We start from the raw sequence: 42640 nt of genomic DNA on the forward strand, positions 1-42640 counted from the left end.
TTCGTGTTGAGTTCTTCGGGGATGAGATTGACCGCATTCGTGAGGTTGAAGCTCTAACTGGTCAAGTTCTGGGCGAAGTGGATCATTTGGCGATTTTCCCAGCCACTCACTTCGTGACCAATGATGACCATATGGAAGTAGCTATTGCTAAGATTGAGGCTGAATTGGAGGAGCAGTTAGCACTCTTTGAGAAGGAAGGTAAGCTCCTCGAAGCGCAACGCTTGAAACAGCGAACAGAATACGATCTCGAGATGCTTCGTGAGATGGGCTATACAAACGGCGTTGAAAACTACTCCCGTCACATGGATGGACGGAGCGAAGGAGAGCCACCGTACACCCTTCTTGATTTCTTCCCTGATGATTTTTTGATTATGATTGATGAGAGCCACATGACCATGGGGCAAATCAAGGGCATGTATAATGGAGACCGTTCTCGTAAGGAGATGTTGGTTAATTATGGTTTCCGTTTGCCATCTGCCTTGGATAATCGTCCCCTTCGTCGTGAAGAGTTTGAAAGTCATGTTCACCAGATCGTTTATGTTTCAGCGACACCTGGTGATTATGAACACGAGCAGACTGATACCGTTATTGAACAAATCATTCGTCCGACTGGTCTTTTGGATCCAGAAGTGGAAGTGCGCCCAACTATGGGACAGATTGATGACCTCTTAGGTGAAATCAATGCCCGTGTTGAAAAGAACGAACGGACCTTTATTACAACCTTGACCAAGAAAATGGCTGAAGACTTGACTGACTACTTCAAAGAAATGGGGATTAAGGTCAAATACATGCACTCAGATATCAAGACTTTGGAGCGGACAGAGATTATCCGTGACCTGCGTTTAGGAGTCTTTGATGTCTTGGTCGGAATTAACCTCCTTCGTGAAGGGATTGATGTTCCAGAAGTTAGTCTAGTTGCTATTCTTGATGCGGATAAGGAAGGTTTCCTTCGTAATGAGCGTGGACTCATTCAGACCATCGGTCGTGCTGCCCGTAATAGCGAGGGGCATGTCATCATGTATGCAGACACGATGACTCAATCTATGCAAAAAGCCATCGATGAAACAGCTCGTCGTCGGAAAATCCAGATGGCCTATAATGAAGAACACGGTATCGTGCCACAAACGATTAAGAAAGAAATCCGAGACTTAATCTCTGTAACCAAGGCAGTTGCCAAGGAAGAAGACAAGGAAGTCGATATCAATAGCCTCAATAAACAAGAACGTAAAGAACTGGTAAAGAAACTGGAAAAACAAATGCAAGAAGCTGTCGAAGTGCTTGACTTTGAACTAGCAGCTCAGATTCGTGATATGATGCTGGAAGTCAAGGCGTTGGATTAGATAGGAAAGAAGAATGAAGATTATCATTAAAACAATGGAAACTCCTGAAGAGATAGAAGGAAAATCTCTCGTTCATTGGCAAACGTGGAGAGAGGCTTATGACGATCTTTTACCCGCGGATTTTCAGGAGACGATGACTTTAGAAAAATGTCGATTCTTTAGTCAAAAATATCCAGAAAATACCTTGATTGCGATGGATGGAAAGAAGGTCGTTGGATTTATCAGCTATGGAAATAACCGTGATGAGACCATTCAAGCTGGTGAAATCATTGCCTTATATGTTTTAAAAGATTACTATGGAAAAGGTGTGAGTAAACAGTTAATGCATGCCGCATTTGTTGCTCTTGATCAATTCTCTGAAATTTATTTATGGGTATTGAAAGATAATAAGCGAGCCATTGCTTTCTATCAAAAAATGGGTTTTACTTTTGATGGCCAAGAAAAAATACTTGAACTTGGAAAACCTGTTAAGGAATTGCGGATGATGTGTTCTTCAAATAAAAATTCCTAAAGGATGTATCTATCAATCTTTGAACCATTATCAATTAATCTAGTAAAAAATAAAAGAGATAGAATGAACCAAAGAAATGAAGGAGAAGACGAATGAAGATTTTAGTCATAAATGGACACCCTGATAAGGAAAGTTACTGTCAGGCTATTTTTCAAACCATTGTAGGAAATCTTGACTCAGGGCGCCATGAACTTGAAGTCATCAACCTTAATGAAGAGGACTTTGATCCTGTTTTACGTTATGGCTATCGAAAACGTATGGAAGAAGATTCTTTTATCCTTCGTTCCCAAGAATTAATCCAGTGGGCGGATCACCTGATCTTTGTTTATCCCATCTGGTGGAGTAGTATGCCGAGCCTTATGAAGGGCTGGATTGATCGGGTATTTACACCGGGGATTGCATACTCAGCCAATGACCAAGGAAGTTTTATTTGGAATTACCTTAGAGGTAAGCAGTTTAAAAAGTTATTAAAAGGGAAAACAGCCAGTATTTACGCAACCTCCATGGCGCCTACTTGGTGGTACAAAATCTTTTCGGGTCCTATCAACATTCCAGATAGCTATGGCATCTCTGTTTTGAAAAATGCCGTCTTGAACCACTGTGGGATTAAAACCAAGCGCGTGTGCGTACTAGGTGAAGTTGGACGGGATGTGAATACAGCAAGTATGCGTGAAGAGCATCTCCGAAAAGTAGCAGAAGAAGTTAAAAAATTATCATGAAACAAGATAATAAGAGACAAAAAGCATTAAAAAAACATCATAAAACTAAGCAAAAGGCTGACCTACTAGATTGAGTGAATTTGTGGTTTGTTGAACATTCAACAATTGCCTATATTCTTGATACAAGCGTTTTGTTATTTTCTGCATTTTGCAAAAATGTTTTTGTATCTTAACGGTATTGCTTTTGTACTTCAGTTAACGATTGGGATTACATCTAAGAGAGGATTGTTCGTTCTTCCAATTTGGAATATAAATGATCGCTACATTTGGTTTCCTATTCTTACTTATGTAATCTTCTTTCTAGTGTCCGTTCTAATTCTTGATAATAAAAAGAGAGAAGAAAATGGGGAAAATTCACTCAAATGAAAAATCATAAAAGAAAATTAAAAAGGAAAAAGAAATTATCCAGGGTAGAGAAGTTCAATCTGTGGTTAGAGTCTCACAAGCTATTGGCCTTTTTTGTGGATTTTACGGTTTACCTAGTATTAGTAGGAATAGTATGTATTGTTTTTAGTCAAGTTATCCTTCTTCCGAATCCTTATAATCAAATTAATTATATGTCTCCGCTCTACTGTAATATCATTTTGATATTTGCTAGGTTCTATGCTTATTATCTGCGAGAGGTTTGTTCAACTAAGAAAAATTTTAAAGATTACCTGGAACCCTTTCTATATATCAACAGTTTTGTTTTTATAACACATTTGATTTTTGGATTCCATACCCCACGACTACGAATTCCATCTCTCTTATCCCTAGATCACCGCTATATTTGGTTTCCAATAACAACCTATCTGGTCTTTTTTACCATACCTGCTTTAACGATATTGTTTATGAAATATATTGAAAAGAAAAGGAGTCAATCATGATGAAACATTTAACTGTATTTAGAATTATTTACCTTTTGTTCCTGCTATTTGCCCTAATTCATTTTGTCCTAGGTTTATTTGGTTTAGCTTTTACCCCAGTTTTGTGGAATATCTGGTTCTTTGGTCTCTGCTTAACCCTATTTATCCATCCATGGACTATCTTCTATAAATCTAGAATCTTTCAATGGCATCATTTGATTTTTCAAGCTCTCAGTGGTTTTTTTGCACTTTTAATCTGGTTGATGATATTCTTTTTCCTATCTTTCATTCCAGACTCATCGATTCCTGTCAGTATAGACTATCAAGTTAATACTAAAGACAAGGAGATAAGGATTAATAGAGGATCTTTTCTGGATGATATTCGAGAATATCACGACTGGATTAATCCCTTGATTATGAAGTCTAAAATTAAATATATGATAGAGAATTAAAGATTAGAAAGTGAGTCCTATGTCCCGAGCACAATTAACCATTCTTACCAATATTTGTATGATTGAAGATCTAGAAAAGCAGCGCGTGGTTATGCAGTATCGTTCACCCGAAAGCAACCATTGGTCTGGCTATGCCTTTCCAGGAGGCCATGTTGAAAATGGAGAGGCTTTTGCTGAATCTGTTATTCGTGAAATATACGAGGAAACAGGTCTGACAATCCAAAATCCTCAACTGGTCGGCATTAAAAATTGGCCACTAGATACAGGTGAGCGCTACATTGTCTTTTGTTACAAGGCGACTGAATTTACGGGTACTCTCCAGTCCTCTGAAGAAGGAGAAGTGTCCTGGGTACAAAAAGACCAGATTCCAAATTTGGAACTGGCCTATGATATGTTACCTTTGATGGAGATGATGGAATCTCCAGACAAGTCTGAATTTTTTTATCGTCACCGTACAGAAGACGGATGGGAAAAGGAAATATTCTAATCTTTGACTAAATAACCTAGCTGATCCAAGGCCTTCTCGATATAGAGGAGGTCTTGTTTGCTTTCAGCCTCAACCAAATGGTAGTGTATTCCATCTGTTAATTCTGATAGGGGGCGAAAATCTGAAGAATTTGCTTGGTTTAAAAAGTGTTCTACATCTCGTCTACAACTCAACTTAAGAAGGGTTTCGATTTCTCCGTATACTGGATGGTCGATAAGAATATTCTGCACTCGTCCGCCGTTATCAACGATAGCAAGAAGTTCTTGTTCCATATCCTCCTCTTTATGTTTGACTTTAAAGAGTTTGTGAACAAAAGGATTGGTTTTATTTTCTTTATAAATATAGCCACGATTGGTTGATAGGATAGGAGCTCCATTGGCACGAAGAAGAGCAATATCTTGTACGATAATTTGCCGAGTCACATGAAAATGTTCTGCTAAACTCTGACCATTTAGTGGCTTTTGAGCTTCTTTTAAGAGTTGAATAAGCGATTCTTTGCGGTCTTTAGTCATGATTTACTTTCTTAATGGCGTTTTTTTAAAGCTTTATAAACAGCTAATGCCAAGTAATAGTCTATCATACTATGAACAATAGTTCCAAACCCAACTAATACAAACAAGACATAGAACATATTTTTTAGGTCTGTTCCTGTAGTAGCATAAAAGATGATACAAGCCAATACTTCAGCAATAGCGTGAATCAAACCAAGCACAAAGTTAAAAATCAAGGAAGATTTTGCGTTATCTAAGGTTTGCGGAAATTTTTGAAGATAGAAAGCACCTAGCGTCCCAAAGAAAATGTGAGAGAAAGCCCGAAGTACGATGACAATCGGATAACCAGCTAGGAGGAAACCAATACTAGAGGCGACGATGACAAATATAGCCATCCATGGAGAGAGAAACATAGCAATAAAAATAGCTACATGACTTCCTAAAGTGTAAGAAGCAGGGGGGATAATAAGTTTAAAAGGCATTACCATGGGAATCAAAATAGCGATAGCTGTCAATAATGCGGTTACAGTCATGAACTGGGTTTTCTTTTGTGTATTCATAATAACTCCTTTTTATCTGTATATACAGTTGTATAGTACACTAAAATTTTAAACTAGTCAAGGAGCAAATTGCATTTCTGGAGAAAAATCGTTAAAATATAGTAAATAAACTTATAAAAGTGGAGAGTTGAGATGGTAGATATTCTTTACCCGATTTTTGTCATTTATTATACATCAAAGCTGAAGAAAACAGGATTACGAGTATCAAAATTTACTACATTTACTGCCTATAGTTTCTTGATGATTTCTTTAGTTCGAATTGCTTTTGGCTCACTAGCACTAATTGTTTTTAGTATACCCATTTTCGGTTTTCTATATTTTAGAGCGATAGGAGTGATTCTCTTTCACATTAGTATTATTTATGGAATGATCTTGCTTTTCTTGTCATTAACACTATTCTTAGACAGTCAAAAATCTAATCAAGATTTTCAAATCATACAAAAGACTCCATTTTTATCTCATGTACTCATGTTAGCCTTTCATGCGCTCTTAATCTACACAGACTTAGTTCCAATTCTTTCCATTCAATGATAAAATCCAAAGATGTTCTTCAAAATAGCAAAGAATAGGTGAAAATTGAGAGTGTAAAAAGAACTGAATTGTTTATTTCTTTTAAAAAAAAATTTTTTCAAAAAATACTTGTTTTGAAATGATAGATGTGGTATACTTATAAATGGTTTGAAAAAACTGCCTAAGACAGTAGGGGAGCTCGACTCATAAGAATCCTACCGAGGACAAAACGTATCCATTATATGAAGCGTATTGTACTTTCGTGTCTAGGTTTGGGCGCGTTTTTCTTTTGGAAAAATTCCCCAAGCAAAATAATTACGGAGGTGAACACACTAATGAGTAGTGAAGCAATTATTGCTAAGAAAGCGGAATTAGTAGACGTAGTAGCTGAAAAAATGAAAGCTGCTGCATCAATCGTCGTTGTAGACTCTCGTGGTTTGACAGTTGAACAAGATACAGTTCTTCGTCGCGAGCTTCGTGGAAGCGAAGTTGAGTTTAAAGTGATTAAAAACTCAATCTTACGTCGTGCAGCTGAAAAGGCTGGTCTTGAAGATCTTGCATCTGTTTTTGTTGGACCATCTGCAGTAGCATTTTCTAACGAAGATGTTATCGCACCAGCGAAAATCTTAAACGACTTTGCTAAAGACGCTGACGCACTTGAAATCAAAGGTGGTGCAATCGAAGGCGCTGTCGCATCAAAAGAAGAAATTGTTGCTCTTGCAAGTCTTCCAAGTCGCGAAGGACTTCTTTCTATGCTCCTTTCTGTACTTCAAGCGCCAGTGCGCAACGTTGCTCTTGCAGTCAAAGCGGTTGCAGACAACAAAGAAGACGCAGCTTAATCTTAAGCTACGCAACGTAGCCTAGCTACAAAAAATATAAAAATTAAAATTTAAACTTATTTGGAGGAAATAACAATGGCATTGAACATTGAAAACATTATTGCTGAAATTAAAGAAGCTTCAATCCTTGAATTGAACGACCTTGTAAAAGCTATCGAAGAAGAATTTGGTGTAACTGCAGCTGCTCCTGTAGCTGTTGCTGCAGCTGGTGCTGCTGACGCTGGTGCTGCTAAAGACTCATTCGACATCGAATTGACAGCTGCTGGTGACAAAAAAGTTGGCGTTATCAAAGTTGTACGTGAAATCACAGGTCTTGGACTTAAAGAAGCTAAAGAACTTGTTGATGGTGCACCAGGTGTCATCAAAGAAGGTGTTCCAGCTGCTGAAGCTGAAGAACTTAAAGCTAAATTGGAAGAAGCTGGAGCTTCAGTTACTCTTAAATAAGAGGCATATACCAATTAGAATTCGGAATACTATAGTATCAGCCTTTTAGAATCGTGAACACATTTTAGAAACTGATAAATTAATTTAGTTTCCTGCCAAAAACCCTACCAAAAATTAATTTGGCAGGGTTTTTCTTTTTAATAAAATTATTTTGGAGAACAGTTGAATATTGTTCTCCTTTTTTTATTTTCTGGAGGGAAAATGACAAAAGAATTACAATCATCACGCTATATTGTCATTTCATTTTTAGTACGTGAAATGGGAATTGACATTGTTGAAGCAATATCTCTTATGTCTGAATTAGAAAAAAGTGGCTTGGTTCGATTGGAATCAAATGGAGATTTAATACTCAAAGAACTTGGAGGAGCGCTATGAAACGAATTACCGCAAATCAATACCAAACTTCAGAACGGTATTATAAATTACCTAAAATTCTTTTTGAAGATGAGAAATATATGGATATGAAACTAGAAGTAAAGGTGGCTTATTCTATTTTAAAAGATCGTTTAGAATTATCTCTCAATCGTGGTTGGATAGATGAAGAAGGCGCGGTTTATTTAGTATTTTCTAATTCTAAACTGATGAGGCTGTTAGGTTGTTCGAAGTCAAAATTACTGTCCATCAAAAAAACTCTTAAAGAATATGACTTAATTGATGAAGTTCAACAGTCTTCAAGTGAGAAAGGAAGACTAGCTAATAAGATTTATTTAGGAGAATTATCTTCTACCCCAGTAGGTAATTCAAACAGGCCTAGTGTTAATAAAAGACTAGGGCAGGTTGAAAATGAAACGGCCCCCGTCTCATATTCAGCCCCTAGTGAGACTGAAGTTAGTGAGACTAAATATAGTGAGACTGATTCTTTATTTACTGAGGATGAGGAGGATAGGAATACTCATCCTATCTTGAAAAGAAAAGTAGAAAAGGTCACAAAATATGATCGAGATTATATTTGGGGATTGGTAAAAAATCAATTTAGACGAGAAGGTTTTTCTGAAACAGCCAGTGAAATTGCTATGAGTGATTTTGAGAGAATCTATCAGTATGCTCTTGACAATGTTCGCTTTGTTAGACGAGCGGAAGCACTTGCTGAATTTGTGTTTAACGGCTTGTATTCTGTTTGGAATAACCGTGTTAGAAAAGGAGGTGGTTAAATGTCGCCAATCGAGTGGATATTAGTTATGCTCATTTTCATTTCAAGTGGTATAACTCTTTGGACATTGATTGTCGATCAGAAAGGGGTGATCCAGAAATGAGATTTATTGATTTATTTTCAGGTATAGGTGGATTTCGGCTTGGAATGGAAAGTGTTGGACACGAGTGTATTGGATTTTGTGAGATTGATAAATTTGCTAGAGAATCTTATAAGTCCATTTTTCAAACGGAAGGAGAAATTGAATTTCATGACATACGAGATGTTTCAGATGACGAATTTAAAAAACTTAGAGGGAAAGTCGATATCATCTGTGGGGGATTCCCTTGTCAAGCATTTTCAATCGCAGGAAGACGATTGGGATTTGAAGATACTAGAGGAACTTTGTTCTTTGAAATTGCTCGGGCGGCCAAACAAATCCAACCACGTTTTCTTTTTCTTGAAAATGTTAAAGGCCTACTCAATCACGATAAGGGACGGACGTTCACCACAATCCTTACCACACTTGATGAGTTGGGGTTTGATGTTGAGTGGCAGGTGCTTAACAGTAAGGATTTCGGCGTTCCCCAAAACAGAGAGAGGGTGTTTATTATCGGACATTCTAGAAAGAAAAGTACCAGACTCTTATTTCCTTTCAGACGAGAAGGTCAAGCAACTAACTCTGAGATTTTAAAAACATTAGGGAATTTGAATCCATCAAAAAGTGGAATGAGCGGTAAAGTCTATTATTCAGAAGGTCTTGCGCCAACCTTAGTTCGTGGAAAAGGAGAAGGATTTAAGATTGCGATTCCTTGCATTACACCAGATAGATTAGACAAGAGACAAAATGGTAGACGCTTTAAGGAAAATCAAGAGGCGATGTTTACTTTAAATACTCAGGATCGTCATGGTATTGTCGTTGTTGGAGATTTACCAACTAGCTTTAAGGAAACTGGTCGAGTTTATGGAAGTGAGGGGTTATCTCCAACACTGACTACAATGCAAGGTGGAGATAAAATTCCCAAAGTACTAATTCCAGAACCAATCAAATTTCTAAAAGTACGGGAAGCAACGAAAAAAGGATACGCTCAAGCAGAAATAGGAGATTCAATTAATTTGGAAAGACCAAGTTCTCAGTATCGTCGTGGTAGAGTTGGAAAAGGTATAGCTAATACGTTAACAACTAGTGGACAAATGGGAGTAGTAGTTGCTAGTTATGAAGGAGAAGATAAACAAGTTTATCATGTAGCCGGTGTATTAATAGATGGACAGTTTTACCGTCTGAGGATACGACGAATCACTCCTAAAGAGTGTTTTCGCTTGCAGGGCTTTCCTGATTGGGCTTTTGAAGCTGCTAGAAAAGTCTCTAGTAATAGTCAGCTCTATAAACAAGCTGGTAATAGTGTAACCGTTCCTGTGATTGCCGCAATCGCAAAGAAATTAAAAGAAATAGAGGAAAAAGATGAAAGCATTAAATAAAGAATCAATACTAGATTGTGATGAATTAGAAACAGAATTACATGATGCAGAAATCAAACAGCTGGATGAACAATTATTTTTGATACCCAATTATCCATGTGAGTTTGAAGTAACATTTTTAGATGATTACCATAAAAAACACAACTACCCACTATTTTATGAGTCCTATCTTCAAAACGTTATGGAATTCCTTGAAAGTCAAGACATAAAGAATGGGGTTGATGCCTTTGTAGATGATCATCAAAATCTCGTTTTTATTTTATATGGACAAGGCTATCGAGCCGAGGGAAAAGAGGGAATACTTACAACCCAAGTAACTGTAAAAGCTTCTGATGAAGATAAGAATCCGATTAACTTCTCAAATTTGTTAGATTCCTTAATTGTCTCAGAATATCAAATGGAACCGAATCTTTTGGAGGTCTCCCATGATTGATCTCTATCTAAGTAAAAATTGTCATAGAAATCAACTTCTTTTGGATTTCTTTCAAAAGTATGGCATAGAGGTATCTTGTCATTCAGTTTCTGAAATGACAAAGGACAAATTAATTGAGATGATGAGCTATTCTTCAGATTGTTTTGAGTTTTTATCTCCCAATTTATTAAGATTTAAGAATCGAGATAACCTCAGATTAACAGATTTCATCGAAATGATATTAAAAAATCCTGAACTAACCATCAGACTTCCTCTTGCGGTTTCAAATAAGCGAGTTTATCCAAATCTGAATCTGGAAGAGGCTAGAGCTTTATTGCCAAGAGATACGAAACAATTGATTTACATGGCACGAACACATTATTTATCTAACTAAAGGAGAAACAATATGGCTGAACGATTTTGGGAGAACTTGTCCATTATTTTGGCTGAAAGAAATATCAGCTGGATTGAGTTAACCAGAAAAATGTTTGCGGGAGAGTTTCACTATCCAAGTGAATTGAATCGTCTGTATCAAAAGATTCGCCACTATAAGATGGAACAACGAATGCCTCAAAGTCCATGGGTAGAAAGGATTGTGCAGGTATTAGATTTAGATTATGAAGATTTATTTCGGAGGTAACTATGAAAAGAATAATTCCAGTTTATATATTCCAACAAGTAAATGTCCTATTGGTATCCCTATACTTACTGAAATTTCTTTGTATCGGTGAGTTAACTATACTACAGATTCTCTATGGAGCGTCGCTCATTTCTTTTTTATGGATGTATGATCAACGAAAACAAGTGGTCAAGGTCAATATGAAAACTAGGATGAAATGGCTTGGTATTGGATTCGTTAGCCTACTGATTATAAGTCTATGTTTTAGTCTGATTCATGCTCAAGGAAGCACGAATCAAGCAAACTTAATTGGGCTTCAACATCAAGTTCCTTGGTTTTCATTTTTATTGTTCTTAATCAATGCGAGTATGGTTGAAGAATTTTTGTATCGAGAAATTTTATGGAACTTGGTTAGAAAATTAGATATTCGAGTTGCTTTGACAAGTGTTTTATTTGCCTTAGTACATCATCCAGGAACCATTCTAGCTTGGTGTTTATATGTTTCACTTGGGATGTTTTTAGGGATGGTGCGCTATAATTCGGACTTATGGGGCAGTATGGGGCTACATTTGGTGTGGAACCTATCAGTCTATGTCTTATTTTTGCTTTAATAATAGCTGTTCTATCTTACGTATGGATTAATTTTGAAATAAAAAAACTAAAAGAATTGATTTTAAAGAAATAAAATGCTAACATATATAGTAGATGTTAGTATTTTATTTCTAAGAAAGGAGAATGATATGGTTGATAAAAGAGAGAAACTGATGAACTCTTTCAATCAGTATGGTTTTTTAACTTTTAAACAAGTAATAGATGAAAATTTACACTACAAAACCTTATTAAAAATGGTTGCAGAAGGAAAAATCGATGCTGAAGAAAAAGGGTTATATCGCTTACCTGATATTTATTTAGATGAGTGGTTTGTCCTTCAGTATCGATTTCCAAAGGGAATCTTTTCTTTGGAGACAGCACTTTGGTTACATGGTTTATCTTTGACTATCCCTTTTAACATGACGATGAGTTTTCCTTATGGTACGAATACCAAAAACATTAAGGAAGCAGATATACGTCCTATTATTTTACGCTCTCACTATAGTGAAGGAATTATTGAAATAGAGCGCCTTCCTGGTCAATTTATTAAAGTTTATGAAGTTGAACGAGTTTTGGTTGAATGTCTAAGACCAGTTCATCAGGTGGATCTTCAAATTATTGCACCAGCGTTTAAAAAATATTTTCAACAAAATAAAATTCATTTACACAAATTATTTTATTATGCCCAGCTATTTAAAGTAACTGATAAGTTACAATCTTATACGGAGGTACTATCTTAATGTTTTCAAATGCGAATAGCTTTAAAGCAAAAATCAAAAACATTTCAAAAGATAAGGGAATTCCAGCTCAACAAGTACAACAACATTATTTAATTGAGCAAGTGTTAAAGCTGATTTCTACTAGTTCTTATAGAGATTCCTTCATTGTAAAAGGAGGGTATCTAATAGGTCAAATGATTGGACTAGATAAGCGAACCACAATGGATTTAGATGTCACTCTGAAGGGAACCGAAATGAGCAGAGAAAATTTGATTCATATCTTTGAAGAGATTCTTTGTTCTAAAACTGATGGATTTTCATTTTCAGTAGATAAGCTAGAACCTATTCGCCAAGATGATGAATATGGAGGATTTTCATTAAAATTAAATGCAACTTTTGATACATTAAAGGAGGTTGTTTTTATTGATATTACTACTGGTGATAAGATCACACCAAGAGAAATTACTTATTCAATGACTTCTATCTTTACTAATGAAAGCATCAAGATATGGACATATAATCTAGAGACTGTACTTGCTGAAAAGTTAGAAACGATCATTAGTAGGGGATTAGCTTCGACACGCCCACGTGATCGATATGATCTTTTCACTTTGTATAAACTTAGAAAAGAAGAGATTAATCTTGAAGTATTAAAAAATGCACTTGAGAATACGGCAGAAAAACGTAAAAGTAAAGATACTATTTATAATTGGGAAGAACAAGTGAGAGGAATTGAAATTTCTGATTATCAGAAAGAGCTATGGATTCGTTATCAACGCCAATTTAAGTATGCTAAAGATATCTCATTTGATAACTCTGTTCAGGTTATTAGGGAAATTATGCAACAAATATTTTAGTACAAAGTAACTCATTCGTAAAGCAGTGAGTTGCTTTTTTTTATTCCAACAACCTCAAAAATGTGATAAAAATTTCAACTACTCTTATCTATAATAAAGCTACCTGTTCTTTGAAAATTGAATCCACTCCGTCTTGATTAGCGTGCCTGTGTAAGTAGGGACTGAGAGTATTTCCCTGTGAAGGGCAACTGGCACAAGACGTGTGTGAGAATTTTCTAACAGACACGGAGTTTATCGTTACCAGACTTAAACGATGCGACAAACTAGATAAAGGAGTTAATCATGAAGGTAGTAAACTTGTATGATTTGAAACAAATGGGAAATAAAGGTGGTTGTACCATCCAATTGATTCATCACTTTCCTTTTGGTATGGGCTTAGGACATCTCAAAAAAGACTACATTGAATTTAAACGTGTTGGTATCGTTGATGGGAAAGCAGTAGAAGTTACTCTTCGAGAACCTTATTCGAGAGATCTACTGCAGGTTGTCAAGTCGATTAAGCAACGTCAGAAATTGATAGCTTATCGTTATAAAGAAGGAAAGCTGCTATTTGTGAAGAAGGAGGCATCAGATGTCCTCTGAACAACAGGAACGAATGGCAGTTCAATATGCTGAGCGTAGTATTTTATTTACTGTCAAAAGTCTTTTAAAGATTCTAGAATGGTCTAGACGTCAGGCTTTAGCACAGGATTCCGCCTATAAGATAGGGGTACAGAAATTAGAAGAATTGCTACAATCTCCCTATGCGATTGATACGATTAATCTGAAAAAAGATTTTTTAGACAAACCAATTGATATAGAGAAATTTAAAGCTTTTTTAGAAAAAGAAGAGATTCCTTTAGCCATCGCTTGGCAAGGGGATTCTCTGCATTTCTACACGAAAGACCGTTCGATTCTAGACAATCATTTAGACCATCTGCTAGAAAAAATGGTTAATGATCCGGAGAAATTAGCTGATTTTACCATGGATAAGTCATTAGACGATGCAATTGATGAGGCTAAATCCCAAATTACCTTTAGACAAGAAGGAGCCGTCAAACAGAAAGAGATGGTGAGATGATGTACAGTAGAAAGAAATTCCTACTATTCTCACTGTTAGGCATCTTACTAGGCTATCTTTTTCATCGTTTGACGCTTTTGTATGATTCCTATACTGGAAATAGCTTAGATAAATGGAGTCGTCTTCTAATGGAAGGTCAAGATGAAGTTCTTCAGTCGCCATGGAATGTTTACTTTACTGGAAAATCAAGTGCCTTTTTTCTACTAGGCTTTGTGATGATGTTGCTGGTTTATCTCTATCTACAGACTGGTAAAAAACAATACCGAGAAGGGGTAGAATACGGGAGCGCCCGTTTTGGAACTCTAAAAGAAAAGAAGCTCTTTTACGGTAAGGAATTTTCTCATGATACGATCTTAGCACAAAATGTTCGTTTGACATTGTTAGATAAAAAACCACCCCAATATGATAGAAATAAGAATATTGCGGTGATCGGAGGTTCAGGAAGTGGGAAAACATTTCGCTTTGTGAAACCCAATCTGATTCAGATGAATAGTTCTAATATTGTAGTGGATCCTAAAGATCATTTGGCCGAGAAAACAGGTAAACTCTTTTTAGAAAATGGTTACCAAGTAAAGGTGTTAGATTTAGTCAATATGAATAACTCAGATGGCTTCAATCCTTTTCGCTATATAGAGACAGAAAATGATTTGAATCGCATGCTGACGGTTTATTTCAATAACACCAAAGGCTCTGGCTCCCGTAGTGATCCATTTTGGGATGAAGCTTCTATGACTTTGGTACGAGCTTTAGCCTCTTACTTGGTCGATTTCTATAACCCACCTAAAACAAGAGAACAGCTCATAGAAGAAAGTCGTTTAAGTCAAAAGGAATACCAAAACTTGTTGAAACGTCAAAAAAAAGAAGTGGAAGAGCGAAAAAAACGAGGGCGTTATCCAAGTTTTGCTGAAATCTCAAAACTCATTAAACACTTATCCAAGGGTGAAAATCAAGAAAAAAGTGTCTTAGAAATTCTATTTGAAAATTATGCTAAAAAGTATGGGACTGAAAATTTTACCATGCGAAATTGGGCAGATTTTCAAAATTATAAGGATAAGACTCTGGATTCTGTTATAGCTGTAACCACTGCTAAATTTGCCCTTTTCAATATTCAAAGTGTCATGGATTTGACCAAAAGAGATACCCTTGATATGAAGACATGGGGCAAGGAAAAATCAATGGTTTACTTAGTTATCCCAGATAACGATAGTACCTTTCGCTTTCTTTCAGCCCTCTTTTTTTCAACCGTATTTCAAACCTTAACAAGACAAGCAGATATTGATTTTAAGGGTCAATTGCCTCTTCATGTGAGAGTCTACTTAGATGAATTCGCAAATATCGGAGAAATCCCAGATTTTGCTGAACAAACCTCAACAGTCCGTTCTCGGAATATGAGTCTCGTTCCTATTCTACAAAATATTGCTCAACTTCAAGGACTCTATAAAGAAAAAGAAGCTTGGAAAACTATTCTTGGGAACTGTGATAGCTTAGTCTACTTAGGTGGTAATGATGAAGATACCTTTAAATTTATGAGTGGGTTACTCGGTAAACAAACCATTGATGTTCGAAATACTAGTCGTTCCTTTGGCCAAACAGGTTCAGGATCCCTTTCTCATCAAAAGATTGCTCGTGATTTAATGACACCTGATGAAGTCGGAAATATGAAACGGCATGAATGCTTGGTCCGAATTGCCAATATGCCTGTCTTTAAAAGCAAAAAGTACAATTCCATTAAGCATCCAAACTGGAAGTACCTAGCCAATCAAGAAACCGATGAACGGTGGTGGAACTATCAAATCAATCCTTTGAATCAAAGACAAGAAAATCATCTTGAAGGCCTTAGAATTCGTGATTTAACTTTTGAATCTAGTTTAAAATAAAAATAGAAAAGAGGAAATAGATGATTACGCATTTTAAAGGTTTTGTTTATGGAGTAGACGCAAGTGCTATGTTTGCACAAGCTATGTCTTTGTTACAGAAAGGATTGATTGCGGTTGGTGCCTTTCTCGTTGTTGTGGGGATTGTCAACCTTGCAACCAACATTAAAGATGGTGGACCAGGTGTTCGAAATGCCATTCTTGAAATTGTCGGTGGAGTTATGGTAGGGGCTGCTGGAGCCTTTGTAACCCAGATTTCAATTTAGGAGGATAAACAATGACATGAATCTAAGTTTAGTCTCACCCTTTGTTTACCTTGCATCTGAAAAAATATCAGCTGAAAATTTATTTGAAGGATTTAATGTAGATTTACAATCTACGGTAGATCTGATTAAATCCCTATCTAGCTACAATCCAACAGTTTGGACTTACATGTCTAGTATTACTAAAAGTGTCATGCAGCCTCTTGGAGTTGCGATTTTATCAGTTGTTCTCATCTTAGAATTTTCGAAGATGGCAAAGAAAATTGCTAACTCAGGTGGAGCGATGACCTTTGAAGCATTAGCGCCGATGTTGATTAGTTATATTATGGTCGCAGTGGTAATTACCAATACTACCGTTATTGTAGAAGCTATCATCGGGATTGCGAGTCACGCCATTGAACAAGTAGCCTCGATTGTGGCTCACGGTGGGGCGAAGTATGATACCATCTCTGGATTAAAAGGATCAGGATTTATTGGCCGTATGATTGTGGGCTTTTTCGCCCTCCTCATTTGGCTTGTTCGGATAGTAAGTGCAGCCATGGTCAATCTTTTGGTATCTATTCGATTTATTCAACTCTACCTTATGATTCCATTTGCCCCTCTTACGATTCCAACATTTTTAAGTGATGAGTGGAAGTCTATTGGTATTGGCTATTTAAAAAATATTATGGTCTATGCGGTACAAGGGGTTCTCATTTTTCTGATTGTTTCTCTTGTTCCTTTGTTTGAATCTGCTGGGAAAATAGCTGTTTCAAATGGTGCAGGAGTCCTGCAATCACTTGCGATTATGTTTGGTAGTTTGGTACAAGCTATCTTACTGATTATTGCCCTCGTTGGTTCTCAACGTACGGCTCGTTCAATCTTAGGTATGTAATTAGATAAAGGCTAGGAAGTAATTGCTTCTTAGCCTTTTTAGAAAGGAAAGTCATGAATACACGTGTCTTTAAAGACATCTCAAAATACCAACACAGGGCTTGGTTAGGCTTCACTACAAGGCAAATCATCTTTGTTTTACCAGCCTTTATTGTCACAATTATTGTTTTGGGCTTGAATCTCTTTTTCTGGCAATTTGGAGATTGGTTTGTTTACGGTTTTGTGTTTGCTTTTACCATCCCCCTAATGCTTTTTGGAGTCTATAAACCCAATGATTTATATTTTGAACATTATTTGAAATACCGTCTTCATTTTGAATTAACGGTTCCCCTACGCACAATTACAGGAAAGAAAGGACCTGAACATGAAAAGAAAATCAAATACATTAAAGAAACAAAAAACTTCAATGACTAATAAAAAGGAAGAAGTTAAAGGGAAAAAAGAGGAAGTGTTACCTTCTACGGCTAATACTCTTTCCTATCAAGCCCTGTATCAAAATGGTCTGATGCAGGTAAAAGAAGATTATTTCTCACAAAGCTACTTACTTGGTGATGTCAATTATCAAACTGTTGGTTTAGAAGATAAGGGCGCAATCATTGAGAAGTATTCTGATTTGATTAACTCTTTAGACGATCAAACCAACTTCCAATTGACCATCTTTAATAAAAGATTGAATTTAGAAAAGTTTAGACAGAGTGTTCTGTATGAGGAAAAAGAAGATGGGTATGATAGCTATCGTAAAGAATTGAATCGGATGATGAATCAGAATTTAGACAGTGGTGAAAATAATTTTTCAGCTGTGAAACTGATTAGCTTTGGTAGAAAGGATTCTAATCCCAAACAAGCCTATCGTTCCTTGTCCCAAATTGGAGAATATTTCAAGAGTGGTTTCTCAGAAATTGATGCTCGATTTGAATCCTTGGCTGGTGAAGAACGTGTCAACTTGTTGGCGGATATGCTTAGAGGAGAACACCATCTTCCTTTTTCTTACCGTGATTTAACGAGATCGGGTCAGACAACTCGTCACTTCATAGCACCTAATCTCTTGGATTTTAAAAACAAGAATTACCTACAAATCAATGACCGCTTATTGCAGATTGTCTATGTGAGAGACTACGGCATGGAATTAGGGGATCAGTTTATTCGAGATCTCATGCAAGGAGATTTGGAATTGATTGTAAGCCTTCATGCTCAAAGTTCGACTAAGGCAGATGCTATGAAGAAACTACGAACAAAGAAGACCTTGATGGAATCCCAAAAGATTGGGGAACAACAAAAACTAGCTCGTACAGGTATCTATTTGGAAAAAGTAGGTCATGTATTAGAAAGCAATATCGATGAAGCTGAGGAACTCTTAAAAACCATGACAGAGACAGGAGATAAACTATTTCAAACAGTCTTCTTGATTGGTGTTTTTGGTCAGGATGAAGAAGAACTCAAACAAGCCCTAGACACGATTCAACAAGTGGCCGGCTCAAATGACCTAATGATTGATAAACTTCCATATATGCAAGAAGCAGCCTTTAATAGTTTGCTGCCATTTGGTTGTGATTTTTTAGAGGGGGTATCACGGAGTTTATTAACGTCCAATGTAGCAGTGAACTCACCTTGGACTTCAGTAGACTTACAAGACCGTAGTGGGAAATATTATGGTATCAATCAAATCTCAAGCAATATTATTACCATTGATCGCAGCCTATTAAATACACCGTCTGGTCTGATTTTAGGAACATCTGGAGCTGGGAAAGGGATGGCAACCAAGCATGAAATTATCACGACCAAAATCAAGGAATCTGGTGAAAATACTGAAATTATCATTGTGGATCCAGAAGCAGAGTACAGTGTTATTGGACGGGCTTTTGGTGGAGAAATGATTGATATTGCGCCAGATTCCAAAACCTATCTCAATGTCCTTGACTTGTCTGAAGAAAATATGGATGAAGATCCTGTAAAGGTAAAATCAGAATTTCTTTTATCCTTTATCGGCAAGTTATTGGATAGGAAAATGGATGGGAGAGAAAAATCGATTATCGACCGAGTCACCAGACTCACCTATCAGTCATTTAAAGAGCCTTCTTTGGAAGAATGGGTTTTTGTCTTGAGTCAACAGCCAGAAGAAGAAGCGCAGAATTTGGCACTTGATATGGAACTGTATGTCGAAGGTTCTCTTGATATTTTTTCTCATAAGACCAATATTCAGACAGGTTCTAATTTCTTAATCTATAATGTTAAAAAGTTAGGAGATGAGCTGAAACAAATCGCTCTCATGGTAGTGTTTGATCAGATATGGAATCGTGTTGTTCGGAACCAAAAATTAGGGAAGAAGACCTGGATTTATTTTGATGAAATGCAGCTTCTCTTACTAGATAAATATGCCAGTGATTTCTTCTTTAAATTGTGGAGTCGTGTCAGAAAATATGGAGCTAGTCCGACTGGGATAACCCAAAATGTCGAAACCTTATTGTTAGATCCAAATGGTAGACGGATTATTGCAAATAGTGAATTTATGATTCTCCTCAAGCAAGCAAAAAATGATAGAGAAGAACTGGTTCAACTCTTAGGCTTGTCAAAAGAACTCGAAAAATACCTTGTCAATCCAGAAAAAGGGGCAGGACTGATAAAAGCTGGTTCCGTTGTCGTTCCCTTTAAAAATAAGATTCCTCAAGGTACTCAATTGTTTGATATCATGAGTACGGATCCTGATAAAATGGCTTCTAATTAAGGGGAAGGTAAATGAAGGATAAAAGAGAAATCATACGTGCCCGAAAGGCATTTAGAAGAAGCCTAAAAGATGAGAAAAAATTCTTGAAAAAAGGAAAGAAGGAGGTGAGGAAACAGAAAAAAGATTCCGCTGTATTGGATGAAAAAGCATGGAAAAAAGAGATAAAAGAAAAGCTAGAGGAGATGAGAGAAGTTTCAAAGGAGAGAGTAAGACAAGCAAATGAAGATTACAATCATATTCTTCAAAATAGTCCTCCATCTCTTTTGAATCGGAAAGAATTAAGAGACAGACGATTGCCTCATGCTAGGAAACGATTGAAAATAGCCAAGAAGCAATTTAGAGAAGCCAAGGTAGAAGCAAAAGAAGAAAGAAAAGAGAGTCGTAAAGAAAGAAAAACCAATCAAAAATTTCTCTACGGTCAGGAATCGAAACAAAAATCTAATTTTTTCTTTCAAGGGAAGAGTTTAGAAGAATTAAAAGCTAAGAAAGAAGTCAAGGCTGCTAAAGAAAATTTAAAATCTACTAAACAAGCCTATAAGTCCAAAAAAGTCAGTAGGAAAGCCAAAACTTTTCTTTATGTCCTTGGACGTGAAGGTGGAGAGTTAGCTTCAGAAAATGAAGATTTAGAAGGCTATCGCACACTTCAAGAGACCATTAGAAAAGGGAAACGCTACAGTCGGCTTTCTTATAATCTTGGAAAAGCTAGTGTCAAAACAGGACAAGCAACAGGTCGTTTTACCAAGAAAAGACTGACCAACACAAAAGAGCGATACCATCATTTTAAGGATGGAAAAGGATGGAAACTAGCGAAAGATAATCCTAGTTCCTTTAAAAATCGGTTTCGAAAATTAAAGAAACAAGGTCTTACAAGTGTCCGAAATATCTATCAAAAACTAAAAGCAGCCTTTTCCTTCTTTACATTTGCGGCTGGAAATCCTGTAACTTGGATAGTTGGAGGATTAGTCTTTCTTCTCTTATTTATGATGAGCTTCTTTTTAGGATTTTCATCTGCTGGTTTGATTCAACAAGATGAATTTGAATTAACAAATGCTTATACCCACCTAACTTGGGAAGACGCAGAACATACTCGAACAAATGACAAAGGAATTACTTATTACACAAAAGTTGATGATGTGATGGGGTATATGAACTTTAAATTCCATGACTATGAGTTACACAAACCAGTTCACTTATTTAGTTCAGAAACTTACAAGGATTATCTATCTACTTTGTGGCATGATTTAAACGATGGGGAAGATTTGAAATCCATGCAAGACCTTTATGAAACTCCTAAGTATAAACTATCGAAAGACGATCAAGAGGAAATGAAGGAACTAAAAGAAGAAGGTGTGTATGCTTCCATGCAGGAATTGGACAATCCATTTGAGGGGAAAAGAAACGAAGATAGTCTAACCATGACTTATCGTTACGGATACTATGATTTAGACGGAAAACCTACTCTTCAGGAGTACATTCTACTAGAAGCAAAGGCTCACCAAACGATTGTTGCACCAATGGATGGAGTTGTATCTCTAGATGGTGATAATGTTATTCTTACTAACGGAAAAGGAGAGAATGAGAGTCGATTGACCTTGTATTCTATTCATAATGGCCGTGCGATTGAGGGGACAAGAGTCCTAACGGGTGATATTATTGGTGAAACACCAGACGATACAGGTTTGAAAGTTTCCTATCAAAAGTATAAGAACAAGAAAGAAAAATTGGTGTATGTCAATCCGCAATTTTATTTTCCAAAAGTCATTCAACTTCAGACAACTATCTTACCCGCCATTGGTCAGTTTGGTGGGGATGAGTTTGAACGAGCAAAACATATTTATGAGTTTTTGAAATCTCAAGGGGCAAGTCCCCAAGCCATTGCGGCTATTTTAGGAAATTGGTCGGTAGAGTCTTCTATCAATCCTAAACGAGCTGAGGGAGATTATTTATCTCCTCCTGTTGGTGCTACCGATTCCTCATGGGATGATGAAAGCTGGTTAGCGATAGGAGGGCCAGCCATTTATAGTGGTGCTTATCCTAATATCCTTCATAGAGGTTTGGGGTTAGGTCAATGGACGGATACAGCAGATGGTTCAACACGTCATACAGCCTTGTTGAATTATGCACATGCCAAAAATAAGAAATGGTATGATTTAGACCTCCAACTTGATTTTATGCTTCATGGGGATAGTCCTTACTATCAAAGTTGGTTAAAGGATTTCTTTGGAAATACGGGCAGTGCAGCCAATCTCGCCCAACTCTTCCTTACCTATTGGGAGGGAAATTCTGGTGACAAACTACTGGAAAGACAAACAAGGGCAACGGAATGGTATTACCAAATTGAAAAAGGTTTTAGCCAAACAAATGGAGGACAGGCAAAAAGTGACCCGCAATCCCTTGAAGGGGTTCGTGGGGACTTGTATAATCATTCTGTTCCTGGTGGTGGAGATGGTATGGCCTATGCCTATGGACAATGTACATGGGGTGTTGCGGCTCGTATGAATCAATTAGGATTAAAGCTAAAAGGTAGAAATGGAGAAAAGATTTCAATCATTAATACCATGGGAAATGGTCAGGACTGGGTTGCGACAGCTTCAAGTCTTGGTGGAGAAACGGGTTCCACACCAAGAGCAGGTGCTATTGTTTCTTTTGTAGGAGGTACACATGGGACACCAGCAGACTATGGTCATGTGGCTTTTGTCGAGAAGGTCTATGATGATGGTTCTTTTCTAGTTTCTGAAACCAACTATGGTGGCAACCCTAACTATACCTTTAGGAAAATCTCTCAAGCAGATAGTGCCATCAGTTTTGCTTATACGACGAAATAAAAAAATCATGTCATCAGTTTAGGTGACATGATTCTTATTTTTTATAGAGTGACATATTTAATGCCATAGGCTGATAAGTTACTTGATGATCGTCTTTAATCAATTGACTGTATGCAACAAATCCGAACTGTTCATAAAATTGAATGACTTTAGGATGATTGATACTATCTAAAAATACCATCTGAGTTCCTACAATTGCTCGAAATTCTTCAATTTTTTGAATTACAATTTCAAATAACTCTTGTCCTGATAGTTTATTTAGCTTTGTGTTTTTGCCGAATTGACCGATAAGTAACACAGGGAGATAATCAATATTTTTGGGACTTTTCCCTTTTAGGACGAGTTTCTTTTTTAAGGATTCCTCTAAATCAGAAATATCAACAACTTTGAGAGATAAACTAAAGAATCCTATGATGTTATTTGTTTCAGTTTCTTCAACGATAAAATTACGAGAACGATGTTGTTTTTCAAAATTGGGAGCTTTATCAGATAGATAAGTCAACATCTCTTCATTATCTTTGAAATTAACATTTTCTAAAATGATAGTTTTAAATAGCTCCTGAACTTGTTTCTCAGTTTTATCAGGAGCCAGCACTTGAATATTTTCAAGATATTGCTTAAGTGGTGTTACTTGAATTGTCATCTTACAGATACTTTAAAATGAGTTTATTTTTCGTTGGAGCGGTAGCGTCTTGTGATTCAATAGATTTCAAGACTGCTTGTAGCTTTTTAGATGGTTCATGATTAAGAATTTTTAGAGCATCTTCGTTTGTTAGTTTTATATCACGTGTTAAACTGATTGTAGCCATTTGTTCTACCTCCTGTTTCTACTTAAATTCATTATAGCTTATTTTGAACAAAAGTTCAATCTGAAGATAGTGTATGTTTTCTATAGTGTATAAATCCAAAATAAGTTTTTCTCTTGCATTTGTAGCTCATATTCGTTAGAATAATGGTGTAGATGAGTGGTTGGCTCATGGTCAATCTGATAGTAATCTTGGACATAAGGGCCAAGCGGTGGCGGACACCAGAATGAAATCCGATAGCAATCTTGGACGTAAGGGCCAAGCGGTGGCAGACACCAGAATAAATCGACTCACTAGGTGGCTTACAGGTTCAGTAAGTCATCTTTTTTATTTGAAAAAACAGTAAAAAAGCGCAAAAAATCACTTCCTGTGCTATAGTGTAATTGAAATTTTTTTGTTTTTTACGTTAGAACTGTTTCCTCAGTCCTAGCGCCTTTTCTTTTTGATAAGTATGCTTGGTGGAGAGTAGTTTTACATATGCTACTATCTTCGTTATAGCTAACTTAAATTCTCATTTATTAAGTATACCTAAGTTTTATGTTTAAATTTTGTATAGAATAGTTGTATCACTTATCAAAGCTATGTTTACGCTTTCAATCAAGCCTCATTTATGATACTATTATGGTAATAGAAAAAAATTCTTAGTTCGCTGAAGACCTTTATTCGAGATTCAGAGGAAATAGAAATTTTATCCATTAAAAATACGTTTCATAAGTTACTTACTTGATATTAATAGAATTCCAATTTTGCATAACTAAATCAAAGATGATACTGGAATCAGGAGGATTTATTATGGTTAATAATGTAGCTGTTAAAGTCTCAAACCTTTCAAAAGAATTTTTGTTAGGGCAAGACAAAACTATCTCTATTTTGAAAGATGTTTCTTTATCTATCAATTATGGGGAATTTGTATCAATACTTGGTATCAGTGGTTCTGGAAAGTCTACTTTGCTAAGTTGCTTATCAAGTTTATCTGAACCAACAAGTGGCGAAGTTGTTATCAATGGTATAAATCCATATACCTTAAAAGAAGGGAAGCTTGCTAAATTTAGAAGGCAAGATATTGCAATTATTTTTCAAAACTATAATCTGGTACCCGCTCTACCTGTACTAGAAAATGTTACACTTCCTCTGAGACTCTCTGGAAAGAGTGTTGATAGAAATAAAGTAAAAAAAATGTTGGATAGTTTGAATTTTAAAGCAGAACTATCATCATTAGTTGCTACCTTATCAGGTGGAGAACAGCAAAAAGTGGCTATTACTCGTGCAATAATAGCTGATAGTAAAATTATTTTTGCTGATGAGCCAACAGGAGCTCTGGACAGCGTCTCAAGAAAACTTATTTTTGAAACACTTCGTAATTTAGCGAGTCAAGGAAAATGTGTGTTTATGGTCACTCATGATATTGAGTTGGCTTCAAAAACTGACAGAGCACTCATTTTAAAAGACGGAAAAATATCTCAACAAATTATTAAACCTTCAGCTGATGAGCTCTACCAAGCACTTGAAAGTAGTAAAGATTAATTTGAGGAGGTTTTATTATGCTAAAATTAATCATTTACCAATTTCAGTACTCAAAAAGACAATGGTTAGGAACAATACCATTACTATTTGTATCTAGCCTGATTGTTGGAACATCTTTATTTGGTATTGCTAGTTCAATAAATACTGCTAATATTAACGCTTCACAACTTTTTCAAATGCTAATAATTTTTGGAGGGACTACTTTATTTTTCCTTATTTCAAATAATATAAGGCTGCTAATAGATATCTTTAAAAAGGATTACCAATTATGGGCTACCCTAGGCGCAAGCAGAACTCAACTATCTTTACTAGTATCTGGACAGTTTTATTTAATGGCAGTGATTGTTAGTAGTATTGGTACAATACTTTCATTTTTTGTGACAGATAGTTACTACAAATTTTTACAAAATTTATTAGGAAGAGATGAGTTACCTGATTTAGTTATTACAGCCAACATTCAATCAATTTTATTGAGTGTTTTCATAGTCCCAACAATTGTCGGGATAGGGGCTTACTTTTATTCAAGTCGTATACTTAAAATATCATCAATATTAAAACCAAAAAAGAAAAAAAGAAAAGTTACAGTAACTGGTTTTATTAACATCTCTGTTCGTTTAATTCTATGGTTACTATGTATAGGTTTGATTGTTTCAGCAAGTTTTAGTAGAAATAAAGAAATAATTTCAACACAGTCAAGCATAATATTATTTTTATTAATTATTCACATCCTTATTATTCAATCACTATCTCCATCAATTCAAGTGTTTCTAATAAAACTTTTAATGAGGATATTTCCAACTGAAAATTATGTAATCAATACAGGCTTTTGGAATCTACTATCCAATCCTAGTTATTTGAAAAGTATACAAACTTCAATGAGCATGGGAGTAACTCTCATTTCTGGGTTTATTCTTTACACCCAAAATATGTATTCATTCATGAATAAAGCAAACGGTGTACTCGAAGCAAGAGCTTCCTTTATTGCTTATCTGTCTGCTCCAATTATTCTGATTATTACTAGTTCTATTTCTCTTACAATTTTATCTTCTAATAAAGATATTGAAGACATTAAACAGTTAAAGACACTGGGAGTGTCAAGATCACAACTTTTTAAAATACGTATAGGCGAGGCAATAATACATTCGGTGTTAATTTTATTAGTATCAGTAATTTTCAATTTAATTATTTTAATTTTAGTTAGCTTTATTGGCCAACTTTTAGGCCAAAGTGTAGTAGATATATCGGGTTTTTGGCAACCGAGTCTTATAGTTATTTCTTTGTTAGTTATTTTTTATAGTATTACAAAGGGATTCTATATATTTCGAGATAGATAAATTGGAATAGTTACTGATTCAAAAGAATACAGACACGTTTCAATCATGACTTCCATTATAAAAACCTCCTGTTAACTATTTGAACAATAGAACAAGAGGCTACTAGTAAGATATTTTCATGCTCAAGGCATATTCGAGTTATCTCATGACTCTTGTTCATGCAGTTTTACATACAGGCTAGGAAAAGCCTTATTAAAGATAACGGATTGGTATTGTTCACCTTCATTATAGGCTAAACATCTTTTTCTGTGGTGAAACTGTTTCTACACCAAGAGCAGGTGCCATTGTTTCTTTTGTAGGAGGTACACATGGCACACCAGCAGACTATTGTCATGTGGCTTTTGGAGAGAAAGTCTATGATGATGGTTCTTTCCTTGTGTCTTAAACCAACTATGGCGGAAACCCTAACTATACCTTTAGAAAAATCTCTCAAGCCGATAGCGTGATAAGTTTTGCCTATACGACAAGATAGAAGAGTTTACACTTGAAATTGTAGCTATTTAAAGATACAATATGCCTATAAATGAGTGGTCGGCTCATGGTCATTTCGATAGCAATCTTGGACGTAAGGGCCAAGCGGTGGCAGACACCAGAATAAACCGACTGACTAGGTGGCTTACAGGTTCTGTAAGTCATCTTTTTTTCTTGGATAATATGAATGGGAAAAACTTGAATAAAATTCGTTAATGACATCTATTTTTAAAGAAAATGTAAAATTCTATTACTAATAATATTTTAGTAAAATATGTTGATAGATTACATAGAAAGTGATATACTTAAGTTATAAGAAACCGTTTTCAAAATGAGGAAGGATTAAATTTGTTATCTTGGTGTTCAGGGTGTAATGGATTAAACTAGGAAAATAATTCTAAGAATTTATAAAACATAAAATCTTTGTTCTATAGGGTTATTCTCTTATACAAGGAGTCTACAATGAAGAAACTATTCATATTACTATCAACTTTTTTTCTCAGCTTTTTCTTTGTTTGGATTATTGTCTTACGTGCGCCACAATATTTATATGCAAGCTATGATTCCGTCTCCTTACTTCGTGTCAAAAAGGATACTCAGGAACCAACGCGTGAGGTATTTGAACAGGAATTAGAGAATTTTGCAAACTCAGAACAGAGTTTGATTGCAAGACGGATAGTAGAGCCGAGTAAGGATGGAAGCACCAACTTCACCTATGCGACCTATGGTCAGGGAGGCTTGCCAAAAGAGTTTCAAGCGGCTAGCCAAGAAAGCCGAGAACGGAGCGATCCTCTCAATAGTTACCTTCTCTTGTCTGGTTCATTGACCAAGGAAAAATTAGCTGCAAAATTAGATGATTTAGGTTATAAAGCGATTGCAGACCGCAAAACTCCTCCGTATCTTTTAGCTTTTTGGATTGCTTTAAATCCTTTGTTATTGATTAGTTTAGCTATATTTGGATTAGCTTTCTTTGCTATGGTGATTATCACCCGAATTAAGGAAATGCGGGCTGCAGGGATTCAGCTCTTTTCAGGACAGACTCTCTTGTCCATCATAGGAAGCGCCTTATACGATGATGTCAAGTGGCTTTGCTTAGCTGGGGGGGGATCCCTTATAGTGGGAGGTGCTGTCCTCCTTAGCCAAGGGCTCTTTTATCCCGTTCTTTTAGCAGCCTTTAGTATCGGAGTGGGGGTTTATCTTCTCTTTTTATTGGGAATTTCGCTAGTACTGAGCCTGCTCTACTTGATGAGCTTGAGCTACAAGGCTTTGGTTCCTGTGTTAAAAGGACGTTTGCCCCTCAAACGCTTGATGACCTTGACCTTGTTATGTCAGTTGGTTGCTGTCTTTACAGTAGGTTATGCAGTCAAGACTGGCTTGACTTCTTACCAGCGTTTACAGGAACTCCAGCTATCCAAGCAAGCTTGGGAAGATCGAGCAGATTATTACCAAATTTCCTTTGGGATCGGTGATAGAGGAAAAAATGCGGAAAATCAGAGCAAGTGGTATGCCTTTGCCAAGGAAGCAATCGAAGAAGAACAAGCCCTTTATGTAAAGGATAATCTGTTCCATTTTGCCAATCCACAAGGAAAAAATGAACAGGGAGAGACATTGGATACCTATAGTCCGGATGCTAATACGCTCTATGTTAGTCCCAGTTATTTGGAGAAGGAAAAGGTCGTGGTAGATGCTGAGACCAAACAGAAGTTAGCCCATCTCCAAAAAGGTGAGTTTGTCCTCTTGCTCCCAGAACATTTGCGCTCTCGAGAAGCAGAACTAAAAAAAATCTTTGAAGAAAGATTGAGTTATTATGGAAAATCTGGTGAGGAGGCAAGTGCTCCTTTGGATTATGAGATGAAAGCGCACGTTAGTTATCTTTCAATGGGAGAAAAGCGGTTTGTTTATAATAACGGTGAGAATCCCGTATCCACTCAGTATTTGACTGATCCGATTTTAGTGGTATTCACGCCGACTTCTACAGGTGATAGTTTTACATCCTTATCTAGTTGGTCAATCAATGCTGGTAAGAATATTTTTGTCAAAGGATATGAAGATGGGATTAAACTCTTGAAAAATGCAGAAATTTATGATCAAGTCTCCTATCTCAAGGAGGGACGAAGTGTTTACCTCGCACGTTACTATGAGGTTCAAACAGAAACTCTAACCCTTATTTTAGGAGCTATTATTGGAATCGCGAGTTCTTTGCTTCTCTTTTATTCTGTGAATCTTCTTTATTTTGAACAATTCCGTCGTGAGATTTTGATTAAACGAATTTCTGGTTTGCGATTTTTTGAAACACACGCTCAGTATATGATTAGTCAATTTGCTAGTTTTGTATTCGGTGCGAGTTTCTTTATTTGGCGTAGTCGGGATTTGATGATTGGATTGGTAACTTTATCAATCTTCCTCGTTATTGCTATACTGACTCTCTACCGTCAAGCACAGAAAGAATCTCGTGTTTCTATGACCATTATGAAAGGAAAATAGGATGATTGAACTAAAGAATATATCTAAAAAATTTGGAAGCCGTCAGCTATTTTCAGATATTAATCTTCATTTTGAAGGTGGGAAAATTTATGCCTTAATCGGTACAAGTGGCTGTGGTAAGACAACACTCTTGAATATGATTGGACGATTAGAGCCATATGACAAAGGGCAAATCATCTATGATGGCACCTCTCTTAAAGACATTAAGCCCTCTGTTTTCTTTAGAGATTACTTGGGATATTTATTTCAAGATTTTGGCTTAATTGAAAGCCAAACCGTCAAAGAGAATCTCAATCTGGGTTTAGTTGGTAAAAAGTTGAAAGAAAAAGAGAAACTCTCTTTGATGAAACAAGCTCTAAACCGTGTAAACCTCTCTTATTTGGATTTAAAGCAACCTATATTTGAGTTATCAGGAGGAGAAGCACAACGTGTTGCACTAGCGAAGATAATTTTAAAGGATCCGCCTTTGATTCTTGCAGATGAACCAACCGCTTCGCTAGACCCCAAAAACTCTGAGGAATTACTCTCTATCCTAGAATCTTTAAAAAATCCGAATCGAACCATTATTATTGCGACCCACAATCCTCTTATTTGGGAGCAAGTGGACCAAGTCATTCGAGTTACCGATTTATCACATAGATGATATGGCAAGATTCAGCAATAAGAAAGTTTTTGATTATATACAGCATAAATTTCGAAAATCTGGAGTACTTGTTTATAATCACAATATTATTTGAGAACGCAGTTTTGGCTCGTTCTCTTTTTTTTGTTGTGATACTTCTTTCAAGGAATATTTGGTAGGATTGGAGTGAAAAAAGATTAACTAGGAAAGAAGGAAGTATATGGAAGCCATTTATCAACGTGATTCGGATCAAGATGGATTAACTGATGCTCAAGAATTGGCGCTAGGAACCAATCCTCTTAGCGCAGATTCTGATGGTGATGGACGTTCAGATTTAGTAGAAATAGAAGAAGGAACTAATCCCTTAGAAAAGGATTTACAAGACATAGATCAAACAAGTATAACTGAACCGTCCTCAGTATTTATGGAAATGAAACAAAAGATTTCAGATATGATGGAGAGTCACTACAAGGAATTTATACAGGCTCTGATTAGTATTGAAACAGGGATTGAAAACCAACAAGACCTTGAAGACTTATATACTTACTACATGAGAACAGATGCTGTTTCTCTTTTGTCTAGTGATTTAGAAACCAGTCCTCAAGAGGTTGAAATGGAGATAGAGTTGTAGGGGAATCATGTGATTCTCCTATTTTCGTATAGATGAAAGGAGCGAGTATGGAAGTAATGCAATTATTGGCTATGTTTCGTGGAACAATTCCAAAAGATAGAGAGAAAATGGACCTATTTCTTCGTTATCAAGCGCAACATTTTGATGAGAAATGGCAGGACTTGGTAGAGAGTTTTTTGGTTGAAGAGGGCAAGATAGAAGAGATACCTCATGTCTATTCGTTTCATCAAGATATTGTTTCTTTCCTAGAGGCTAGTTCTGAAAATAATGACCAAGATTTAGAAAGTTACACAAGAAATTTTGGACAAGCAGGTCTAAGTAAATTATCTCAATTAAGTAATTTTGAGAAAAACTTGGTGCTAGAAGTTGCAACCTATAACCTTTCCACTCGATTTTACATCCAATCTGAAAAAGAAAAGCTAGAAGAACTAAGTGAGCTTATCTTTCATCAGAATCAGGATGTCAATTTGGTCAATGTCTATCGGGTTGCGAATAATCTATCTGACCGCATTAGTAGAGATATAGAGGAGTTTCTTCTAATGGTTGATTCCAAAGAACTAAAAAAAGAGGTTCTTGAGATTCATTTTGAAGAAAAAGAGGGAGATGTTCTAGCCTATTTGGGTTCAGAATTGATGGCTACTTTAGATACCGTTACGGCTCTTGTCTATCATGAAGAAAACTACCAACATCTTCCACTGACACAAAAGCTAAAGATTATTACTCATTTTGATGAAGTAAAGGCTAAAAGCGAAAAGTCTAAGCAAGTAGAGGAATCCTTATCTCCTTCAAGTGATATTGAACAGGAAACAGAAGAAACTAACTCCTTTTCTAATGTCAATAGAATTGTAGAAGAAGCATTGAGGGAATATCCAATCGGTTCACAAGTAAGTTATAAAGGACAAGTATTTCTGTTGGTTTCGATTGAAAATGCCCAGTTAAATGACTTAGTTCGCCTAGAGCTATTCAATGATTCCAACCAGTTATTTGAAGAGAATCCTATCTTATACTTGAACAGTTTAGAAGAGATTGAACAAGTATTGTCTCTTGAAGAACTTGAAAAAGAAGATTCAGAGATTGAGATTGATTTATCAAGTGAAAGTCAGGAAATAGATTTGTTTTCCGATCTGGAAGAAGATAATGAAAAGGATAAGGAAACAGAAACGCTTATTGAAGGCATAGAAGAGACAGATGTCCATGTTCTAGATTTTGTTTTTCCAGATGATTTAGAGGACTTTTATCCTAAGACAAATCGAGAAAAGATTGAAACGAATATCGCCGTAATTGAACTTGTTAAAAGATTAGAAAAAGAGGGACGACAAGCGAATCCAGAAGAACAAGAGCTACTAGCCAAGTATGTCGGCTGGGGTGGTCTTGCCAATGAATTTTTCGATGAACTCAATCCAAAGTATGAAACAGAACGTTTAACTCTTAAGAGTTTAGTAAGTAAATCAGAATACTCCACTATGAAACAAAGTTCTCTCACAGCCTATTATACAGACCCAATGATTATTCGCCAGATTTGGCAAAAGTTACTGGATGATGGTTTTGAGGGAGGAAGGATATTAGATCCTTCTATGGGGACTGGGAACTTCTTTGCGGCGATGCCTAGAAGTATACGAGAGAGATCAGAACTCTATGGAGTTGAATTAGACAGTGTGACAGGCGCAATCGCAAAACAACTACACCCCAATACCCATATTGAAGTGCGAGGATTTGAAGAAGTTCCCTATCAAAATAATAGTTTTGATTTAGTCTTAACGAATGTTCCGTTTGGAAATTTTCGCATTGCCGATAAAAACTATGATAAACCTTATATGATTCATGATTACTTTGTCAAACACTCACTTGATTTAGTAAGAGACGGAGGACAAGTGTCGATTATCTCATCTATTGGGACAATGGATAAACGGACAGATAATGTCTTACAAGAGATTAAATCCAACACTCATTTTTTAGGGGGAGTTCGTTTGCCGGATACGGCTTTTAAAAAGATTGCAGGTACCCGAGTGACTACAGATTTCCTCTTCTTTCAAAAGGATCAAGCAAAGAATCTTAATGAGGAAGAACTTGTTTTTAGTGGCTCTATTCCCTTTGAGGAGGATAAGCGTGTCTGGATCAATCCTTATTTTGATGGGAAATACAATACACAAGTTTTGGGTGAATATGAGGTACGTAATTTTAATGGAGGAACCCTCAATGTTAAGGGGGTATCAGAAACATTATCTACTGACATAATGAAAGCATTAGAGAATGTGGAAGCACCTAAACAAATTGACAATTCTTTGAAAGCACCTGTTTTTATCCAAGAAGAAGTGGATAATTCTATCCCAAGTCGTATACGTGAGAACTTAGCGCTCTATTCTTTTGGATATGAGGGAAATCAAATTTATTACCGAGATACGCATGGCATTCGGAAAAGTTCAAAAGTAGACGAAATTAGTTATTATGTAGACGAGAAAGGAGATTTTAAATCCTGGGACAGTTCTTTGTCTGAACATAAAATAGATCGATTCGTGCAACTTCATTTGACAGATGAGGAAGCACTAGATGTTTACAAGTCAGAAGAAGCGAGTAAAAGAGGGAAATATAAGGGACTGTTCAAAAAAACTGTCTTTTATGAAAGTCCCTTATCGGATAAGGACATTAGTCGTATTAAGGGCATGGTTGATTTGAGAGAGACCTATCAATCCCTAATTGAAATTCAACGTCATCAAGATTATAGTCGGGCTGATTTTCAGGAATTGCTTAGTAAACTCAATCGTGAATATGACCGTTTTGTAAGTCAATTTGGATACTTGAATGCTTCCGTTAATAGGAACTTATTTGATAGTGACGATAAGTATTCTTTACTAGCAAGTTTAGAAGATGAATACATCGATTCTAAAGATCAGAAAGTAAAATATAAAAAATCTTTAGCCTTTGAGAAAGCATTGGTTAGGCCAGAGAGAGTGATTACAAGAGTATCAACGGTTTTAGATGCCTTAAACTCCAGTTTATCGGATGGTAGAGGGGTTGATTTAGACTATATGGTATCAATTTATCCTGAACATAGCCAAGCTGCTATTTTAGATGAGTTAGGAGACCAGATTTTAATGGATCCAGAAAGCTATTTAAGAGGAGAAAGAAAATATCTTTCTAAGAACCAGTTTTTATCAGGAGATATTCTCAACAAGATAGAAGTAGTTCAACTATTAGTGGAGGAAAACAATCAAGAATATGATTGGAACCATGCTTTAGATTTGTTAGAATCTGTTCGCCCTCCACGGATTCATCTGGCAGATATTGAGTTTAAAATAGGATCACGTTGGATTCCTCAATCCGTTTATGGTAAATTTGCCTTTGAATGTTTTACCAATCGTGAATTTGAATTGTCTTCGCCAGATGTTGAACAAGTCATTGAAGTGAATCCTGTCGATGGACAGATTCATTTAAGGACATCATTTGCTTATCGCTATCCAAGTGCCAAAGATAGTAGTCTTGGAGTCAGTGGGTCACGTTATGATACAGGAAGAAAGATTTTTGAGAATTTACTAAATTCAAACCAACCGACGATTACCATGACTGTTACGGAAGGAGAAAAGAAAAAGACCATCACAGATTTGGAAAAAACCTCTGTTCTAAGAGCAAAAGAGCAGCATTTACAAGAGCTCTTTCAAGAATTTGTCTCACGGTATCCAGAAGTCCAACAAGTCATTGAGGAAAGCTATAATCGTCTTTATAATCGAACAGTTAGTCGAGAGTATGACGGTAGCCATTTAGTTATTGATGGCTTGGCTCAAAACATTAGTCTTCGTCCTCACCAAGAGAATGCCATTCAAAGAATCGTAGAAGAAAAAAGAGCCTTATTAGCTCATGAGGTAGGTTCAGGAAAGACCTTGACCATGCTTGGTGCTGGGTTTAAATTAAAGGAGTTAGGGATGGTTCATAAGCCCTTGTATGTAGTACCCTCTAGTTTGTCTGCTCAATTTGGTCAAGAAATCATGAAATTTTTTCCTACTAAAAAAGTCTTTGTGACCACTAAGAAAGATTTTGTGAAGGCGAGAAGAAAACAATTTGTGTCACGTATTATTACAGGAGATTACGATGCCATTGTCATTGGGGATTCTCAATTTGAAAAAATCCCTGTCAGTAAGGAAAGACAGATGAACTATATTGAGGATAAACTCAATGAACTACGAGAGATTAAAACACATTCGGAAAATAAGTATACCGTTAAAGAAGCAGAACAATCAATAAGTGGTCTAGAGAAACAATTGGAAGAACTCCAACGCTTCAATCGTGATAGCTTTATTGATTTTGAAAATCTAGGAATTGATTTTCTCTTTGTGGATGAAGCACATCACTTTAAAAATATTCGTCCGATTACTGGACTTGGAAATGTAGCAGGGATTACCAATACAACGTCTAAGAAGAATGTGGATATGGAAATGAAGGTTCGACAGATTCAGGAAGAGCATGATTTTAAAAACATTGTCTTTGCGACAGGAACACCAGTTTCCAATTCTATTAGTGAGTTGTACACTATGATGAACTATATTCAACCAGATATCTTAAAACGCTATCAAGTTGATTATTTTGACTCTTGGGTAGGTGCTTTTGGAGAAATTCAAAACTCTATGGAATTAGCTCCTACAGGGGATAAGTACCAACCTAAGAAACGATTTAAAAAGTTTGTCAATCTACCTGAGTTGATGAAAATCTATAAAGAAACAGCCGACATTCAAACACAAGATATGTTGGACTTACCTGTTCCAGAAGCTCATATTATCCCTATTGAGAGTGAGTTAACCGAAAACCAGAAACTCTATCTAGAAGAATTGGTTATGCGTTCAGATGCAGTCAAATGTGGAACAGTTGATCCTAGCCAGGATAACATGTTAAAGATAACGGGTGAGGCACGGAAACTAGCTATTGATATGCGTTTGTTGGACTCTAGCTATAGTCTAGCAGACAATCATAAACTGCTTCAGGTAGTGGATAATGTTGAGAGAATTTACCGTGAAGGAATGGGAAATAAGGCTACTCAGATGATTTTTTCAGATATTGGCACACCTAAGAAAAAGGATAATGGCTTTGATGTCTATTCTGAAATAAAGGCTTTATTAGTTGATAGAGGAATCCCTAGTAAGGAAATTGCCTTTGTACATGATGCCAATAGTGATGAAAAGAAGAATAGTTTATCTCGAAAGGTTAATGCAGGAGAAGTGCGGATTCTCCTTGCCTCAACTGAAAAAGGAGGAACAGGTTTAAATGTTCAGAGTAAGATGAAAGCAGTTCATCACCTGGATGTACCGTGGAGACCAAGTGACATTCAGCAACGCAATGGACGGATTATCCGACAGGGAAATGAAAACAAGGAAGTGGATATTTACCACTATATTACCAAAGGTTCGTTTGATAATTATCTTTGGGCAACTCAGGAGAACAAACTTCGTTATATTAAGCAGATTATGACTTCTAAGGAGCCGATTCGTGCTGCAGAAGATATCGATGAGCAGACTATGACGGCTTCTGATTTTAAGGCGCTAGCAACAGGTAATCCTTATCTAAAATATAAGATGGAACTAGAGAATGATCTAACTCTATTAGAAAATCAAAGACGCGCCTTTCAACGCAGCAAGGATCACTATCGTCATACAATCTCTTACTGTGAAGAAAATATGCCCATTCTTGAGAAACGATTAAGCAAGTATGAAGGCGACATTCAACAGTCTGAAATGTCTAAAGACCAGACATTTTCTATGACGGTAGGTAAGCAAGCTTTTGATCAACGATCTGAAGCAGGTGAATCCTTACACCGTCTTATCCGTCATAATCAAGCTGACAGTAAAGAGTTTCGTACCCTAGCAAGCTATCGAGGATTTGACATTAAAATGCTTAGTCTTCCAACAAATCAACCTCTTCCTGAAACCTTCTCCGTTAAGCTTGTAGGAGAAAATCAGTATTCTGTCAGTTTAGATTTGTATTCTCCTTTGGGAACGATTCAAAGGCTTCAGCATACGATTGATCACATTAAAGATGACCAAGTGAAAACTCAGAACTTATTGGATGAATTAAAGGATAAATGGACTAATGCTAGAGTAGAAATTGAGAAAAATTTTCCAAAGGAAGAGGATTATCAAACTAAAAAGGCCGAATACGATGTACTCGCGCCATTGATTGAAACAGAAACGGATTTAGATATTATTGATCAGGCATTAAGACAATTCCATGAAAATGGAAAAGAAAAGCAAGAACAACTTTCTTTTGAATTGGATTAAAAAATAGATATAAATAGCGGACAAGAAAAGAAAAGCGCGGTAGAATAAAGATAGAAAGAAACGAGGTAACGATTATGATGGAAGATACCTATTATCAATTAGAAGAGGCCTTGGTACAGGGATTTCAAACACCTGAAGAATACCAAGCCTACAAGGAGTTAAAGGAACATTATGAGGAAGTGACAGGGGATTACAGTTTTTCTAAACGAGAACTCACTAGTCAATTAGAAATCTCTCTTCAGAATCATCGAGGTGTGGACTTTGAAGAACATGAAAAAGAGGATTATTTGGACTTAGTTCAAAAATTAGAAGAGTTTGATTATTCTCTTGCCACTCATTACCGTCAGTTGATTGACTAGAAAGGAGAAAGTCATGAATGATTTACTCCTTATCCCAGTAATTTTTTTAGCAGTAGGAGGAATTCTCATTCTTTTATGGAGACTCTTCCTGATTGCCAGTGGACTTTTCCTGATTGGTTTTGTCAGTTTTCTTATTTTCGTGGAGGGCTATGGAATTTATTTGTTCTTTACTGAACCTAGTTTATATTTTGATGATATCAGACAACATGGTTTAACTAGTTTTACGGCTGTGTACCTTTTCATCAATCTGATGTTGGTTCTAGGATTCAGTTGGCGCTTCATAAACTCCAAAACTAAGGAAAGTATGTAAACTTTTTAGATGTTTAAAAAACTTTATCTGAATCTAAATTCGGATAAGGTTTTTTATTAGTCTTGATTCTTTCATACACTTCATAGCTAAATTGGAGCAATAATTTATGATAATTTTTATCCTTACTATTATTACTTGTATTTATGGCTTGTTTATGTCGTTCAATATGAGAAAGAGCTCTTCTCAAATTTTCTTCTTTTAAATTTTTCATAGTTACATTATAAGATGAAGACATCTAGTTTTGATTTTTTTCTCTGAACTGTACGATTTTGCGCCTGAAATGTAGGAATCACCTTTCGTTGTGATGTGATAAAACTTACAAGTTCTTTTTGTTATTCTTGACCTAGTTTTTATAGAAAGAAGGTCTAAGATGTTAAATAAAGTCAAAACTAAAGCCTTAATTAGTGTTGGAGCAGTAGCCGCAACTAGCTTTATTCTCATGATGGGATATACTGCTGGTCAACATTCTACTGCTAAACAAAGTCGCAAAGAAATCGAATTGGCTGCAGCTAAACTTGTAGAGGACAAACAAGCAGAAGATAAAGCCAGCATTTTGTCATCGGATACTGTAAAAGAATTTTTGACTCAGTACTATACGAAAGAAAAGCTCGGAGAAAATAATACACGTATTCAACCTTATATGACTGAATCGGCTTATTCTCAAGAATTGTCAAGTCAAAATGATGCCATGAACCAAGTGTATAAGGATTATATTTTGGATTATCATTTTGAAAAAGCTGATATATTTGTCAATCAGACTACGAATCAAGCTATTGCCATGGTCTCTTATAATGTAACCTATGTATCCGATTTAAAAGATGCCAACCAATCAAAGACCAATCAGACAGAAACCAGAACTGTTAAATTGTCTTATTCTAAACTGCCGGGTAAGTTATTGGTCAATCAAGTGCAGGTTTGGAAATCTGGGTTGGATGATTTAGATAAGGCAACTCCTAAAACTTTAGAAGAATCATCATCAATACCATCACTGCCAAATACTACAACAAAATGATGATATTGCATGGAAATAGAAGAATGTAAGCAAATTTCAATTCTTGATGTAGCCAATCGTTTAGGTATCTCCTTTAAACAAGTTTCGAGCAGTGTCTATGAACATCCTGAACACGATTCATTTCGGGTTTTTTCAACTACCAATACTTTTAAATGGTTTTCAAGAGATATTCAAGGTGATGTCATTGATTTTGTTCGACTTGTTAAGGGAATTTCCTTTAAAGAAGCTCTAGCCTTTCTTTCTGAAGAACCTTTTCAAAAAGAAGCTGTTCAAGAAAAAAGAGAGAGACCATTTTATTATCCTTTAAAGAGAATAGAAGATTCTAACTGTAGTCTGGCCAGATATTACTTAACAGAATGTAGAGGAATTTCAGAAGAAATCGTACAAAAGATGATTCAACAAGGTTTAATAGCACAAGCCAGCTGGAAAACAAATGAAACAGTTGAACCTGTTATCGTTTTTAAAAGCTTTAATCATCGTCACAAGCTGCAGGCAGCAAGCTTACAAGGGATTTATAAGAATCCCGCTCTTTCTAGAGAGAGGTTAAAAACGATTCTAAAAGGAAGCCATGGACATGTTGGAATATCCTTTGATATTGGTCACCCCAATAGACTAGTCTTTTGTGAATCGTTCATCGACTTAATGAGCTATTACGAACTTCATCAAAAAAGTCTATCAGATGTTCGTTTGGTATCTATGGAGGGATTAAAAAGGTCTGTTGTCGCTTATCAAACTTTACGACTGATAGCTGAAGAAAATCAGAAATTGGAATTTTTAGATACAGTAATACCTTCAAAATTATTGCCTCTAATCAATACAATTCGTGATACCACCAGCTATTTTGATAATCATCCTGATTTATTAACACTTGCGGTAGATTGTGATGATGCTGGAAAAGATTTTTCTGATAAATTATCTCAATCAGGATTTCCTGTTTTAATGGATCTACCTAATAATGAATCTGGGAAAGTAAAGATAGACTGGAATGATGTTCTTAGAGAAAAGAAATCAGATTTACAATGTATGCTTGAAACTGTAAAAGAGACATTAGGGCACCAACCAGTAAGACAATCCTCTCAATGTTTAGAATTGTGATAACAAAATCAAGCTGATCTAGTTAATATTAGAATGAAGGAGGTTCGTATATGACCATTATTGAACGCTTAGAAGAAAAGGTCACTAGGCAAGAAAGCAAGGTAGCAAGAGAGACAGAAAAACTAGCTGCTTACAAAGAGCAACTGGAAACAGCGATGTTTGCGACGTTCAAAAGGCGTCAAAGCATCAGTCACATGAGTTTTGAAGAAGCTCTTGACCATGCCTTTGGCAGAGAAAGACAATTCGAAGATTCTGAATTTAGAAAGGATGAAATGAGTGAATGACAAAAGATTGGAATTTTAATCAACCATTAGAAAGTAAATCAGAAAATCAAGAAGATCCAGATAAAATTGCGGCCTTATTTAGAAATCATCAAGGAGGTAATGATGTAAATTATGAAGCAGCTTTTCAAAAGCGAAAACAAGCACCTGTGACGGAATCAAATTCTAGTTCTAAACCCAAAGTTGCAGAGGTTAGAACAGGAAAAGAGACAGATATCACTACAAGTTATCAGCAACATCTTAAAAGACTGATTGCGGATAACAATACCGATATTGAAAGTAGTCAAAAGAAAATTGAAGAGCTATATACTTTGATTGACACAAAGAATAAAGACAATAAGAAATTGCAGTCAATTTATGATGCGATTTCCGAATTGTACTAAGCAGTCCTGATAGGCTGCTTTTTTTGAGAGGTTATAGATGTTTACAACATTTTTTAAGAAAAATCAAGACAATAGTGATATATTTAAGAAGTTGATTCATAGATTATCTGGTATGCCCGTCCAAGATCTTGAAAAAATTTACCGACTGTTAGATATCATTTTCACTCCAGAACAAGAATCAGAACAACTAAAAACAGAATCAACTTATAGGGAAGAAACTTTGGACGACACATTAAAGGAAGCTAAAAATCAACTTCATAAGGAACAATTGGAGAAGAATTTAGAGAGATTTAGGAAAAATAATAAATAATGCACCAAAAATGGTGCGTTTTATTTTTCTAAATGTTATAATGGTATTATCAAATGAAAGGAGTTTCCCATGATTGGAAAAAACATAAAATCCTTACGTAAAACACATGACTTGACCCAACCCGAATTTGCCCAAATTATAGGAATTTCTCGAAATAGCTTGAGTCGTTATGAAAATGGAACGAGTTCAGTCTCTACGGAACTAATAGACATCATTTGTCAAAAGTTTAATGTATCTTATGTCGATATTGTAGGAGAAGATAAAATGCTTAATCCTGTTGAAGATTATGAATTGACTTTAAAAATTGAAATTGTGAAAGAAAGAGGTGCTAATCTATTATCTCGACTCTATCGTTATCAAGATAGTCAGGGAATTAGCATTGATGATGAATCTAATCCTTGGATTTTAATGAGTGATGATCTATCTGATTTGATTCATACGAATATCTATCTAGTAGAAACTTTTGATGAAATAGAGAGATATAGCGGCTATTTGGATGGAATTGAACGTATGTTAGAGATATCTGAAAAACGGAAGGTAGCCTAATGGAAATCCAAGATTATACCGATAGTGCATTCAAACATGCTTTAGCTCGGAACGTTCGCTCACTGACAAGAGGAAAAAAGTCCAGTAAGCAACCTATAGCGATTTTACTTGGAGGGCAAAGTGGTGCTGGTAAGACTACAATTCATCGTATTAAACAGAAAGAATTTCAAGGAAATATTGTTATCATAGATGGCGATAGTTTTCGTTCTCAGCATCCACACTATTTAGAACTGCAGCAAGAATATGGCAAAGATAGTGTTGAATACACCAAAGATTTTGCAGGGCAAATGGTAGAGTCTTTAGTAACCGAATTGAGTCATTTGGGATACAATCTTTTGATAGAGGGGACCTTACGAACGATAGATGTTCCAAAGAAAACAGCACAACTCTTGAAAAGTAAGGGATATGAAGTACAATTAGCCTTAATTGCGACAAAGCCCGAATTGTCCTATCTGAGCACCCTTATCCGATACGAAGAACTGTACGCTATCAATCCACATCAAGCACGCGCAACTCCAAAAGAACATCATGATTTCATTGTAAATCATCTAGTTGATAATACACGACAATTGGAAGAACTAGCTATCTTTGAAAGAATTCAAATTTACCAACGAGATAGAAGTTGCGTATATGATTCAAAAGAAAATACAACTTCAGCGGCAACCGTTCTTCATGATTTACTATTTGGAGAATGGAATCAAGTGGAGAAAGAGATGCTTAAATCTGGGGAAGAAATGTTGAAAGTTTTAACTGTTCGAAATGGTTGTTAAATCATGAGTTTTAAAATATAGTCTACTTATAACTTTTGTTAGTTGTTTGAGGTGGGCGAAAAGTTTTTAAAACCCAATTTAAAAAAATATAGTTAATTTGAGAAACTTACAACTTTTGCACGATTTACTCATTACGTAGTTACGATTAAGTTGTATACTAATTATTGTAAAGATGATCATCTAAAGAAAAAAGGAGGAATAAGCCTATGGCAAAGAATGCTGAACGTCCAGTGATTGATTCTCTAGACTTTGAAGTTACCAATCAAGAACTTGCTGGGAAATCAGGTTCTGGTTGGTTTTCAGCGATTCAGTTAACACTAGTTGGTCGGTGCGGATGGGCATTTACATATTCCTATGAATGTACTACACCACATGTAAGTTGTGGTTAAAAGAAGTGAATTGTACCTTAAAGGAGGATAGAATGGAAGGAATTATTGGAACGCTTGAATTTTATGCTCCTGTACTTGTACTAGGAGCATTCATCATTGGTATTGTCTATTTTATGAAAAAACGTAATGATAAAAAATAGTGGATAGATTGGTTTTATCACTATTATTTCTAACCAATGCTCTTGAGGAGTATTGGTTTTTATTTGTGCCCTAGAAAAAGACAAGAAACCTCATTACGTCTCAATTCTGCACGAAATACTCATGAAATAGATTTTTCTACAAGCTATAATAATTATATAAAAGAAATGGAGGAAACGATAATGGAAGGAATTATTGGAACGCTTGAATTTTATGCTCCTGCACTTGTACTAGGAGTATTCGTCATTGGTATTGTCTACTTTATGAAAAAACGTAATGATAAAAAATAGTGGA

At 36.0% G+C, this 42640-nt stretch carries 47 protein-coding genes, 1 pseudogene and 1 other annotated feature (1 of these 49 cut by a window edge); of the genes and pseudogenes, 42 read left to right on the forward strand and 6 right to left on the reverse strand.

The window, feature by feature from the left end; all coding sequences use genetic code 11:
- The 5 genes from uvrB to HMPREF3237_RS07895 all read left to right on the forward strand — a co-directional run.
- A protein-coding gene (uvrB, locus tag HMPREF3237_RS07865) for an excinuclease ABC subunit UvrB (RefSeq protein ID WP_070889547.1) crosses the window boundary here: on the forward strand, positions 1–1340 show its 3' portion. The gene continues 649 nt to the left of window position 1, outside the view; the window shows 1340 of its 1989 coding nt (coding positions 650–1989); its start codon lies beyond the left edge, outside the window; its stop codon occupies positions 1338–1340.
- Between the two features lie 13 nt (positions 1341–1353).
- Positions 1354–1851, forward strand: a complete 498-nt coding sequence (locus HMPREF3237_RS07870) for a GNAT family N-acetyltransferase (RefSeq protein ID WP_070889438.1) — start codon at positions 1354–1356, stop codon at positions 1849–1851.
- A 92-nt stretch (positions 1852–1943) separates the two neighbouring features.
- Positions 1944–2570 carry an NAD(P)H-dependent oxidoreductase gene (locus HMPREF3237_RS07875; protein ID WP_070889439.1) on the forward strand — a complete coding sequence of 209 codons (627 nt, stop codon included), beginning with the start codon at positions 1944–1946 and terminating at the stop codon, positions 2568–2570.
- An 862-nt stretch (positions 2571–3432) separates the two neighbouring features.
- On the forward strand, positions 3433–3867 hold the full coding sequence (locus tag HMPREF3237_RS07890; RefSeq protein ID WP_070889440.1) for a hypothetical protein: 435 nt from the start codon (positions 3433–3435) through the stop codon (positions 3865–3867).
- Positions 3868–3886: 19 nt separating this feature from the next.
- Complete coding sequence (locus tag HMPREF3237_RS07895) at positions 3887–4354, forward strand: 8-oxo-dGTP diphosphatase (protein WP_070889441.1); 468 nt, start codon at positions 3887–3889, stop codon at positions 4352–4354.
- Here HMPREF3237_RS07895 and HMPREF3237_RS07900 read toward each other — a convergent pair.
- A complete protein-coding gene (locus HMPREF3237_RS07900) occupies positions 4351–4866 on the reverse strand; it encodes a transcription repressor NadR (protein ID WP_070889442.1) in 516 nt (171 codons plus the stop codon). The two genes, HMPREF3237_RS07895 and HMPREF3237_RS07900, sit on opposite strands and share 4 nt — an antisense overlap.
- 11 nt (positions 4867–4877) lie before the next feature.
- Positions 4878–5405 (reverse strand): hypothetical protein, encoded by a 528-nt coding sequence (locus HMPREF3237_RS07905; RefSeq protein WP_006145412.1) that lies wholly within the window; start codon positions 5403–5405, stop codon positions 4878–4880.
- 132 nt (positions 5406–5537) lie between these two features.
- On the opposite strand from HMPREF3237_RS07905, the gene HMPREF3237_RS07910 reads away from it, so the two are divergent.
- The 20 genes from HMPREF3237_RS07910 to HMPREF3237_RS08005 all read left to right on the forward strand — a co-directional run bounded on the left by HMPREF3237_RS07910 (position 5538) and on the right by HMPREF3237_RS08005 (position 22621).
- Positions 5538–5936 (forward strand): hypothetical protein, encoded by a 399-nt coding sequence (locus HMPREF3237_RS07910; RefSeq protein ID WP_006145413.1) that lies wholly within the window; start codon positions 5538–5540, stop codon positions 5934–5936.
- Positions 5937–6077: 141 nt separating this feature from the next.
- Positions 6078–6212 (forward strand) — a sequence feature (ribosomal protein L10 leader region).
- 38 nt (positions 6213–6250) lie between these two features.
- On the forward strand, positions 6251–6754 hold the full coding sequence (rplJ, locus tag HMPREF3237_RS07915) for a 50S ribosomal protein L10 (RefSeq protein WP_006145414.1): 504 nt from the start codon (positions 6251–6253) through the stop codon (positions 6752–6754).
- A gap of 75 nt (positions 6755–6829) precedes the next feature.
- Positions 6830–7198 (forward strand): 50S ribosomal protein L7/L12, encoded by a 369-nt coding sequence (gene rplL, locus HMPREF3237_RS07920; protein ID WP_006145415.1) that lies wholly within the window; start codon positions 6830–6832, stop codon positions 7196–7198.
- 201 nt (positions 7199–7399) lie between these two features.
- Entirely contained in the window at positions 7400–7573 is a 174-nt protein-coding gene (locus HMPREF3237_RS07925) for a hypothetical protein (protein WP_083327697.1), read from the forward strand.
- Positions 7570–8349 carry a replication initiator protein A gene (locus tag HMPREF3237_RS07930; RefSeq protein ID WP_070889444.1) on the forward strand — a complete coding sequence of 260 codons (780 nt, stop codon included), beginning with the start codon at positions 7570–7572 and terminating at the stop codon, positions 8347–8349. The genes HMPREF3237_RS07925 and HMPREF3237_RS07930 overlap by 4 nt, the downstream gene beginning before the upstream one ends.
- Positions 8350–8447: 98 nt before the next feature.
- A complete protein-coding gene (dcm, locus tag HMPREF3237_RS07935) occupies positions 8448–9806 on the forward strand; it encodes a DNA (cytosine-5-)-methyltransferase (RefSeq protein WP_070889445.1) in 1359 nt (452 codons plus the stop codon).
- Positions 9790–10239: a hypothetical protein gene (locus tag HMPREF3237_RS07940; protein ID WP_070889446.1), complete on the forward strand. Its 450-nt coding sequence runs from the start codon at positions 9790–9792 to the stop codon at positions 10237–10239. The genes dcm and HMPREF3237_RS07940 overlap by 17 nt, the downstream gene beginning before the upstream one ends.
- Complete coding sequence (locus HMPREF3237_RS07945) at positions 10232–10612, forward strand: thioredoxin domain-containing protein (protein ID WP_070889447.1); 381 nt, start codon at positions 10232–10234, stop codon at positions 10610–10612. The genes HMPREF3237_RS07940 and HMPREF3237_RS07945 overlap by 8 nt, the downstream gene beginning before the upstream one ends.
- A gap of 12 nt (positions 10613–10624) precedes the next feature.
- Positions 10625–10858, forward strand: coding sequence for a hypothetical protein (locus HMPREF3237_RS07950; protein ID WP_000840776.1), 234 nt, complete (start codon positions 10625–10627; stop codon positions 10856–10858).
- Positions 10859–10860: 2 nt separating this feature from the next.
- Positions 10861–11448, forward strand: coding sequence for a CPBP family intramembrane glutamic endopeptidase (locus HMPREF3237_RS07955; RefSeq protein ID WP_070889448.1), 588 nt, complete (start codon positions 10861–10863; stop codon positions 11446–11448).
- 129 nt (positions 11449–11577) lie between these two features.
- A complete protein-coding gene (locus HMPREF3237_RS07960; protein WP_142350567.1) occupies positions 11578–12168 on the forward strand; it encodes a type IV toxin-antitoxin system AbiEi family antitoxin domain-containing protein in 591 nt (196 codons plus the stop codon).
- Entirely contained in the window at positions 12168–13004 is an 837-nt protein-coding gene (locus tag HMPREF3237_RS07965) for a nucleotidyl transferase AbiEii/AbiGii toxin family protein (RefSeq protein ID WP_000492399.1), read from the forward strand. The genes HMPREF3237_RS07960 and HMPREF3237_RS07965 overlap by 1 nt, the downstream gene beginning before the upstream one ends.
- A 282-nt stretch (positions 13005–13286) precedes the next feature.
- The gene (locus HMPREF3237_RS07970) at positions 13287–13586 is read left to right on the forward strand and encodes a hypothetical protein (RefSeq protein WP_000869763.1); all 300 of its coding nucleotides are present in this window, start codon (positions 13287–13289) and stop codon (positions 13584–13586) included.
- Complete coding sequence (locus HMPREF3237_RS07975) at positions 13576–14064, forward strand: hypothetical protein (protein ID WP_070889450.1); 489 nt, start codon at positions 13576–13578, stop codon at positions 14062–14064. The genes HMPREF3237_RS07970 and HMPREF3237_RS07975 overlap by 11 nt, the downstream gene beginning before the upstream one ends.
- A complete protein-coding gene (locus tag HMPREF3237_RS07980; RefSeq protein ID WP_070889549.1) occupies positions 14064–15941 on the forward strand; it encodes a VirD4-like conjugal transfer protein, CD1115 family in 1878 nt (625 codons plus the stop codon). The genes HMPREF3237_RS07975 and HMPREF3237_RS07980 overlap by 1 nt, the downstream gene beginning before the upstream one ends.
- Before the next feature lie 20 nt (positions 15942–15961).
- The gene (locus tag HMPREF3237_RS07985; RefSeq protein WP_000627865.1) at positions 15962–16204 is read left to right on the forward strand and encodes a hypothetical protein; all 243 of its coding nucleotides are present in this window, start codon (positions 15962–15964) and stop codon (positions 16202–16204) included.
- A gap of 16 nt (positions 16205–16220) precedes the next feature.
- Positions 16221–17075 (forward strand): VirB6/TrbL-like conjugal transfer protein, CD1112 family, encoded by an 855-nt coding sequence (locus tag HMPREF3237_RS07990; RefSeq protein WP_001054257.1) that lies wholly within the window; start codon positions 16221–16223, stop codon positions 17073–17075.
- 53 nt (positions 17076–17128) lie between these two features.
- Positions 17129–17488 carry a PrgI family protein gene (locus HMPREF3237_RS07995; RefSeq protein WP_001097589.1) on the forward strand — a complete coding sequence of 120 codons (360 nt, stop codon included), beginning with the start codon at positions 17129–17131 and terminating at the stop codon, positions 17486–17488.
- Positions 17439–19796, forward strand: coding sequence for a VirB4-like conjugal transfer ATPase, CD1110 family (locus tag HMPREF3237_RS08000; RefSeq protein WP_180364198.1), 2358 nt, complete (start codon positions 17439–17441; stop codon positions 19794–19796). Before HMPREF3237_RS07995 ends, HMPREF3237_RS08000 begins: the two co-directional genes overlap by 50 nt.
- Positions 19797–19807: 11 nt before the next feature.
- Positions 19808–22621, forward strand: coding sequence for a phage tail tip lysozyme (locus HMPREF3237_RS08005; RefSeq protein ID WP_070889451.1), 2814 nt, complete (start codon positions 19808–19810; stop codon positions 22619–22621).
- A 34-nt stretch (positions 22622–22655) separates the two neighbouring features.
- On the opposite strand, the gene HMPREF3237_RS08010 is transcribed toward HMPREF3237_RS08005, so the two are convergent.
- Complete coding sequence (locus HMPREF3237_RS08010; protein ID WP_070889452.1) at positions 22656–23264, reverse strand: hypothetical protein; 609 nt, start codon at positions 23262–23264, stop codon at positions 22656–22658.
- 1 nt (position 23265) lies between these two features.
- The gene (locus HMPREF3237_RS09000; RefSeq protein ID WP_167350217.1) at positions 23266–23430 is read right to left on the reverse strand and encodes a hypothetical protein; all 165 of its coding nucleotides are present in this window, start codon (positions 23428–23430) and stop codon (positions 23266–23268) included.
- A 789-nt stretch (positions 23431–24219) separates the two neighbouring features.
- Between HMPREF3237_RS09000 and HMPREF3237_RS08015 the strand changes: the two genes are divergently transcribed.
- The 3 genes and pseudogenes from HMPREF3237_RS08015 to HMPREF3237_RS09160 form a co-directional block, all read left to right on the forward strand.
- Positions 24220–24951: an ABC transporter ATP-binding protein gene (locus HMPREF3237_RS08015; RefSeq protein ID WP_070889453.1), complete on the forward strand. Its 732-nt coding sequence runs from the start codon at positions 24220–24222 to the stop codon at positions 24949–24951.
- A 17-nt stretch (positions 24952–24968) separates the two neighbouring features.
- Positions 24969–26285, forward strand: a complete 1317-nt coding sequence (locus HMPREF3237_RS08020; RefSeq protein WP_070889454.1) for a beta-carotene 15,15'-monooxygenase — start codon at positions 24969–24971, stop codon at positions 26283–26285.
- A gap of 250 nt (positions 26286–26535) precedes the next feature.
- Positions 26536–26757 (forward strand): annotated as a pseudogene (locus tag HMPREF3237_RS09160) (CHAP domain-containing protein); the annotation flags it as partial.
- Here HMPREF3237_RS09160 and HMPREF3237_RS09010 read toward each other — a convergent pair.
- Positions 26742–26921 (reverse strand): hypothetical protein, encoded by a 180-nt coding sequence (locus HMPREF3237_RS09010; RefSeq protein WP_180364200.1) that lies wholly within the window; start codon positions 26919–26921, stop codon positions 26742–26744. The pseudogene HMPREF3237_RS09160 and the gene HMPREF3237_RS09010 sit on opposite strands and share 16 nt — an antisense overlap.
- Positions 26922–27218: 297 nt before the next feature.
- Between HMPREF3237_RS09010 and HMPREF3237_RS08025 the strand changes: the two genes are divergently transcribed.
- The 6 genes from HMPREF3237_RS08025 (at position 27219) to HMPREF3237_RS08050 (ending at position 37422) form a co-directional block, all read left to right on the forward strand.
- Entirely contained in the window at positions 27219–29240 is a 2022-nt protein-coding gene (locus HMPREF3237_RS08025) for a bacteriocin-associated integral membrane family protein (RefSeq protein WP_070889455.1), read from the forward strand.
- Between the two features lies 1 nt (position 29241).
- Positions 29242–29883: an ABC transporter ATP-binding protein gene (locus HMPREF3237_RS08030; protein ID WP_049525946.1), complete on the forward strand. Its 642-nt coding sequence runs from the start codon at positions 29242–29244 to the stop codon at positions 29881–29883.
- A gap of 199 nt (positions 29884–30082) precedes the next feature.
- The gene (locus HMPREF3237_RS08035; protein WP_070889456.1) at positions 30083–30493 is read left to right on the forward strand and encodes a thrombospondin type 3 repeat-containing protein; all 411 of its coding nucleotides are present in this window, start codon (positions 30083–30085) and stop codon (positions 30491–30493) included.
- A gap of 47 nt (positions 30494–30540) precedes the next feature.
- Positions 30541–36753 (forward strand): DEAD/DEAH box helicase family protein, encoded by a 6213-nt coding sequence (locus tag HMPREF3237_RS08040; RefSeq protein WP_180364201.1) that lies wholly within the window; start codon positions 30541–30543, stop codon positions 36751–36753.
- A gap of 74 nt (positions 36754–36827) precedes the next feature.
- Positions 36828–37112, forward strand: coding sequence for a DUF5962 family protein (locus HMPREF3237_RS08045; RefSeq protein ID WP_070889458.1), 285 nt, complete (start codon positions 36828–36830; stop codon positions 37110–37112).
- A gap of 13 nt (positions 37113–37125) precedes the next feature.
- Positions 37126–37422, forward strand: coding sequence for a DUF5966 family protein (locus tag HMPREF3237_RS08050; RefSeq protein ID WP_070889459.1), 297 nt, complete (start codon positions 37126–37128; stop codon positions 37420–37422).
- A 13-nt stretch (positions 37423–37435) separates the two neighbouring features.
- Here HMPREF3237_RS08050 and HMPREF3237_RS08865 read toward each other — a convergent pair whose 3' ends face one another.
- Complete coding sequence (locus HMPREF3237_RS08865; protein ID WP_083327708.1) at positions 37436–37633, reverse strand: hypothetical protein; 198 nt, start codon at positions 37631–37633, stop codon at positions 37436–37438.
- Positions 37634–37792: 159 nt separating this feature from the next.
- On the opposite strand from HMPREF3237_RS08865, the gene HMPREF3237_RS08055 reads away from it, so the two are divergent.
- From HMPREF3237_RS08055 to slmA, 8 genes are all read left to right on the forward strand, one after another.
- The gene (locus HMPREF3237_RS08055; protein ID WP_070889460.1) at positions 37793–38434 is read left to right on the forward strand and encodes a peptidylprolyl isomerase; all 642 of its coding nucleotides are present in this window, start codon (positions 37793–37795) and stop codon (positions 38432–38434) included.
- A 9-nt stretch (positions 38435–38443) separates the two neighbouring features.
- Positions 38444–39529 (forward strand): toprim domain-containing protein, encoded by a 1086-nt coding sequence (locus HMPREF3237_RS08060; RefSeq protein WP_070889461.1) that lies wholly within the window; start codon positions 38444–38446, stop codon positions 39527–39529.
- A 50-nt stretch (positions 39530–39579) separates the two neighbouring features.
- Complete coding sequence (locus HMPREF3237_RS08065) at positions 39580–39813, forward strand: DUF5965 family protein (RefSeq protein WP_014713366.1); 234 nt, start codon at positions 39580–39582, stop codon at positions 39811–39813.
- Positions 39810–40193 carry a DUF5945 family protein gene (locus tag HMPREF3237_RS08070; protein WP_070846374.1) on the forward strand — a complete coding sequence of 128 codons (384 nt, stop codon included), beginning with the start codon at positions 39810–39812 and terminating at the stop codon, positions 40191–40193. The genes HMPREF3237_RS08065 and HMPREF3237_RS08070 overlap by 4 nt, the downstream gene beginning before the upstream one ends.
- Positions 40194–40230: 37 nt before the next feature.
- The gene (locus HMPREF3237_RS08075; RefSeq protein ID WP_014713364.1) at positions 40231–40503 is read left to right on the forward strand and encodes a hypothetical protein; all 273 of its coding nucleotides are present in this window, start codon (positions 40231–40233) and stop codon (positions 40501–40503) included.
- A 69-nt stretch (positions 40504–40572) separates the two neighbouring features.
- Entirely contained in the window at positions 40573–41049 is a 477-nt protein-coding gene (pezA, locus tag HMPREF3237_RS08080) for a type II toxin-antitoxin system antitoxin PezA (protein ID WP_014713363.1), read from the forward strand.
- Entirely contained in the window at positions 41049–41819 is a 771-nt protein-coding gene (gene pezT, locus HMPREF3237_RS08085) for a type II toxin-antitoxin system toxin PezT (RefSeq protein ID WP_070889462.1), read from the forward strand. The genes pezA and pezT overlap by 1 nt, the downstream gene beginning before the upstream one ends.
- Positions 41820–42025: 206 nt before the next feature.
- A complete protein-coding gene (gene slmA, locus HMPREF3237_RS08090; RefSeq protein WP_070846370.1) occupies positions 42026–42208 on the forward strand; it encodes a salivaricin M family lantibiotic in 183 nt (60 codons plus the stop codon).
- Positions 42209–42640 lie beyond the last annotated feature (432 nt).

The organism is Streptococcus sp. HMSC34B10, from assembly GCF_001839505.1.
In the GTDB taxonomy this organism is placed as follows: Bacteria; Bacillota; Bacilli; order Lactobacillales; family Streptococcaceae; genus Streptococcus; species Streptococcus peroris.

What these genes read in the sequence shown, in the direction of transcription:
- HMPREF3237_RS07870 (WP_070889438.1), top strand. Translation starts at nt 1,354, where the DNA reads ATGAAGATTATCATTAAAACAATGGAAACTCCTGAAGAGATAGAAGGA.
- HMPREF3237_RS07875 (WP_070889439.1), top strand. Translation starts at nt 1,944, where the DNA reads ATGAAGATTTTAGTCATAAATGGACACCCTGATAAGGAAAGTTACTGT.
- HMPREF3237_RS07890 (WP_070889440.1), top strand. Translation starts at nt 3,433, where the DNA reads ATGATGAAACATTTAACTGTATTTAGAATTATTTACCTTTTGTTCCTG.
- HMPREF3237_RS07895 (WP_070889441.1), top strand. Translation starts at nt 3,887, where the DNA reads ATGTCCCGAGCACAATTAACCATTCTTACCAATATTTGTATGATTGAA.
- HMPREF3237_RS07900 (WP_070889442.1), bottom strand. Translation starts at nt 4,866, where the DNA reads ATGACTAAAGACCGCAAAGAATCGCTTATTCAACTCTTAAAAGAAGCT.
- HMPREF3237_RS07905 (WP_006145412.1), bottom strand. Translation starts at nt 5,405, where the DNA reads ATGAATACACAAAAGAAAACCCAGTTCATGACTGTAACCGCATTATTG.
- HMPREF3237_RS07910 (WP_006145413.1), top strand. Translation starts at nt 5,538, where the DNA reads ATGGTAGATATTCTTTACCCGATTTTTGTCATTTATTATACATCAAAG.
- rplJ (WP_006145414.1), top strand. Translation starts at nt 6,251, where the DNA reads ATGAGTAGTGAAGCAATTATTGCTAAGAAAGCGGAATTAGTAGACGTA.
- rplL (WP_006145415.1), top strand. Translation starts at nt 6,830, where the DNA reads ATGGCATTGAACATTGAAAACATTATTGCTGAAATTAAAGAAGCTTCA.
- HMPREF3237_RS07925 (WP_083327697.1), top strand. Translation starts at nt 7,400, where the DNA reads ATGACAAAAGAATTACAATCATCACGCTATATTGTCATTTCATTTTTA.
- HMPREF3237_RS07930 (WP_070889444.1), top strand. Translation starts at nt 7,570, where the DNA reads ATGAAACGAATTACCGCAAATCAATACCAAACTTCAGAACGGTATTAT.
- dcm (WP_070889445.1), top strand. Translation starts at nt 8,448, where the DNA reads ATGAGATTTATTGATTTATTTTCAGGTATAGGTGGATTTCGGCTTGGA.
- HMPREF3237_RS07940 (WP_070889446.1), top strand. Translation starts at nt 9,790, where the DNA reads ATGAAAGCATTAAATAAAGAATCAATACTAGATTGTGATGAATTAGAA.
- HMPREF3237_RS07945 (WP_070889447.1), top strand. Translation starts at nt 10,232, where the DNA reads ATGATTGATCTCTATCTAAGTAAAAATTGTCATAGAAATCAACTTCTT.
- HMPREF3237_RS07950 (WP_000840776.1), top strand. Translation starts at nt 10,625, where the DNA reads ATGGCTGAACGATTTTGGGAGAACTTGTCCATTATTTTGGCTGAAAGA.
- HMPREF3237_RS07955 (WP_070889448.1), top strand. Translation starts at nt 10,861, where the DNA reads ATGAAAAGAATAATTCCAGTTTATATATTCCAACAAGTAAATGTCCTA.
- HMPREF3237_RS07960 (WP_142350567.1), top strand. Translation starts at nt 11,578, where the DNA reads ATGGTTGATAAAAGAGAGAAACTGATGAACTCTTTCAATCAGTATGGT.
- HMPREF3237_RS07965 (WP_000492399.1), top strand. Translation starts at nt 12,168, where the DNA reads ATGTTTTCAAATGCGAATAGCTTTAAAGCAAAAATCAAAAACATTTCA.
- HMPREF3237_RS07970 (WP_000869763.1), top strand. Translation starts at nt 13,287, where the DNA reads ATGAAGGTAGTAAACTTGTATGATTTGAAACAAATGGGAAATAAAGGT.
- HMPREF3237_RS07975 (WP_070889450.1), top strand. Translation starts at nt 13,576, where the DNA reads ATGTCCTCTGAACAACAGGAACGAATGGCAGTTCAATATGCTGAGCGT.
- HMPREF3237_RS07980 (WP_070889549.1), top strand. Translation starts at nt 14,064, where the DNA reads ATGTACAGTAGAAAGAAATTCCTACTATTCTCACTGTTAGGCATCTTA.
- HMPREF3237_RS07985 (WP_000627865.1), top strand. Translation starts at nt 15,962, where the DNA reads ATGATTACGCATTTTAAAGGTTTTGTTTATGGAGTAGACGCAAGTGCT.
- HMPREF3237_RS07990 (WP_001054257.1), top strand. Translation starts at nt 16,221, where the DNA reads ATGAATCTAAGTTTAGTCTCACCCTTTGTTTACCTTGCATCTGAAAAA.
- HMPREF3237_RS07995 (WP_001097589.1), top strand. Translation starts at nt 17,129, where the DNA reads ATGAATACACGTGTCTTTAAAGACATCTCAAAATACCAACACAGGGCT.
- HMPREF3237_RS08000 (WP_180364198.1), top strand. Translation starts at nt 17,439, where the DNA reads ATGAAAAGAAAATCAAATACATTAAAGAAACAAAAAACTTCAATGACT.
- HMPREF3237_RS08005 (WP_070889451.1), top strand. Translation starts at nt 19,808, where the DNA reads ATGAAGGATAAAAGAGAAATCATACGTGCCCGAAAGGCATTTAGAAGA.
- HMPREF3237_RS08010 (WP_070889452.1), bottom strand. Translation starts at nt 23,264, where the DNA reads ATGACAATTCAAGTAACACCACTTAAGCAATATCTTGAAAATATTCAA.
- HMPREF3237_RS09000 (WP_167350217.1), bottom strand. Translation starts at nt 23,430, where the DNA reads ATGGCTACAATCAGTTTAACACGTGATATAAAACTAACAAACGAAGAT.
- HMPREF3237_RS08015 (WP_070889453.1), top strand. Translation starts at nt 24,220, where the DNA reads ATGGTTAATAATGTAGCTGTTAAAGTCTCAAACCTTTCAAAAGAATTT.
- HMPREF3237_RS08020 (WP_070889454.1), top strand. Translation starts at nt 24,969, where the DNA reads ATGCTAAAATTAATCATTTACCAATTTCAGTACTCAAAAAGACAATGG.
- HMPREF3237_RS09010 (WP_180364200.1), bottom strand. Translation starts at nt 26,921, where the DNA reads ATGACTTACAGAACCTGTAAGCCACCTAGTCAGTCGGTTTATTCTGGT.
- HMPREF3237_RS08025 (WP_070889455.1), top strand. Translation starts at nt 27,219, where the DNA reads ATGAAGAAACTATTCATATTACTATCAACTTTTTTTCTCAGCTTTTTC.
- HMPREF3237_RS08030 (WP_049525946.1), top strand. Translation starts at nt 29,242, where the DNA reads ATGATTGAACTAAAGAATATATCTAAAAAATTTGGAAGCCGTCAGCTA.
- HMPREF3237_RS08035 (WP_070889456.1), top strand. Translation starts at nt 30,083, where the DNA reads ATGGAAGCCATTTATCAACGTGATTCGGATCAAGATGGATTAACTGAT.
- HMPREF3237_RS08040 (WP_180364201.1), top strand. Translation starts at nt 30,541, where the DNA reads ATGGAAGTAATGCAATTATTGGCTATGTTTCGTGGAACAATTCCAAAA.
- HMPREF3237_RS08045 (WP_070889458.1), top strand. Translation starts at nt 36,828, where the DNA reads ATGATGGAAGATACCTATTATCAATTAGAAGAGGCCTTGGTACAGGGA.
- HMPREF3237_RS08050 (WP_070889459.1), top strand. Translation starts at nt 37,126, where the DNA reads ATGAATGATTTACTCCTTATCCCAGTAATTTTTTTAGCAGTAGGAGGA.
- HMPREF3237_RS08865 (WP_083327708.1), bottom strand. Translation starts at nt 37,633, where the DNA reads ATGAAAAATTTAAAAGAAGAAAATTTGAGAAGAGCTCTTTCTCATATT.
- HMPREF3237_RS08055 (WP_070889460.1), top strand. Translation starts at nt 37,793, where the DNA reads ATGTTAAATAAAGTCAAAACTAAAGCCTTAATTAGTGTTGGAGCAGTA.
- HMPREF3237_RS08060 (WP_070889461.1), top strand. Translation starts at nt 38,444, where the DNA reads ATGGAAATAGAAGAATGTAAGCAAATTTCAATTCTTGATGTAGCCAAT.
- HMPREF3237_RS08065 (WP_014713366.1), top strand. Translation starts at nt 39,580, where the DNA reads ATGACCATTATTGAACGCTTAGAAGAAAAGGTCACTAGGCAAGAAAGC.
- HMPREF3237_RS08070 (WP_070846374.1), top strand. Translation starts at nt 39,810, where the DNA reads ATGACAAAAGATTGGAATTTTAATCAACCATTAGAAAGTAAATCAGAA.
- HMPREF3237_RS08075 (WP_014713364.1), top strand. Translation starts at nt 40,231, where the DNA reads ATGTTTACAACATTTTTTAAGAAAAATCAAGACAATAGTGATATATTT.
- pezA (WP_014713363.1), top strand. Translation starts at nt 40,573, where the DNA reads ATGATTGGAAAAAACATAAAATCCTTACGTAAAACACATGACTTGACC.
- pezT (WP_070889462.1), top strand. Translation starts at nt 41,049, where the DNA reads ATGGAAATCCAAGATTATACCGATAGTGCATTCAAACATGCTTTAGCT.
- slmA (WP_070846370.1), top strand. Translation starts at nt 42,026, where the DNA reads ATGGCAAAGAATGCTGAACGTCCAGTGATTGATTCTCTAGACTTTGAA.